Origin of the sequence: Eubacterium segne, assembly GCF_014287775.1 — a bacterium.
GTDB lineage: Bacteria > Bacillota > Clostridia > Lachnospirales > Lachnospiraceae > Eubacterium_G > Eubacterium_G segne.
Map to the genome: position 1 here is coordinate 57,672 of NZ_JACOOZ010000004.1, position 57,671 is coordinate 115,342.

The following is a 57,671-nucleotide window of genomic DNA, read 5'->3' on the forward strand; positions in this document are numbered from 1 at the left end:
ATGCAACAGGCAATTCGCTATATCCAACTACACCGGCAAAATAGGTTTTTACATCTTTCTTGATTTTAACCTCAACTTTTTCACCATTATCCAGTATGTTTACTGTTACATTTTTTGCATCATAACCGTTAAGCTCTGCGTACTCCTTTGCAACGCTTTCCGTTTTTGCCCTTTCAGGCAATGAATCTGCCGCTGCCAGTGCTGATAAATCGCAGGCATCCTGCATACTTACCTTGGTTGTGTAAGCATTTCCAAAATCCACTGCAAATGCCGTAAATCCGAAAATCACCACAAGACTCAACACTACCATAACCATGGAAGCACCGCTTTCTTCCTTACTAAATTTCCTAATTTTCTCTAAAATTTTCACCATATAGCCCTCCAATTTTTCTCTATATTTTACGTTAATATTATGGTTCCGCACCACGCATGTTCCTTAATTATCATATTTTATTTTATGGTTGTCAACTATTTTGCACTAGTGCAGATAGCCTTCTGGTGAATTTTCGGCACTTTTAACAAGAAAAACGTTTTTGAAATCATTGATTTTTGAACGAACTGATTAAACTATTTTTATGTAATAAAAAAACACAGAGCTTTGTCATCCGACTTTTCGCTCTGCGTCCTTTTTCTCATCATTTTTTTATCAAATAATCTGTTTCATTACCTTACAGACAAATATTTTCTACTTAATATATCTCTTAAACACCTTTTCCAGCATAAAGCTGTCTAACAGCATTCCTCCCACCGGCAAAACTACAATAAGTACAGGTATGTCCCAAACAAGCATTGCCGATAAAGCAAATATTACAGCCATACCCAGTGTTACCGGAAGATGTGCAAAAAACATTAAAAGTCCGTTTTTTAGTGTATTTTTCCAATTATTTTCAAATCTTGCCGTTAACGCAAATGTCCATATTGCCCATGTCATGGCAAGAATCCAAAGTATAAAAAATGTAATCTGATATCCGGAAATTACGGAGCCACCACCAAGTGCTAAGGATATATCCCACATACTAACCACTGTAAGTATGGCAAATATTATTGATGCCTGCACCGTGTTTTTGAAATTATCCTTAAAGCATTTTAAAAATCCCTTATAGCAGTATCCACGGTTTTGCCGTATATTCCTAAACACCGTATCATATAGTGCAGTAGTTGATGCCCCTGCTGTTATTACCGGAATACAACACACAAACCACAAAAGGCTTACCGCAATCACATCAAACACTTTATTGCCTATTCTGAATATAAAACTATCACTGTTAATCTTTGGCATAGTATTTTTTCCTTTATTACTTTTCTTTTTCAATAACCTCTATTGCTTTTTGCAATTGATTATCCTTTTTACCATCTTTAGATATCTCCACCTTAACATCAGGAGTAATACCCTTGCCATGAATGTTAACGCCCTTAGGTGTATAGTATTTTTCTACAGTAAGTTTAACTGCAGAACCGTCACTTAAAGGAATAATACTTTGTACAATTCCTTTTCCAAAGGACTGGGTTCCCACTATCTTTCCTGCTCCAAAATCCTGAATGGCTCCTGAAAAAATTTCTGAAGCACTGGCACTGTTCTCATTCTGTAAAACTACCATAGGCATATCTAAGAAATTAGCATCTGATTTCTTTTCCTGCTTGTTTCCATCCTTATCCTTGGTATAAACCAATGTTCCTTCCGGCAACAAATCATCTAACATTTCACATACCGTGTCATAAAGTCCACCGGGATTGTTTCTTAAGTCAAATATAACTGATTTCATTCCCCGCTTCTTCAAATCATCTAATGCTTCCTTAAACTGGTCATACGTCACTTCCTCAAACTGGGTAATTTGAATGTATCCTATGCCCTTTGACTTATCAAGCATCTTGTGTTCTACTGTCGGAACATCAACCTTGTCTCTGGTTACTTCTAAATCAATGTATTCTTTTTCAGAGGTTCTGTACACGTTAATTTTAACTTTCGTGTCTTTTTCTCCCTTCATTTTTGCCACAACATTGTTTAAATCTTCCCCGGTTACTTCCTTATCTTCTACCTTAAATATAATATCTCCATTTTTCATTCCTGCTTTTTCTGCAGGTGAACCTTTAAAAACATTAATGGCAGTAATTACACCTGTGTCCGCATTTTGCGAAACTAATGCGCCAATTCCGCAATAACTTCCTGAAGTTTCTTCCTTTAATGCATCATATTCATCCTTTGTATAATAAACTGAATACGGATCATTTAATCCCTGAAGTAATCCTTTATATATATTCTCTTCAAGAGTCTTTTCATCTGTTTTTTCAAGATACTTTAAATCTATTACATCTTTCAGAAAATCCAGTTTTCCGGAGACTTCACTGCTTATGGTTGTCTTGCTTCCTGTTTCTGTTTTTACTGCGTTTATTCCAAAACCAACGCATATTGCCACTATAAGCATTACAAAGGCTCCCGTTAAAAAACCGGGTAAAAATTTTGTCTTATTTTTCTTCATATCTCTGTGTCGTCACTTTCTGTAATATTTTAATTCAAATAGTCATATGGATTTTGATAAGCTCCGTTCACTCTTACTGTAAAATGCAAATGGTTACCTGTAGACGAACCTGTAGTTCCTACAAGCCCTATAGTCTGACCTGCACTTACCTGTGTTCCCGGACTTACAAGCAACGCTGACATATGCATGTATATAGTATATACACCATTTCCGTGATTAATTCCAATCCAGTTTCCTGCTGTCGGGTTTAAATTTGCCCACTCAACAGTTCCTGATGATGCAGCTACAACAGGCGTTCCTGCCGGTGCCGGTATATCAATTCCGTTGTGGAATGAACTTGAACCTGAGAAAGGATCACTTCTGTAACCATATCCTGATGACACACTGGTATATCCCGGGCAAGGCCATCCAAAACTGCCGTTTCCTGAATGGGAACCACCATTATTCTGATTATTATTATTGTTGTTATTGTTATTATTAGCTGCATTTTGTGCTTCCTGAGCAGCCTTTCTTGCTGCTTCCTGTTTTGCAGCATCAATGCTTTGCTGTTCAGCTGCTGCCACCTTCTGCTCCTGAGCACTGATTTCCGCGTCTAACGCAGCTGAGTTTGCCTCATTATCCTCTAACAGGGCAACATATGTAGACAATTCCTTCTTCTTTGAATCCGATAACTGCTCTAACTGTGCCTTGTCGTTTTTCTGCTTCTTCTGCATAGTTACAAGATTTTCTTTTTCTGTAACTAATGTTTCCTTAGCATCAGCAATAGCCTGCTTTGTTTCCTTTAACTTATGAAGCATCTTTCGGTCATACTGTGACAACTCAGTAATGTACTCTGCCTTATTTAAAAACTCAGTTATACTTTCTGAATTTAAAATCAAATCAAGCATTTGCGTGTCGCCATTTTCATACATATACTGAATTCTAAGCTTCATATCGCTATACTGAACCGTAATGCTTTCCTGAGCACTTTTTAATTTTTTATTAGTTTTGTCAATCTTGTCCTTAGTTTTGTCTAATTTCTGATTTGTCTCGTAAATATCTGTGGCAAGTTTAGTCAGCTGCTTGTCCACCTGACTAATATACGCCTCTGCATCAGACTTTGATGCTTCAAGCTCATTTTTCTGCCGAGCAGCTTTATTTTTCTGGGCATTTAAGTCTGACAGTTTATCTTTTTCATTGTTTACGTCGGCAAATGATGGTGCAGCCATGCTTATGCTTAACACTATTGCCAATCCGGCTCCTAATACTTTTGATAATTTTCTCATTGTGCTTCCTCTTATACTTTCAAATGTTTTCTAAGTGATAACACCGAACCAATAAGTCCGATACCTGCTCCTATTCCTAATCCCATTGGCACCAATACCGAAAAAATCTCATGTACTGATGCAAAAGAGATTGAACTTGCCATAACGCCAAACTTTGACATTACCAAAGCTACCAATCTGTTATATATAACTCTTATCAGGACAAGCGGTATAGCTGAACCAACTAATCCGATAATCATTCCTTCTATTATAAATGGCGCTCTTACAAAAGCGTTGGTTGAACCAATAAGTTTCATTATTTTTATTTCGTGCTGTCTTACGGAAATTCCAATCATAACCGTATTGCTTATTAAAAATATACCAACACCTAACAGAATAATAATCAGTGCCACCGAAATATATCCTAAAACCTTTCCTACGGTAGAAAGTGTTTCTTTCGCCTGTTCCGAATGTTTAACCTTTCTTACTCCATCAAGACCTTCCATTTTCTTAACGAAAGAATCCTGCTGATTAATGTCCTTTAAGAAGACTGTATATGACGCTGAGTTAGCTAAAGGATTGTCCTTGTCAAATCCTGAAGCTAAATCCGGGTCATCTTCAAAATAACTTTTCTTAAATCCTTCCCATGCTTCGTCAGCAGATGTGTATTCATACTTGTCTACACGGCTGTCATTTTTAATTTCATTACCTATAGCATCAATCTGTTCCTGTTTAATTCCCTTATCAAAGAAAACTGTTACTCCAAGATTTTGCTCAACCTGCTTTTCCATAAAGTTTACATTAATAATAATAGTAAAAATAACACCTATAAGGAAAATACACGCTGCAATAGTTCCTATTGACGCTAAAGAAAATAATTTGTTTCTTTTTATGTTAACCAATCCCTGGTTTACACAATATCCGGCTGTTCTTGCATTCATTTATTCCACCACCTTGCTGTCGCTTACTTTGACACCTTTTTTCATTGTAATTACACGTTTATTCATTTTCTCCACAATCTCCATATTGTGGGTAACTACAATAACGGTGGTTCCCTGTCTGTTTACTTTATCTAATAATTTCATGATTTCCCATGAATTCTCCGGGTCAAGATTTCCTGTAGGTTCATCTGCCAAAAGAATCTGCGGCTTATTTACAATAGCTCTGGCAAGAGCAACTCTCTGCTGTTCTCCACCTGATAACTCGTTAGGATTTGAACGATACTTTTCCGACAATCCTACCAAAGCAAGAACCTTGGATACATTTTTCTTGATTTCCCTAGGTGCCACGCCTATTACACGCTGTGCAAAGGCAATGTTTGAATATACATCTCTATCCTGCAATAATCTGAAATCCTGAAATACTACACCTATTTTTCTTCTGTATTTTGCAACGCTTCTTGAGCGAAGCTTTGATAATTTAACATCGTCAACTGTTATGGTTCCTTCTGTAGGATTTAACTCCTTAAGCAATAATTTTATAAATGTTGATTTTCCTGAGCCACTGGCTCCCACAACAAATACAAACTCTCCATCATCTATATCAAGATTCAAATTATTCAGTGCCGGTGCCCCGTTTCCATAAGTCTTACTTACACCTTCAATTTTAATCATTTACTTTCTCCTTATTTAATCTCATTAATCACGTAAATATGTTCATAACGTATTAAAAGTGAAAAGCAATATACTCTGCTTTTCACTTTTAAGCATCCTCTAAGTAGTTGTCCCACCAACACCGGTGTTCATCCATACCACTTATTTAAAAATCTGTGTTACCCATATACTTCATATACTTAACTACCATTAATGCAATCTTAAAGGTTATTGCATCCTCAAATACACGGAGGTCTAATCCCGTGCTCTTTTGTAGTTTATCAAGTCTGTATACCAATGTATTTCTGTGTATATAAAGCTGTCTTGATGTTTCAGAAACATTCAAGCTGTTTTCAAAGAACTTATTAATGGTAGAAAGTGTTTCCTCATCAAACTCATCCGGTGATTTACCCTCAAAGATTTCTTTAATAAACATTTTGCACAACGGAATCGGTAACTGGTATATAAGTCTTCCTATTCCTAAGTTGTTGTAAGCAACAACACTCTTTGTACTAAAGAATATTTTTCCTACATCCAACGCCATTCTTGCTTCCTTATATGAACGGGAAACCTCTTTAATTTCTTTTACAATGGTTCCATATGCCACATTCGCCTTTACCATAGCTTCCGTATTAAGCATATCTACAATAGTGTTAGCTATACGTTCTACTTCCTCATATCCCTGCTTGTCATCTAAATGTTTAACAAGAATAATGCTCTTTTCATCAACAGCTGTAATAAAATCCTTCTTCTGACCGGAGAACAAAGTTCTCACTGTCTCTAATGCCACGCTGTCCTTTTCATTCTTAGTTTCAATAATGCATACACATCTACGTGCATCCACATCAATGTGTAATTTCTTTGCTCTATTATAAATGTCAACAAGGAGAAGATTATCTAAAAGAAGATTCTTAACAAAGTTGTCTTTGTCAAATCTTTCTTTGTATGCTACTAACAGATTCTGAATCTGAAATGCTGCCATCTTTCCAACCATAAATACATCATCGCTGGTTCCCTGAGCTATAAGAATAAGTTCTAACTGGTTTTCGTCATAAACCTTAAAGAACTGATATTCCTGAACTGACTGGCTGTCTGCCGGAGATGCTACAAATGACATTATAGCATGTCCAAACTGTTCTCCTACCTGGGAAGTACTGGCAACTATCTTTCCGTCTGTATCTGCCACATACAAATCAACCCTTGATATGCTTTTTATTCCCTCAATTGTATTTTGTAAAATCTGATTTGAAATCATATATATTCTCCTTGTAGTTATACCTTGCCTAAACAATCATTCAACTTATATTCTAACCCAGTTTTTAGCAAAACACAAGAGAAAGCCTTCCATTATATTTTAAATTTTAATGAATTTTTTGTGTACGCTTCTCCCTCTGCCCTTCATATCTGTCATCAAACTTATATATATAAGTGATTACCCCATGCTTGACAAAGAGCCTGATTAATTAGTCGCATAATTAATTATAGCCAAAAACAGCTATGAGCGCGAACTCATAGCTGTTTTACTTTTAGGAGACTTTTTTTACAGCCCCTTTTACTATCCTTTTTGTATTTATTTTGCAAGAATATTCGACCATTCAAAATCTACTTTCTTATAAGATGGATTTACCACTTTCAATATATTGTTATACAAATACTCATGAGATAAAAGGTTACTCATTTTCTTATTTCTGTACAGATAATCACTGATATTATAAACCGAAAATGTACATACATTGCTATACACATATTCTCCATTCTGTAGCTGAGCATAAGCTCTAACCTTGTACTTCGTAGTAAATTCTTTTTCTGTAGTGGATGCGAACAACATTGTTCTCACAAAGTACATTGCTGTGGATGATTCTCCTAAAACAGCATTACTGTTTCCCTGATCGCTTGTTTCAAACACTCTGACATATTCGTTATCAGAATCTATGCGTATATCACGATCATCCACATTAAAATTCTGTCCTTCGGAACTATCTAATGCATATATAAAACCCCATTTTAGGACTCTGGCATTATTTATTTGTGGTTCTACCGAACCAATTACTCGGCTTCCACCTTTCACGGCACTTATCTGATATCCCTCGATTTTAACTTTGTCACTTGTAATTATCTCTGGTTTTGTATCAATACTTTTTCCATAAACAGCAATATCCCATATAGAATACCCACATTCTGTGTTTCTAGACGTGCCATTAATTCTTATATAGCGGGCATTCACCATTTTATCTAGAATCATCGTGTCATTTTTATAATTATACGAAATTCCATCTCGCTCTTCTGCAATTCGCGTGAATGTTTGGCCATCTGACGACACTTCTATATCATATTCTCTCGCACTCGCTGTTTCCCATATAATATTAATCTGCTTCAAATTAATAATCTGTCCCAAATCAATCGTTAATCCCGATGGGTCCACCTTTTGCGCAGATGCCCATCTGGTTCCAATATCGCTGTCAATTGCTTTATCTGCCCCAGTGTCACTCCCTTCATCAGATGTGGAAACAACGCTGACTCCTGACTTTCTTACAAAATTCTCATAAATTTCATCCTTGATTGTTACTGCATCATCTAACAAAGTGTTTCTTGTCCCGCTAAATAATGTGTATTCTTGTCCCTTAAGTGGTAACTGCACATATCCTTCCGGATTTCCATACTCGACATACAGCCTTCCTAATTCTGTTAAGTCTCCTGTCTCATAATTATATAATGATGCGATTCCATTCGTCTCATTCGTAGAATTAAACGAAAACCATGCATATCTTTCCACATAAGGTCTGGCATTCAATCCGTCAATTGCAGTTTTCATAAATTCTTTCACGGATTCGATATGTTCCACGTCATTATGCGGCCATCCATAAACAGCAAATTCAGTAATCCATATCGGTTTATGATACATCTCATATGTTTTATCAACCACTTCTCTCAAAAAAGTCTCAGCTGCTTCTTTTCCTGTATATTGCCAGTAATAGCAGTGAAGTGCAATAAAATCCACCGTATCATGATTGATTCCATTCATAAATGTACGAAACCACACGCCATTATCCCATGAGGGGCTTAATGATGGTGCCGGCGTTCCCAAAACATAATCATGTCCCAGAAAATTATTCCAATGACCAATCGCCGTATTTACATCTATGTTGCTCCCTCCAATATCTCCACCTGCATCCGGTTCATTATATGCCAACAGATGCTTATATCCATTTTCTGCTACATAAGATATACTTCCTTCATTTCCCGTTCCCCAAATCATTGGAACATACTCCATTGTTTTGTAGGATTCATATGTATGTGGATATGCGGCCCAATTATAATACCAGCCCATATTCATTTCCACTGGCTCTAAATATCTTGCCATCTCCTCATTTGCACACAACCCCTTTTTGGTGACTCCAAAAGTTATTGTTTCTGTGCTCTTGCTTGTTCCATTATTATATTCTGCCGTTACATATGCCGTATACATTTTTACATTAGTTGTATAATACTCATATGAGGTATCACTGGTTGTTGCAATCAACTGCCCATCGATATACAATTTATAGTTTTTTACAGATGATCCTACAGCTGGTGACCATTTTATATCAAAACAGCCTGCACCAATTAATCCATTATTCGCTGGAGCAGTAATTTCAAATGCTTGCGCGGCTTGCGTTTCTTTTTTCATACCAAAAAACGGAACAAGCATAATTACCATTACAATCATGAATACCAGTCTTAACAGATTTTCTTTTTTCCTTATCTGATTAATCACCGCAACTCCTTTCTTTCGTCAATGAACACTGTCTATGCTACTTCATGCTTAGTTTCTTTATCCTAGGCCATGAACCATAACACTTCTATTTTCTTCAAAGATATTTTTGCGCTCTTTGAATTTTTATCCTTCGCTGCCTTCTTCACTTTGGTTTTTGCGACTTTTATAGAGCTCTTTGCTGTAGTCTGTTCAGATGTAGAGACAGGCTACGTTGCTGCCTGATTAGTTATCATGTCAGACTTCGTTGCAACCGGAGTCGTTGTCTCCGCAGATTCTGCCGTAACCGGGTCCGTTGTCACTGCCGGGCTTGTTGATCTTTGATTTGTATTTCTTGCGGTCCCCACAATTCTAACATAACGCGCATTAGACATAATAAAGAGGATGATGGCATCATTACGATTCTGTTGTCTGCCCATTCCTTCTGCTTCCGCAATTTTCTCCGTCGGTAGACACTTCTATATAATACTCGCTTGCACCAGCATCCTCCAATATAATATTTACCTGCTTAATATTGTAAACAGTTCCTTTGTATATTAACACAATGTGTCTGTTTCTTAGTTTGCAATAACCTGCTCTGTTTCCTTATCAAAGATATGTAACTTTGTAAGATCCATAGCTAATTTAACTTCATCACCAGGTCTTGCTGTTGTACGTGCATTTACTCTTGCTGTACAATCAAATCCCTCAACATCGAAGTATAAGTAAACTTCTGCACCAAGTAATTCGTAAATTCTGATAGTTGTTGTGAAAGCACTTTCAGGTGACATTTCAATGAAGCTTTCTTCATCATGAATGTCTTCAGGTCTGATACCCATAACAACTGTCTTACCGATGTATCCGCCTTCTTCAAGTCTCTTGCCCTGTTCTGCAGGAACTGTGATATATGTTCTGGCCTGACCAATATGTAACTTAATGTCATTGCCTTCTTTTTCAACTTCTGCATCAATGAAGTTCATCTGTGGTGAACCCATGAATCCTGCAACGAATAAGTTAACCGGTCTGTCATATAAGTTCTTTGGTGAATCAACCTGCTGTACAACACCATCCTTCATAACTACGATTCTTGTACCAAGTGTCATAGCCTCTGTCTGGTCATGTGTAACGTAGATAATTGTTGCACCTAATCTCTTATGAATCTTAGCAATCTCAACACGCATCTGTACTCTTAACTTAGCATCCAAGTTAGAAAGTGGTTCGTCCATAAGGAATACCTTAGGATTACGAACGATGGCACGTCCCATCGCAACTCTCTGTCTCTGACCACCTGATAAAGCCTTTGGCTTTCTGTCAAGTAACTGCTCAAGGTCAAGAATCTTAGCTGCATCCTTAACTAATCTTTCCTGTTCAGCCTTTGGTACTTTTCTTAACTTAAGACCAAATGCCATGTTATCGTATACTGTCATATGTGGATATAAAGCGTAGTTCTGGAATACCATTGCTATATCTCTGTCTTTTGGTTCTACGTCATTTACTAATTTGTCTCCAATATATAATTCACCGGATGAAATTTCTTCAAGCCCTGCAATCATACGAAGTGTTGTTGACTTTCCACAACCTGATGGTCCTACAAAAATAATAAATTCCTTGTCCTTAATCTCAAGGTTAAAATCTTTTACTGCTTTGAATCCGTTTGGATAAACTTTGCAGATGTTTCTTAATGATAAACTTGCCATATACTTTCTTCCTCCTAATAAAAATAGTTTTCTCTAACCATTTGTATGCAACAATAATAAATCACAATGACATAAATTGCTATATTGTAATTAAACAAAATAATGAAATAATCTTTGTTACATTTGCATAGGGGTGGCACTATTTGTTTAAAAATATGTTATTTTCACCAATAGTTAAACGTTTTTCTTTGAGCAATCTGCCGATAGCACGTTTAAACTCACTTTTGCTCATATTGAAATCCGTTTTTATTCTCTCAGGTGATGCCTTGTCAGTGTAATCTATTTTTCCACCGTTATTTTCCATAAATTCCACAATTTTTTTAGCATCATCATCTACCTGAAGGTATGCTTTTTTTCTTAATGACAAATCCATTTTTCCATCAGGTCTTACACTTTTTATTCGTGCCTCGATAGGCATTCCTATATACACTTTTTGGGTAAGTTCCTTCTGCTGTATAAGTCCATGATACTTATTGTCCACTGCCACAAAGGCTCCATACTTTGGATTATAATTATATACTGTTCCGCTTACAATATCCTCCGGTTCATGAGTAGAATTGCAGGTAAGATAATCATATACTTTCATGGTTGCACTTAATCTTTTACTTTTGTCAATATAAATGCCTACTAAAACCTTTTCCCCTTCTTCTATCTCCTTTGTCTGCTCCTTATATGGCAAAAACAGTTCCTTTCCCAGTCCCCAGTCTAAAAATGCACCAACATTTGTTACCTGTGAAACCTTCAGATATGCTGTTTCCCCTACTTCCGCAGCAGGCTGTACCATTGTAGCTATCAGACGTTCCTGAGAATCTCTGTATACAAACACTCTCAACGTATCTCCCACAGCTGTATTTTCAGGAACTTCCTTTTTAGGCAACAGTACCTTATCCTCTTCCGTTCCCAAATAAACTCCGTGCTCAGTGTTTTTTACCACCTTAAGATTCTGGCTTTTTCCCAGCTTTATTACACCTGATTCCAAAGTTTTTGAATCTAATTCACTTTTTTCATTTCTAAAATTTCTTTTTTCCATTTTATACCGCTTATTACTTATTTTGTTAGCTTTATCATTGTGTGCAGCTCTCCATCCATACTTTCAAAGGAAATGGTAAGTCCATTCTCCTCCTGATGTAAATAAGGAATTATTTTCTCCCCTTCTAAGGCTTCTTTGTTGTAAACAATTTCAATTTCACTAAAATCCCTGTTTACCGGAAGGTATTCCTCTGCTACACGCAAATAATTTGCATTGTTCATGTGTCCGTTTTCATCAATATATGAACTAAGCACCTTGAAACTTTCAAGCTTCTTTCTATCTTCTGAAGGCCTTAATTTTCTTGAAACACGAAGTTCCTCAAATATCTCTTCTTCACAATAGGCTTTGGTTTCATCGTCGCTTATTCTTATGGGCATTCTGCTTTTTAGATCAATCATTGCCCATATGGTTTCCGCCTTAACTGCGTACTCACCATCATTATCTTTGATGAAATACTGTCTGTTAGCCATTACCCTTCCAAATTTTGAAGGTGCAGTGCCAACACATATTTCATCCCCTAATTTCAAAGGTTTATAAAGTTTTATTTTGTAGGCAAGTACCACCCATCCTTTATTAACCTCTTTCATATGGTCAGGTCCCACACCTAAGGCTACAGACTGAAAAGTGCTGCAATCCTGAAGGTAATTCATTATCTCATAGTATGGAACACTGCCATTTCTATCTAATCTGCTATAACTTACCGTAGTATTAAATGTATACATTATTAAGCCACCTATTCTGCTGCAGTAGTTGTTTCTTCCGGAGTTGTCTCTCCAGGTGTTTCCGGCTGAGTTGTTTCCTCTTCTGCCTTTTCTACTGTAACTTTAAGGGTTGCTGTCTTTGCTGTATATGACTTTTTGTTATAAGTAGCTGTATATGTGATAGTATATGTTCCCGGAACAGATGTATCCACATCTCCCTTAATTGTAATATTATTCTTTACATTAAGATCAGCATTCTTATAATTTTTAAGAGTCTTTACATAGCTATATGGGTCAAAGGCTTCGCCCTGCTTAATAGTAACAGCTGATGTATTAAGGGCAAACTTAACTCTCTTGTCAACTACCTTGTAGGTAACTGTTTTTGATGCTACTAACTTATTAGTTCCCCTTACTTTATATGTAACTTTATATGTTCCAGCCTTAGTAAATCTGTATGTTCCGTTTTTAGCCTTTACACTTCTATTATTATATTTTACATATGTCTGTATTTTTGATGTAAGTCTCTTTCCGGATTTCATTTTAGCAGTAACACCTTTTTTAAGATTTTCAGATGTTCCCATAGCAATATTCTTTTTAGATTTTGCTCCTGTTATAACAGGTTTCTTAGTATCTACAACTGAAAATGTAATAGTCTTTGATTTTGTGTTTCCAATGGAATCCTTAACAGTAAATTTAACCTTATATTTTCCTATTTTCTTAGTGTTAATTTTTCCTTTTACCTTGATAGTTGCATTTTTCTTTGTAAGCACATTTCCTGCACTATCTTTAATTGTTACTAAATCAAGAGGTCTAACTTTCTTTCCATATTCTACTTTTGTAGTATCGGCACTGATTTTAGGTGCTGCCTTTCTATATGGGTTAGCCGGGTCCGGATCAGTAGGATCCCAATCTGTGAATTTTCCATTGCTAATTGGTGTAAATGAAGGTCTTGGCAATGGATCATCTTTCTTGCTGCCCCAGAATGTAACTACCTTTGTTCCAACTGCACAATGGTCATATATCCATTTTGCATCCTTGCAAAGTAATCTTACACAACCGTGAGATGCCTTCTGTCCCATAACGTTGTAAGCTGAAACTGACATTGTAGATTTATCACCATTCTTGTAGTACCATACTGAATGGAATAATATTCCCTCTGTAATTCTTGTACAATACTGTGCATAGCAATTGCCAATCATTTCATGCCATCTGTATTTTACCGGTACATAAAATGTTCCCACCGGTGTTTCATTACTAGGTGAGCAAATCATGGCTTTAATTGCTTTTCCCCTGCTGTTATATATTGTTGTGCAATTAGTTCCTAAATTAACTTTAATTGTATATGCTGCACTTTCCTTTGCACTTACTTCCTTAGTTCCATTTACCAGATTAACCCCTGTTATAGTGGTTACAATCATGGCAATAACCATAAGTATTGATATACTTTTTTTCAATGCTTTCATTAGTTTATACTCCTTTCAAATTTAAAGTAAACCCTATTATACTATTATTCATTTTAATTTACAAACTAATTTATATTACTTTTTTGTTACGAAATGCCTAATATTGCATTATGTTTTTTTAGAATATTCTTAAATTATTTCTAAAAAAAGAACTGAAGGCGATCTGTATTTCGCTTCAGTTCTTTTTGTTAATTATCAGTTATCTACTTTTTCATTTATCAATAATTCTATTAAAAATACTACTGAAATCATAATTCCTAATACCATATTTTTGTTATAATAAAATTTCGATATTGTGTATATCATGCTTATTGCAAATATTAATTTACATTTATTCTTAAAATTATTTTCCAACAACGACTATTTACGTGTTATTATATATTGTGTGATTTTCTTTTTTGATATTATTGATAATCCATTACTTTAGTATCATATATCATAGCAAAAGATTGTTTTTAGTTGTAAAAACATCTTATATATTTGCTTATAACTTTTGCTAGTTCTGAGAAAGTCATAATCTTGTAAAACTAGGAGGAATCATGTCAAACACAAAGAAATCTCATTTTACTTTATATTTTATTTTACTGGCTGTTGGATTTGTTTTAATTGCCCTTGATATGGATGTTAAAACCAATATTAAATATCCCCACAAATACGAAAATTCATCTTCCGTTACCGGCGAGTTTCAATATTATAATATTGATTCCCTTTACGGTGCCACATGTACATATAAACTGATGGATACCTCAAGTAAAAGTACAAGGCATCCCCTTGTAGGCAGTGAAACTAATGTTTCAAGCGATGCAGTGGAAACTAAGGTTATTGATAAGGTATTTTTTGACAATATACATATAGATATTTTTAATGATATTGTGGGATTTATATGTATTTTTGTAGCATGCTTTAGTTTGAGAAAAGCTAATAAACGTTTTAGTCTGGCTTCATTGTCTGCCGTAAGTGGTATTATTTTAAACATTGTTTTGGCTGTGCTTCCTTTTATTATAAACGGTGAAAGCCTTTGTATAGCCGGCATGATTATCGGCATGGTATATTTAGCCTGCAATGTTTTAACTACTTTCCTGTTTTGTGGTGGATTATTTAAGATGTGTCCTCAGGTTTGCTGTCGTGATGAGCGTAAATGGGGGAAAATGACCTGGTTCGTTTCTTTTGCCCTGCAAATTCTTACAACCTTTGTTTTCTGGTTAGGTTCCGACTTTGGTGCCTTATATACCTTAGGACAGGTTTTAGAAGTTATTATGATAATAGATATTATAGGTTTCTTCATTATAATGAAAAGGACTCTTCCATATTTGGAAAAGTCCTACATTAAATCCTTTAATTTTTCCAGTACCAATTCGTAGTTATTTGCCCGGTGTGGGAAAGTACATCCCGAACAGTCTTTAATACCGTTAGGGGTGTATGAAAAATTCCCGCCACATTTATCCTTTAGGGGATATAGTGGGCAATAACAAAACATACAGTTAAAATCTTTCGTATCTTTCACCTTATGGCACGGAAAATATTCGCATTCCTTGTTTTGGAAAAATTTATAACTCATATTTATTCGTCCCTAAGTATTACACTTACACCGATTCCCACTGCATCAGGGCCTGTATGACAGCATATGCTAAAAGAAAGAGGATTATAATAAATATCCTTAACATTCGGGAATCTTTCCTTTACTTCATTGTACCATTCTTCTGCTGCCTGATCATTTGTAAAAGTTCCTGCCGCACCAATTCTTATTTCTGCATCCGGCTTTTCTGCTAGTGTTTTATTCACAAACTCTTCTGTGTAATCCAAAAGCTTTGCTAAACTTTTCTTCATGCCGCGAACTTTTTCAATGGCGTCGAATTTTTCTCCTACAGTAGTAAGTATCGGCTTTATGTTTAAAACAGCACCAAGAGTTGCTGCTGCCGGTGTTATTCTTCCACCTTTTTTCAGATATTTAAGGTCGTCTACAGTCAGGAAAATAACTGAATCATAAGCATTTTTTTCTAATGCATCTTTTATTTCCTTAGCTGATACACCGTTATCTGCCATCCACTTGGCATCCTTTACCGCTTCTCTCATGGTTACTGATATTCTGTGATTATCCACTACCTGCACCTTACCGTCGTATTCCTCAGATAACTGGATTGCTGCGTGACATGATGCACTAAGTCCACTGGACATAGGTATATATACCACCTCATCATAACCATTTTCTAATATGCTATCCCACATATCCATAACATCTCCCGGTGAAGGCTGTGATGATGTCACATCCTTTCCGGAAATCATACTATCATAAAATTCCTTTTCTTCTATGTCTTTTCCTTCAAAATAAACTTTTCCGTCTATAATAACCGGCATGGAAAGAGAAAAAACTCCAAGTTTTTCTCCTTCTTCCGGCTTTATTCCGCTATTGCTGTCGGTCATAACCGCTGTTTTCATATATTATTATCCTTTCTTTTTGCCTAAACACCTGATAATGGTCCTTATGCCTTATGGGGCAATCGGCTTAATCCACTCTTTCCTTTCCCCAGAAGAATAACGCTACTGTTCCGGGACCGGTATGGCTTCCAATAGTAGTTCCAATACTGTTAATTTCCACTTTTCCGTTAAGCTTAGGGAATTTTTCTTCAACAAGGGCTGCTACTGCCTGTGCGTCTTCTAAACATGCAGAATTGGAAATATAGCATTTCTGTGAATAGTCATACCCATCCTCTGCTAATTCTTCCATTCTGGCAACTATTTCTTTTATTACTTTTCTTTTTCCCTTTACTTTGGCTCTCGGAATAAGCTTACCGTTTAAATCAACGTTTAACAGCGGGCATATTCCAAGGATTCCTCCGAAAAATCCTGCCGTTTTTGAAACTCTTCCACCTTTTATGTAGAATGTAAGGTCAGTAGAGAAAAACCAGTGATTTACCCTTCTCTTATTTGCCTCTACCCAATCCTTTAATTCATCAATTGACATCCCCTCATCTCTTAGGTCTGCCACTTTATCCATAAGAAGTCCGAAGCCTGACGATGCTGCTAAGGAGTCTAATACATATATCTTTCTGTCAGGAAATTCCTCCTCTAATGCTGACTTTGCAATCATTGCTGAATTAATTGAGCCTGAAATTCCTGATGAAAGGCAAAGATGCAAAATATCTTTTCCATCTTCTAAAAACTTTCTGAAATATTTTTCATATTCGTCTGCATTAACCTGTGATGTCTTTGTTTCCGCTCCGTCTGCCATAGCCTGATAAAACTTGTCAAAAGGCATTGTTTTGCCTAAATCATCATAGTGGCTTACGCCATCTAATTCGTATTTAAAACAAACATAATTAATGTTTCTCTCTTCAAAATGCTCTGCTGATAAATCTGCAGTTGAGCAACAGCTGATTACATAATCACTCATCATCCTGCTCCTTTCTAATTGGCTTACATAGTTTAGTTTTTACATTTTTGAATTATAACATTATTGTATATTTTAGGCAAGAAGCGAAAAAGGTTAAGTTTTACTTGAAGTCTTATTCCTGCTGCTGAATTGCGGCATATCCTGTCTCACCTGTACGGATTTTGTCAACACTTCTTATCTCATAGCTAAAAATTTTACCATCTCCCACTTCACCGGTATACGCTGCCTTTTTAATTGCAGCTATGGTTTTATCTGCCCATTCCTCAGAAGATACTACAATCTCAAATTTAATTTTTGGCTGCATCTGAATGTCAACCTCCATACCACGGACTATTTCCTTATATCCTCTTTGGATTCCACATCCCATAACCTGAGAAACCGTAAGTCCGTTTACATTAATGTCTGCCAAAGCATTTTTTACGTCTTCAAACTTTTCTTCCCTGACAATTGCTTCTATTTTAATCATCATAATGATTACCTCCATATAGGTTATTTATTATTTTAAAATTCTACTGATCCATTCCGTTAAATGTAGGGTAAGCACTTTCTCCGTGCTGTGTAATATCAAGTCCGATTTGTTCCTCCCTAAGAGTTACTCTTAAAGGTGTGAAGATTCTGACAATGCCTACGCAAATCAGCGTTCCTACAACTGCAATTAAAATTGTTATAGCTATTCCTTCTATCTGGGCTGCAAATAAACGCCAGTCGCCAAAAACCAGGCCATCCCATTTTGCCACACTGTTAATTGAACTTTTTCCAAATATTCCGGTTGCTATTCCGCCCCAGATACCGCCAATTCCGTGACAGCCAAAAGCATCAAGAGCATCATCTATTTTAATTATTTTCTTAACCAGAATTACTCCGTAATAGCATATCGGGCTGACTAAGGCACCTATAATAAATGATGACCAGATTGGAACAAATCCGGCTCCCGGTGTAATTGCCACAAGCCCTAAAACCAAACCTGTAGAAGCGCCAACTAAGGTTGTCTTTTTATCATTTATAACATCAAGAAGCATCCACGCCAACAGTGCTGTTGCTGAAGAAATTGCTGAAGTCATAAAAGCGTGGGCAGCTAATCCGTTTGCCCCTAAGGCACTTCCTGCATTAAATCCGAACCAGCCAAACCATAAAATTGTAGCTCCTAAAACTACAAAAGGTATATTGTGAATACGATATGTTACTCTTTCATATCCTTTTCGTCTTCCTAAAATAATTGCCAAAACAAGAGCGCTGACACCTGAACTTATATGTACAACATCTCCTCCTGCGAAATCCACGGAACCTATTTCTGCCAAAAGTCCGCCTTCGCCCCATACCATATGTGCCAATGGATAGTAAACAACTATTGACCATAAGGCAATAAATATAAACAATGCCTTAAATTTCATTCTTCCTACTAAAGCTCCGGTTATAAGTGCCGGCGTAATCATTGCAAACATCATCTGGAATGCACAAAATACAAGATGAGGAATTGTATCGGCGTAAGGCCCCGCCTCCATGCCTACATTTTCTAGTCCAAACCATCTGAAATCTCCTATAATTCCGCCGTGGTTTCCACCAAATGCTAAAGAATATCCGAATAAAGTCCACATAAAAACTGATAATCCCATTATGGCTACGCATACCATCATAGTGTTTACAACATTTTTTCTTCTAACAAGTCCTCCATAGAAAAAAGCAAGTCCCGGCGTCATAAAAAATACAAATGCCGCACAGATAATCATAAATCCTGTATCCCCTGTGTTCATAAATAATACCTCCGTTAAATATATATTTTTCAGTCTTGGCACCAAAATTCCTATTTGTCAGCCTTTGTTAGGGGGTAGGCTGATAAGATTCTCAATGCAAAAAAGGACACCCGACACATATATCATATGTCGAACGTCCTTGTTCACTTAAAATATTAACATCGAAGCTTAATTATTTCAAGTGAAAGTTTAGAAAATCAATTAAATCTTAGTTGAATCTTAATTTTATAAATTCACAAGTTCTTTTACTACTTTTTTCATCTGCTCTACATTTTCATCATTCATTGCAGATTTAATTGAAACAACCGGTTCTAGAATTTCTATCTGTTTCATGGTTTCAAGAGATGCCTTCATTGCTCTTGCTGCCATTGGTGCCCAGGAGCCATTTTCCATAATAGCCACTGTTCTTTTCTGATAATTTTTCGATTTAAGTATATTTAAAAATGTCTCCATTGGCTGGAAAACTCCACCATCATAAGTTGAGGCAGCCAGTACCATTCTGTCATATCTGAATGCATCCTCTATTGCTTCGTGAATGTCCTCATTGCACAGGTCACATATTGCAACTTTTTCACAACCTTTTTCCTCTAACATTTCTTTTAATTTTTCTGCTGCCTTGGCTGTGTTTCCATGTATAGATGCATAGGCTATGAATACCCCTTTATCTTCCGGCTCATATTTGCTCCAAATATCATATTTTCCAATATAATATTCAAGTTTTTCAGTTAATACAGGTCCGTGAAGGGCGCATATTTTTTCCACTGAAACGCCTGCTAATTTTTTCAGAAGCATTTGAACCTGTGCACCATATTTACCAACAATATTAAAGAAATATCTTCTTGCCTCGCATGTCCAGTCCTCATCTGCATCCCTGGTGCCAAATTTTCCAAAGGCGTCTGCACTAAAAAGAACCTTTTCAGCACTATCATATGTAACCATAACCTCCGGCCAGTGAACCATAGGTGCCATTACAAAGCTAAGAGTATGTTTTCCCAGTTCCAATGTATCTCCCTCAGCTACAACCACTTTTTTGTCTCCTAAATCCACATGGAAGAACTGATTTATCATCTGAAAAGTTTTTGCATTTCCAACTATTTTCATATTAGGGAATTTATTAACCAATGCCATTATACTGCCTGAATGATCCGGTTCCATATGCTGCACTACAAGATAGTCAACACTTCTTCCCAGCAATGCCTCATCCACTTTGACAAGCCACTCTTCCGTTACATGCTCATCCACAGTATCCATCACTGCCACTTTTTCATCTAAAATAACATATGAATTATATGCCATTCCCTTTTCTAATATATACTGATTTTCAAAAATCTTTATATCATAATCATTAACTCCAACATTTAATATGGTGTCTGTAACTTTTTCTACCATTTGTCCTGCTCCTTCCAAATAACCTATTATATTTTTATCAATTATAGCATTGCACAAAAAGTTGCGTCAACTTTCATAATTAACGAATCTGCATTACCTCTAATGAATTACAGTCCAAAGAAATTCCCTGCTACAATCCCAATTACCGCTGAAAGGCATATGATTAATATAGGATGTTTTTTCTTAAAAGCCAAAAAGCACATAATTAAAAACACTGCTGCAGAAATATATATTTCCGGAGTTTGCAGCACCACTTTTTTAATACCGTCAGGGAAAAATACAGTGGTTGCCACAGATACTACCGCAGCTGCTATCAGTCCTATTACTCCCGGCTTTAACCCTGTCATACATCCTTTTACCACTGTGCTTGTTTTGAACTTTTCATAACATTTAGCCACAAATATGATTATTAAAAACGACGGTAATGCCACACCTACAGTGGCACACAAAGCTCCCGGTATTCCTGCTTTTTCCATACCTATATATGTTGAAATATTAATGGCAAAAGGTCCCGGTGTACTTTCGCTTACAGCAATAAAATCAACTAATTCCCGAGACGTAATCCATCCGTTGGTCTGAACCTGCTCCTGAATCATTGGAAGCATGGCATATCCACCCCCAAAGGTGAAAAGTCCGATTTTAAAAAAAGTAATAAAGAGTTTTATTAATAGCGTCATTTAGTCTTCCCCCTTATTACTGAATAATAGATAAGTCCTACCCCGGCACACATAATTAAAACCGTCAAAACATTAACATTAAGAAAAGCCACTAAAATAAAAGTTGCTGCCATTACAATATATGAAAATGGATTTTTGCCACATTCCCGGTACATACTTACTAATGCCTTACATATAAGTGCCAAAACTCCTGCCCGGATTCCCATAAACCCGTAACGTACCATCTTGAGGTTTTCAAACTTTTTAATTGCCAGGGAAATCACCACTATAATAAAGAAAGCCGGAAGAATTACTCCCACAGTAGCACAAAAGCTACCTAAGATTCCCCCTACTCTGTATCCCACAAAAGTTGCAATATTTACTGCAATAGGCCCCGGTGTGCTTTCTGAAATTGCCACCATTTCCAATAATTCGTCAGAAGTAATCCATTGGTGCTTTTCAACCATTTCCCGCTGTATTAACGGAATCATGGCATATCCGCCACCAAAAGTAAACAAACCTATTTTCAAAAACGATAACAATAATTTTAATATATTTCTATTACCCATGAATTTTTCCTTTAATTTTATTCCATGGCTAGTATACCTCAATTGCTGTCATTTTAAAATAAAATACCGGTTCCGTTTTTCATTGACTATTGCAAATCACCTTCCAAACCAAACCGGTATCATAAAATTATATTAAATTAAATATTTGCTTTAAATATTTCTCCAATGTTGCCCTTTAAATCCACACCAAGTTTAATTAGTGTTTCATTTAATGCATCCATTGTTTCCTTCATGTCATCTAAATTGGCATTTGAGCCCATGTGTCCGATACGGATTACCTGTCCTGCCAGTTCATCAAAGGAACCTGCCAGCATAATGTTGTAATCTTCTCTCATTACTTTTAAAATGTCACCGGCTGTAGTTTCCTTTGGCACATCAAATACTGTAACGGTATTTGAAAAACCTGACTCTAAGTGAAGCTTTAAACCTGCTTCTGTTATGGCTTTTCTGCAGGCATTAGCAATTACCTCATGTCTCTTAAGCATTTCGGTGTCTGCCTTTATGTTGTCAAAGGCTGCCCTAAGTCCATAAATATCACTTATTGGCATGGTATATGGGAACCATTTTGCTTCGTAATATCCCTCAAACACCTTTAAGTTAGCATAAAATGATGCTATAGGTGTTTTTCTGTTATCTATTGCTTTTTTGGCATCATCACTTACCACAACAAATGTAAGTCCCGGAGGTGCGGAAACTGCCTTCTGGGAACCTCCACATAAAATATCAATTTTAAATTCATCTACATTTACAGGCTCTCCAAACATTGCTGAAACTGAATCCACAACTGTCATTATTCCGTATTTCTTTAATAAAGGACAGATTTTTGAAATATCATTTAACATTCCGCTAGGGGTGTCACAATGAACCACCGTTGCGTACTTATAATCATGATGATTTTCAAGGTATTCCTCTAACTGTGCCACGTCAATAGTGTTTTTGTAATCTACTGTGTAAAGCTCCGGCTTTCCACCATACATGGACACAAAATCTGCAAATCCTTTTCCGTAAATGCCATTGTCTAGAACTAAAACCTTATCTCCCGGCTCAGTCATGGAGGCACAAGCTGCCTCTAATCCTAAAATACCTTCACCGTCTAATATAAGGGTCTCGTTTTTTGTTCCTAAAAGACTGCTTATAAGTTCACAGGTTTCTTTATAAAATTCAACAAAACCTTCATCTAAATCCGGATTTGTACACTCAAGGCTTCTTGCCATTCTGACATTTTCCTTTACCTGTGTAGGCCCCGGTGTCATTATTTTGTACATTTATTCTCCAATCCTACTGAGGCATTAATGAATTTTTAGCTTTCTTTAATGGCTCAATAACTATCATAACTATTACTGCTGCAACAAATACCTGAATAATGTTTCCGGGTATTGATGTAAACGGTGCAACCCAGTTCCCATAAATAATTACTTCTGCAAAATAATATCCTACTATTTTAATTATCAATGCCATAAGCATTGCAAATACGCTCCAGCCGAAGCCTTTTTTCTTTTCTGAAATAAGACCTACTACAAATCCCATTAATCCAACAATTACTAATGTAAAAGGTGCCCATATAGCCCAAGGGGATAATAAATCAAACAATCCCATTCCAATACCTCCGGCTAATGCTCCTACTTTTTTACCAAATAAAATTGCGAAAAGGAAAAGTGGCACGTTTCCAAGGTGAATAAGACCACCATTTATTGCAATAGGCAATGTAATGTTTACAAAAGCCGTAAACACATAAGTTAATGCTATGGCGATTGCTGCTATAACAATACGAATAATCTGCTCTCTTCCAAACGTTTTTTCTGTTACACTGTTTGTTTTCATTGTGAATACTCCTCTCATATGTACTTGTGGGGTTTATTATATTCACATTCTGGTATTTTCTGTATAGTCAATTTTTGTCATATTTATAATACCAGTTTTATTTTGTAACAGTTACGCTCCAATCGTAATCTATTATTTCATAATCTTTTTTTACTTTTTTTAGAATATTCTCATATAAGTAATTATGGGCATTATAGTTGTTCATTTGCTTACCCTGATACAGTTTATCTGCTATATCATATACATTGTACTGATAAACATTTGTGTATGCATATGTCCCATCCTTAAGTTTTGCATATGCCCGAACACAATAGTTTGTAGTAAATTCTTCTACCATATCTGTTGCAAATAGCACTGTCATTGCGTAGCTTCGTGATTTGCTAAATGTATTAGAAAATCTTCCTACTTCTTCTGTACCTTTTGAAACATAAACCTTGTTGCTGTCTGTTTTTGCAAACATATCAGAAGCAATATTTTCTTTTTCTCCTAATCCATATATTAAACCTACCTCTGATACCTCCTGTCCCTCTACGGTGTCATTTAATGAATAAACCGTTCTCATTCCTCCAAGAGTTGTACTTATCTGATAGCCGTTAATTTCCATATCATCTGATATAACAATTTTATCTGATAAATTCTTTTGAATTTCTTCCACAGTTGTAGTTGACATAACATTCCATGATGCATCTAGTGCCTTGAACCATACTTTTGCGCCTTCTGATATGCTTCCAAGACTATCCTTACTTATGTTAATTTCCATTTCATTTTCAGTTTTAGTAACTTTGATACCGGCACCTGAAACTTCACTCCATCCCCAATCACTGTCATTTGAAGCATGGTAATATAGTACTCCATTTTCCACCATGTATTCAAAACCTGCATTTTCCTTCTTATATCCTGTGTTAATATTATTATCGGCATCTATGTATAATTGTGAATATGTGCATCCACTACTGTTTTCTATGTGGCAGCTTATATTTCCATCATTTTCCGTCGCTGAAATGGACAGTACGGCTGTTGTAGTTTCCTCCGGTCTGTTTACAGTTGTGGTTTCCTGATTATTTGTAGTTGTTTCCTGTGGCTTTACAGTAGTTTCTTCCGGCAATTTAGATGTGGATGTTTCCCTTTCACTGCCTTTTTCGGTAACGCGTATATCTCCAAGATTAAGCCACCCGTCTGCTCCCTGATTTTTGTTGGCAAATCCTAAAATATTGCCATTTTCCACGGGATTTATAACCTTAATTCCTATAGAATAGTCACCTGCTTCTAAGTCCGGATTATTTATAACATCCTCAAAAGAATAATCCTTTCCATCTGCTGCAATATCGCACAAATCCCATGTAGTTCGCCATGTTTTTACAACACTATCTCCCTTTTTAATTCCAATTTCCACCGGCCACAATTCATGATTATAATAAAATGGTGCCACACCAATATTTTTTATATCAACCTTAAGATATAAAGGCGACGTTGTAGTTATATTGTCATAATAAGCCTTAGAAACCCTTAAGTCATATCCCATTTTCACAGATGCCTTTCTGGCATTTTCTAATGTAACTCCACTATACTTTCTTATTGCTGCACAAATCATCCATGATGCATGGGTTTCTTCAATACATTTGTCAAAGTCCTGAAATCCCCCTTCTTCCGGTGTGACTCCTGAAAATATTACATTTTGACTTGGAGGGTACACCTCTCCTCCAATGCAATTGGTCATCCACTTATTCTGATCTTTTCCATTTTTTACTTTCTGCCAAAAACTCCATGACTGACCGCCATTTGCCTTTGACAATGTAGCGTATCCAAAGGAATCATCATGATATCCTACATCATATTTGCTAAAATCAATTCCATCTTTTGGCTCCCTTACAACTAACTGCGTTTTATTAAAGCTGTTATCAAATGCATCTAAAACTTCCTTGTAGACAGTAGTTGATATACTCCAGTTGGCCTTAGTGGAATCTGAGCCATTAAACGGCCAATTATGCCATTCCCCCCAAAATCCTAAAAGTCCAAGAGTTATAAATCCCAGTCTTCCGTCACCATCGTACTTTTTACCAAAATCTTCAATAAAATTTTTCATAGACTGTCTAAATGTTTTATTTTCGTAATCAGGACAATATCCTGCTCCTCCTAAATCTCCCGGCTCATTGTAATATCTCATATTAAGACCACCATCTATTAAAAACTGTGGTACACCGGTTTCTTCCCCCGGATAATCGTAATAAAATCTTACAATTGCCTGATGTCCTCTTGATGCTGTTTCCTGTAATTTCTTTTCAAATTTGCTCCAGTCAAACTCATTCATTCCTGTCTGTACATCCTTTACAGGCATATAAAACCATTCCAAACTATGTGGAATTGCCACATTACTTTCACTAAAAGGGAACATCCCCTTTAATGGATTTCCTTCATAGGAATCCCCTGCCTCTATAATGTGTGCTGTGTGTTCCTCTGCCACAACCGGCAAATTAATCCTGCCAATACAGGAAAAACTCATAACTACGGCTAAAATGCCGCTGGTAACTTTTAATAATCTTCCTTTCATAATTTTTACCCTTTCTTTCTTTTTTATTTATTTTAAATTAGGAATTATCCCAATTATAAAACCTGTAATATAAAAAATTACAGGTTACATCTATAACCTGCAATTTTCTACGTAGTTAGTTTAGTATTATTTATTCAAACTATGCTAACTCTTCCTTAGCACATTCTAATGCAGCTTCAATTACCTTATCCATGTCATAATACTTGTAATTTCCGAGTCTTCCGCCGAAAATAACATTTTCTTCCTTATCAGCTAATTCCTTGTACTGAGCAAAAAGGTTTCCGTTCTTTTCATCGTTAATAGGATAGTAAGGCTCAATGCCCGGCTTCCATTCTGAAGAATACTCTCTTGAAATAACAGTCTTTGGCTGTTTTCCGTATTCAAAATGCTTATGTTCAATAATTCTTGTGTAAGGAACTTCTCTTTCAGTGTAGTTTACAACTGCATTTCCCTGATAGTTTTCCTCATCAAGAACTTCAGTCTCAAATCTTACTGTTCTGTACTCAAGATGGCCTAACTTAAATCCAAAGTATTCATCAATCATACCTGTATATACAACTTTGTCTGTAATATCAGCATTATCCTTAATAAACTCGAAGTAATCTGTGTTAAGCATTACTTCGCTACCCTCTAACATCTTTTCAACGATAGGTGTGTATCCACCCATAGGGATTCCCTGGAATCTGTCATTGAAATAGTTGTTATCAAAGGTAAATCTAAGTGGAAGACGCTTAATAATAAATGAAGGAAGTTCTGTACAGTCTCTTCCCCACTGCTTCTCTGTGTAACCTTTAATAAGCTTCTGGTAAATGTCCTTACCAACTAATGAAAGTGCCTGTTCCTCTAAGTTTTTAGGCTCTGTAATATTTAAGTCAGCCTTCTGCTCCTCAATAATAGCCTGAGCTTCCTTAGGTGTCTTAATATTCCACATTTTGCTAAACGTGTTCATGTTGAAAGGAAGGTTATATAACTCATCCTTGTATACGGCAACAGGTGAATTAATGTAATTATTAAATTCAGCGAACTGGTTTACATAATTCCATGTATTCTTGTTGCTGGTGTGGAAGATATGTGCTCCGTATTTGTGAACATTTATACCTTCAATTTTTTCGCAGTAAATATTTCCTGCAATATGGTCTCTCTTGTCAATTACGAGACACTTTTTTCCTGCCTTTGTTGCTTCATTGGCAAAAACTGCTCCAAACAGTCCTGCTCCTACTATAAGATAATCGTATTTACTCATGTAGTCCTCCTAATTTTTTAAATAATTTATATTGTCATTAATTATTTTTTACAATATCCAAAAGTTGTTTTGCCCGGGCTTCAAAAGAATATTCCTTCTTTATCATATCCCACATTGATAATGTATTTTTCTTTATTTCAGGATAATTATCCTCAAGTTTTAAAATACATTGTCTGAATTCCTCTTCATTTCTGTAATAAAGAATGTTGTCGCCAAAGATTTTATACAAATCTTCGCAATAATCCGTTATAACAGGAAGTCCACAGGCTACTGAATCAAAAATCCTGTTATTAATAAACTGATATTTTAACATATCATCCCAGTGGTCATTAATGGTGGCGTAAGACGTTCTGTATAAGTCAGGAAGTCTGTCGTTTGGAACATTTATCCCAACCACATTTGGGCAATCCTTTCCTAAAAAAGGCTCCCATCCGCCTCCCCATATTTCTATAGGAAGTCTCATATCCACTGACCACATTACACATTCCCTTGGAACTCCTCTGGAGTTTCCCACAAAAATGTAATTATGCTTTTTGTCTGATGCCTCAGGATAAAATAAATCCGTGTCTGTACACTGTTCCAAAGAATAAACAGGCACACTTAATTCTTCCTTAAGCTTGTCTGCATAATATCTTGAACCAATGCACACTGCATCATATAATTCATATTCATCCTTACTTATATTATCCGGATGACTAATGTTCCACATAATGTACCTGCATTTTGCATTTCTTCTGTCAGGATGATATTTCTTCAAGCCTCTGAGAACTATAACACAATCTGCCATTAATTCGCAAGACCAATCTTCGTACAAATCCACCACCGGATATATTCCTAATTTTTCAAGATTTTTAGCTAATGAATTGGCGAAATAAAAATCCCCCCAGCCTGCCTTTGCATTGCTATCCGGTGCAGGACATTTTATAATCCAGATTTTTCTGTCTCCTGCCATGCGTTTTATTTCTTCAGGTTTAACCTTCCAGTAATCACGGCGTACAAGTTCAGCATAATAATTCTTCCAAATCTTGTCAACAGATTTTGTCAAATTTTGCTCCGCATTTTTTAACAATTCAGCGATTTTTGTTTCCGCTTCCCTATTTAAATCTGTCACTTCATTTATAACATCTTCACGGATTGTTTCACTTTGTGCCAATTTTTCCTTAATTAGCTTCTGCTGTGAAATTACCCTTTCAACAAGTTTCCGGTTTTCTTCCTGAGCAGCGAGATTTTTCTTAAGCAATGCCATTATTTCTCGCTTATCTGCACCACTTATATTACGATATACTTTTGTAACAAAAGATATTTTTTTTATTTTATCCCGAAAAACTCCCATATATAAGCCTCGCTAATTTCTTTTAAACAATTTCTTTATATTCCGCGGAAGGAAGGTAATTGCCTTTCCCATTTTGAAAGTTGCAGAATTTTTAATGTGAGATATCTGCATTTCACTGTTTTTCCGGAAGCTTTCTTTTACGGCATTTATTTCCTTCTCTTTTTTCTTGCCTTGCATGTAATTTCTAAACCTTGAAACTCTGTAGTCTTCTTCCATGTTTCTGGCACGTTTTGACAGCTCACGGTTTGAATTTCTAAGTTCTGACAAAATTCCAACACAGCTGTAGAAATTAATGCCTTCCTCTTCATTAAGGGAATAAATATACTGACTTAATTCCTCTTCATCAGAGTCCTTTATATAGTCCGCAGCCACCTTTAATATTCTTTCCATCTGAACTAAAAGAGAGTCATAATAGTTTTTGTTTTGCTTAACATTTTCCTTAAAAGCAAACTTCTCAAGTTCCATAATAATATAGTACAAATGCAGGGAATGTTTGAAGTTCTGGGTTCCTGTCATTATGGAATCTTCCCTTACCCTTCTAATGTAAAATCTTGCATTTGCATATCTTACCCTTTTAGAAAAATACAGACACTGTATGGTAAAAAGATTATCCTCGTGAATAATTCCCTCTTTAAATACCAGATTGTTTTGCCTTAAAAACTCAGTTCTATTTATCTGAAGACATGCAGAAGGCTTAAACTCTGCATTATCCACCCATTTTCCAAATATTTCAGGTCCTGTGAAAATTCCTGAATAATCATATTTTCTTATATACTGATCATCCCTGATTGTTGTACCATCACAATTTTCCAGTTCCTTAGTAGTAAAGAACATCTGATCTAAATTGTCTTTTCTACATTCATAATAAAGATACTCTAACGTCTGTTTATCCAAGGTGTCGTCACTATCTAAAAACAGGATATATTCTCCTGTTGCAGCCTTAATCCCTGCATTTCTGGCAGAAGATAACCCGCCGTTTTCTTTATTTATAAGCTTAATTCGTGAATCTCTTTCCTGATATTTCTTTACTATTTCCACTGAATTATCAGGTGTACCGTCGTTGACACATATAATTTCTATTTCTTTTAGCGTCTGATTAATAACGGAATCTAAACATTCACCAATATATTGTTCCACATTGTATACCGGTATAATTACAGATACCTTGTATTTAAAGTTACTTTCAGTAATTTCAGGTCTTGTCCACTCCTCCAAATTCACATAAGGCGCCAGCTTAACTTGGGCTAAAGCCTCCTGTTGCAGGATTTCCCACAAATCCTCTGCTTTTCTTTCAACAATTCTTGCCATCATGGAGAATTGATTTTTAACATAAAAATACGACTTTGAGTGTTCAAGGATTCCTAAAGTATAAAAAATATTGTATTTTAACTTGTTATATACTCTTACATATGCCTGTTTTGTACCACATTTGTTTAAATTAAAAAGACATGTATTAAGAGCCCTGTTTATATATGTTTTTTCAAATATTTCCCATAAATCTCTTTTTTCCAGTTCATTTTTCAGATGGTTTAAAGCGGTAAAAAACTCCAAAGTTCCACCCTTATTGGTTCCCTGAAGACTGCTTTCCAAATCTACCCTGTAGTTTACAAGCTTGTCACTTACAACGGTAATTCTTTCAGCAACTGCCATTGCCAGATATGAAAAATATAAATCATTAGCCCTTTTTAGGGTGTCAAAGGTGATTCCTTCCTGATTAATAAAGGATTTTTTAAATAATTTATTCCATGGTGCAGGAATAGTCATCTGAAAAAGACTGTCCCTTATTTCTTCATCTCTAGGTGAAAAAGGAACATTTTCCGGCAGAAGGTCTTCTCTTAAATAATGATTGGACTCTCTATATTCTTTATCCCTTTCGCTATATGCAATAACGCTACAAATACAGATATCTGCCTTATGGGAAACCGCCTTGTTGTACATTTTTTCAAGCATTTCAGGTTTGAAAAAGTCATCTGCATCTAAAAAGATAAGATACTCACCTGATGCGTGATTCATTCCATTGTTTCTTGCAACTCCTGCATATAAATTTCCCTGATTTAAAATAACTATTCTTTCATCTTTTTTGGCATACTCTTCTAAAATACTTTGAGTATCATCTGTGGAACCATCATTAACACATATAATTTCTATCTCTTTTAATGTTTGATTTGTTAAACTGTCAAGACATTCCCTTACATGTTCTCTGGCATTATACATAGGTATAATAACAGAAACCTTTATATTTTCCTTCATTTGTTACTTAAAATCCTCCTGCATTCAGGTATAATTCATTTATTCTGAAATTAATTTCATATATTGATTATATTCTTTTTTGTTATAGAAATATGATTCCTGCTTGCCTGTAATTCCAAACTCCGTAAACCATTCATTTTTTAATTTATTAAGCATATCATCATATACTGTTTTGGAAACTGTATTAAGATTCCACAAACTAAAGTGAAGTGCGTAATTTGTATAATCCTGCTCCACTTCTTTGTATATGCCATGTTCCACAAGTCCCTGTTTCAGTTTTTTAAGAGCCTCATGGAAACACTGCCATGATTTTTCTCTTGTATTAGACAGGGAAACTGCATTGTTTCTCCGCTGATGAACCAAAACTTTGTCCTTTGGTACAACAGTAATTCTGTTGGAAAGCACCGTTGCCATAAACACAAAAAACATATCATTACTGGTTCTCTGCTCCTGAAATTTTAAGGCATATCTGTCCACAAATTCCTTTAGGAACAGCTTGTCCCATGCCCAGCCTACAAAAACCTTAAAAACATTGTCTGTCATTTGTCTGTGCTTAAAAGGTGTGTATGGAGGTATCTTTGCATATCTTAAAGTCCAGTCAGCCTTTTTGTACTCTTGCGTTTCCTCGTAATACTGGTCAGAATTAAATACCACCATATCTGCCTTATCTTCTACAGCCTTATTATATGCCACTTCCAGCATATCTTTTTCAAAAATATCATCTGCATCTAAAAATGAAAGATACTCACCTTTAGCATATGACATTCCTTTATTTCTGGCAGCTCCGGCACCTGCATTTTCCTGTGTAATAACCGTAACATTGTCTAAATTCTCATATTCCTTTAAAGCTTCCAACGTTCCATCAACGGAGCCGTCGTCAACACATATAATCTCTATTTCTTTTAAAGTCTGACTAATAAGAGACTCCATGCATTTTTTTATATATTTTTCTCCATTATATACCGGCAGAATAACCGAAACCTTAATATTATCCATTTATTTACCTCTTTTAATGAGTTCCTTAACGTGGCAAGGCAAATACATTAATGCCTTTCCTACCTTATAAGTAGTAGAATTTTTTATGTCATCTAATTTTCTTCTCATATCCTCATCAGGATTTGCATTTGCCCTGATTTGTGGTTCAATAACAAACTCATGATAGAACTTCTTTGGTGATGCCATAAGAAGCTGTAACTGTTTCCAAAGTTTTTCGTCAAAAACTTCTTCTTTCAGTTCGCCTTTAACCTGCGCCCGCTTAAATTCCTCACTTATTCTTCCAATGTACTCTTCTTTAAACTCATCACTAATTCTTCTAATTGTGGCAAAATAGTTGTGAAGTTTCTTTACGCTGTACATATATTTGAATCTTTCCCATATTTCCTCATCCTTCATAAGAATGTCTCTGATATGGTCATACTCAACATTCATGCAATAAACCTTTTCAGGATTTTTAACTGATGAATTAGGGTTATCTCTCCTGTTTCTATAGTAAGGCGTATCTATAATCATAGCACGCTTTCCGTATACAAAAGTCTGGAACCAGAATCCATTGTCCTGGAAGGACGCTCCCGGAGTTTCATTATGTCTGATACCGTATTTTTCAATAAAGTCTCTTTTATAAATTCCACTCCACGTATTCATAATGTAAAGAAGTGCCTCCGGAGTTTCACTTGGATTAAATAACTTATTATAATCCTCCGGATTCTTTGAAAGGTGATTATACACCAGATACATATTTCCTGTTTCACCCCTCTGGAAACGGTAGAAATCCGCCTTTACAAAGTCAAGGTCACTGTCTTTTGCCACCTTGTATAAATCTTCATACATGGTGATTGCCACGTAATCATCCGGCTCTAATATTCCTATATACTCTCCTGTAGCCATATCAAGACCGATATTCATTCCTATTCCATATCCGCCGTTTTCTTTATCTACTATTTTAATTCTGTCATCTTTTGCTGCATATTCCTGAAGAATTTTTAATGAACCATCTGTAGAACCATCGTTAATACAAATGATTTCTATATCCTTTAATGTCTGTCTTGTAATGCTCTCCATACATTCTACTAAATATGGTTCAACATTATATGTTGGTATTATCACTGATACTTTAGGCATTTAACTATCCTCTTTCTGTTTTTTTCTTTTTGTTGCTCATTCTTACGATTATATCATAGCCCACCATTCCTTACAATAGGCATAAAATCGGGGAATTTCTCTTATGAAATTCCCCTGAGGTTATCATTTATTAGTTATAAATGTCAATCTTGCTATTCTCATCTAACTGTTTTAATACTATTTTGTATCTTTTTCGTATCTTCAGTTTTTTATTCACAAGCTTTCCGGATTTGACTTTCAAAATTATTTTTCCGTTTTTCATAATAAGCATCTTCCCGTATAAGGCACATATTTTTCTTTCACTCCTCATTTCAAATTTTACCTTATAACTTTGATGAACTTTTGTATTGTGATTTGCGACTTTTTTTATGTATTCCAGCCAATACCAATTACCAATACCAATGTCATCATAATCCCTCACCCTAATGAAACACACCCCTTTATCTTCATATAGATAAAAGTTTTTTATTCCTTTTCGCCCCATATATTGATTATTGTTTTTCAGGTATTTATGCATAACCTTATATGCATCAGACCAGTTATCAGCATTAGTCAACCCATAATCTAATGTTTTCTTGGCAAAGTCACTGAATACGGTTTTTCCATCTACTTTTTTTACTGTCCTTACTTTTACCCTGCATAATTTTCTTTTATCAAATTTAAAGGAATATTTATTTTTTTTAATTGTCTTAATCTGTTTGTATTTACCCCTTTTCTTCACGTAAACCTGATATCTGGTATTTTCCTGCCAGTTTTTTATGGTAACTGTAACCTTCTTATTGTTTCTCTTTAAGGTAATAACCGGTTTGACGGGTTCTACATTTTCTACATAAATGTCAGTATTTTCCGGCTGACTTGTGTTCTGGTTGTTTTCTACCGCATTAATTGGCTGCACATTGTCCAACAATGTTGAGATTGCGAGCAATAATACTAGTATTGTCTTTAATATTCTTTTTTTCATAAAACTAATCCTCCTATTCAACTCTCTTGTACCGTAATGCCCTCCCTACATCACCATATGAATTTGCTCTCTCTTGCCAACTAATTAATAGAATAGCTTGCCGTCTTCATCTAACTCCTTCAATACTATTCTATATCTTTTTCGTATCTTCAGCTTTTTATTTACAAGCTTTCCGGATTTGATTTTTAAAATTATTTTTCCGTTTTTCATAATAAGCATCTTCCCGTATAATGCAGGTACTTCATAATCACATCTCATCTCGAATTTTACATTATAACTTTTACGAACCTTCGTGTTATGATTTACTGTTTTTCTTATGCACATTAGCCGATACAAATTACCATTACCCACACCAGGTTCATCGTAATCCCTTACCCTAATAAAGCATACCCCTTTATCTTCAAGTAAATAAAAACATCTTATTCCTTTTCGCCCCATATATTGATTATTGTTTTTCAGGTATTTATGCATAACCTTATATGCATCAGACCAATTATCAGCATTAGTCAACCCATAATCTAATGTTTTCTTGGCAAAGTCACTAAATATGGTTTTGCCATTTACTTTTTTCGCTGCCCTTACTTTTACCCTGCATAATTTTCTTTTATCAAATTTAAAGGAATATTTATTTTTTTTAATTGTCTTAATCTGTTTGTATTTACCCCTTTTTTTCACGTAAACCTGATATCCGGTATTTTCCTGCCAGTTTTTTATAGTAACCGTAACCTTCTTATTTTTTCTCTTTAAGGTAATAACCGGCTTGACGGGTTCTACATTTTCTGCATAAGTGTCAGTGTTTTCCAGCTGACTCGTAGCTAAATTACTTTCCTCTGCATACACCACTTTTGTACTTCCTATTGATTCTGCAACACTTAATGATAAAGCTACAATCAACACTAATGATACTGCCCTTTTCATACAATTCCCCTTAATAAATTTTTTCATAAAAATACCTCCGTTCTTAATTATCATCCTCTTATAATTAACAACGTATGAAACCCCATTTCGGAACAATATTTTTTGTTGTTTTTTTGTAAATAATCTATTAAATCTGTTTTTATGCTTTATTTTTGATAGTAATTATGCTTTTCCTCTTATTTTTCATAAAAGTCTCTTTCATCAACTACAGGCAATCTTTTCACTTTCATATCCTCTATGAGAATAAATCGCTGATTTTGCAAAAAAATTATTAACTGGTCTATCTCGCTCTCTTTCCCCTGTACTTCCATTTCAACTGTTCCATCATAAAGATTTCTAACCCATCCCGTAAGACCTAAAGCTCTTGCCTTATATACTGAATAATATCTAAAACCTACTCCCTGAACTCTTCCATAAAAAATTATATGTTTTCTAACCATCTTATCCATCCTTTACCTATCGCTTTTATAAAACCACTACTTTTTCAAGACAATTATGCTCTGCTCCGTTCTTCAAATCGGCAACAAAATCGTTTATGTCTCCCTTTAAGTATTCCTCTAATTTTTTGTTGCCATCCCACTTTTTAATTATAATCTCCTGAATATATTTATTAAAGTATTTAGTTAAATCTTCTCTTGAAAACTTAATTATGCCACTATTCAGTTTAGCATAATCTTCCTTTTTCGCCTTATTCATAAGATTTTTACCAATAAATATACATGCTAATGTATGTCGTAGCATAATATTACATATATTATAAAATTATTTTGGTCAATGTAATTAGAATCACAAAAGCAAAGGATGATTTTTGGAAGTATACTTTCTCCCAATTCCACCCTTTGCTCTTCCTTCAAAGTTTCATTTTTCGATTTTGCCAGTACCCGGGCATCCTCCATTGAAAGGGTAAGTCCAAATTTTTCCGTATATTCGTTTACCCTAAGAATATTTTCCACCTGATACTTTTCCATTAACATTACAAGCTATTTTTTGCTCTCCATAAACACCTCACAATATATATTAGTTTGGTGATTATACCGCCATTTTCAGGCAAGTAACAGTCTTGAAAATTATAGATTTTTGTGATAATGAAAAGACATATTACTGTTCATGATAGCCTTTTTCATCATAAACAATGTTTTTCCCCTCCATGTCCGTGTATGAATATGTACGATTATTCCAATCCATGGTAAAAAATTTATCAAGAATTTTCTTATCCTTATTATGAAAACCTGAAACCGTTATCTTCTTATTGGTTTTGTCAATAGTTACATATTCTTCTGACATTCTGCTGTAGAACTTAACAGCATCGTCAAAGGATACATTGTCAAACATAAATCCCACCAGTGAATCTTTATCGTTATCATATAATTCTGATATCTCTTTACTTAAATTCACACTTGCAGGCGTAGGTATGTAAATATCATTTCTCACTGCACCGTTTGTGACACTACAACAACAATCTGCGCAATAAACATTGTCTTTTTCTGATTTATAAATTACATAATAATTGTTATCATTGTAAAACAACTTTGCTTCATTCTTATAATTATCTGTGTAATAATCGTAATTTCCTACAAAATCTTTGGAATTTTCTTTTTCAAAATCATCCAGACTTTTGGTTGAATAAAATCTTGTCCAACATTCACCATAGTTTGTTTTGATTCGTTTTTCATCATTTGTCTGACAAATTGCATATCTGTTATCTTTTCCATTCCAGTTGCTAACATACACATTTGCTTTTCCTTCACTATTAAGCCTGATTATTACCCCGGCTATTACAGCTACCAATACTACCAATATGCATATTATCGTTATTTTCTTATTTACTTTCATCTTTCCTCCCTCGAATTTTTCATTTTTGCCTTTCTGTTATTTGTTTTTGTATAAAAACACTTTTATTTATTATTTGTATGATACCTTAATATGCACATATTGTCAATTTTAATATGAGAATCGAATTTACCCGGTTCATTTTCCATATACCTATCAATTAACTACAAATTCGGCAGCAATCTTGCTTTCATGGGAAGTAGAAGAATCATTACTTATAACATTTCTGTCCCACAAATAAACTTCCTTTGGTTCACTAACATCAGTTCCTTCTATGTTATAGGAATAATAGATAAACATCTTGTTCTTATGTTTTATAAATCCGCCATCTTCACCTATGGTACCGGTTCCCATATCCGGACTGACAAAAAACTCAAACCGTCCATATCCATCCTGTTCTTCGCAAAAGGTTTGCTGATTTTTCGGAGATTCGTTTGTAAAAACCTTTCTCATATCTGTGTCTTTTGAAGTCAATTCAAATTTGAAATAACCCTTATGATTTTTTGTATCTAAGGCAGATTCTAATAATTTTATTTTGTATCCGTCTATTGAGCTAACATTATCTAAATATGTATGAGTTGCAAGATTTTGGGATTTTATATTAAAAAATTCGTCTAAGGTCTTTTCCCTATTAACAATATTATCTTCTACCACGCCGACTACCGTGTCATCAGTAATTATATAAAAAATAATATTTGCTGCAAAAATAACGATTAGCAATGTAAATATAATAATCAATGCTTTCTTCATGGATTTTATTCCTTTCAAACTGATAAGTATTTTCTAACTTATATGATTATAGCATTTATTCGGCTTTACATTAGTTAATCGTTACTTAATTATTTTAATTTGTTGATTAATTTAATTAACTTAGCTCTCCCTGTTTTAAAAACTTAATGGTAAATCCCCCATACACCACAATTCCAATTACAACTTCTGCTACCAGTAAAAACAGACTTCTTATATTCGTATTTCTTACCAATACTTTAAATATTATAATAGCAATTCCCATTATGAAAGTTCCTACCAAAGGCTTTAAAATGGCATTTTCCCAGTGGATTTGTGGCGATATTTTTTTCTTAATAAATACTGCATTTAAAATCAATATAAGCAGTGGAAAAATAATATCTCCAATAAGTAATCCGTAGGCTCTCAAATCCGTATATTTAATCATAAATACAACCAACACGATATGTACACCCAAGGATATTCCACTGTTCATTACAGGTACCTTAAAATAATTACATCCCTGAAGTATTGACGTTGAAATAGTTGAGAATGAATATAAAACTGCCGATATACTACCATACAATAACAGATTTGCAGCCAAATTATGTAAACTTCTCAGATTTGGAAAAAGCACTCTCATTATTTCATCAGAACATAATGTAAGACCTGCTGCTGCCGGCAATACTACCATGCCTGTCATTTTAATAAGTTGAGCTATATTATGATTAATTTTCAACTTATTTTTCGTGGAAAATGCCGTAGTCAGTTTAGGAATAACGGAAACACCAAATGCTGTAGCCATTCCAATTGGCAAATTTATCATTTGGGTATATTGCGTATTAAAAACACCCTGCAAATCAGTGATATACGTTTCCTTAAAACCCTTTAAGCTCATAATATCAGCGAAAAGATAATCATCCACCGTATATCCTATCTGGTAAATTGTCTGACTTAATATTATTGGAATCATAAGGGATAATAATGACGCAAATATTTCTTTTACCTCAGTATAGGATATGGACATTCTGATTTTGTTTCCGGAATTATTTTTATAATAAATTATCATTACGCAAACAAGTGCCGCCATTGCCCCTGCACATGTTCCCATGGTTCCACCCATTGCTCTCAATGCAGCTTCATTATTGCTCCCAATAATCAAAACTGTAATTTGTCCGGCAGCAATGATGCTTACTACTGCATTAATTATCTGCTCAATAATCTGTGACAGTGCAGTTGGTACCATATTCCCATATCCTTGGAAGTAACCTCTAAAGCATCCCAAAACTGAAACGATAAACGTAGTAGGTGCCAAAACCTTCAATGGCATTTCCAATCCTGTTTTGTTATACACTCCTGCCAGCCCATCCGCTCCAAAATATAATCCCATTGCAGCCAATGCTCCAACGATAACTGAAACCAGCATTGCCACCCTGAAAACTTTAATTGAATCTTCTTTACTTCCTACTGCTGCCTTTTCAGATACCAGTTTTGAAACGGAAATCGGCATACTGTAGGAAGACAGTGTTAGAACAATTCCATAGATTCCAAATGCCACAGAATATATACCATTTCCCGTATTCCCCAATATATTTGCCATAGGTATTCTGTAAACAAATCCTATTATTTTTGTAGTAAGCCCGGCAGATGCCAATATACCTGCCTGAATTGCTAATGATTTTTCTTTCATATTAAGTATTTCCTTAAAATTCGTATTTCCTGTAAAATTGCCTGTGCTAATAAATCATTTTAACACATATCGTATAATTTTAATATATTCCATTCTATATACAACAAGGAAGCATCCGTCACCAATGCTTCCCTGTTACCTCTGTCAATTTTCACTACTTCAAATAAGCTGATTTCATATAACCGACAGTTCCCCTGTATCTGACTTTTGCATATTTCCCTTTTACAAACATTACTTCCACCTTTTTGCCATTTGGCACTTTCCTAATGGCTCTTGTCTTGGTTCGATTCCATATTCGTAATTCCTTTCCATTGCTAACTTTAACTGTCCATGATTTTCTAAAAGTATCATAATCCCTATATTTCTTTTTTAAATACAGCGGAGTGTCTCCCCATTCTCCCAAATAAAAATGTGGAATATCCACCGGGCTGGTCCAATCACCTCCCCAGGATAATCCCACACTTTTAGTTTTCGCAATTTTTGGGATTTTTTTAATTTTATTTTTCTAAAATGCCAAATCCTTTGCCTGAATTTTATCTTCTTCACATACTCTGCGAATTACCCTGCAAGGATTTCCGGCAGCCACTACCATTGATGGAACATCCTTCGTCACAACACTTCCTTTGATTACTTCCTTACCTCATAAAAAAGCCCAAACATAATAGCATTACCCATGAAATAATTGCCATAAAAATACCTATTAAGCACAAGGTAATCAAAAGCCACGGTGCTATTTTTTGTCTATTATATATACTTGATACAATAATGATTATTCCTATAATAATCATTATTACAAATAAAATCATATAACCTTCCATTGTTTTCTCATCCCTTTATCCCAATCCATAATTTATCTCCTAAATTATATTGTATTTTAGGAGATAAATCAATATTTAGGATATAAAATCCCTATTTATATAGTATTTCTTCTTTAAACCAGTGTATTCTTACAAATCTTAACTTAAACTTTCCACTTCCCTCTTTTCTATCCTTTTCAAAAATGCATATCCCACCAGACAGGCTATAATCTCTGTTATTGGAAACGCCCACCAAATCAGCGAAACTCCCATATGACCATTTCTTACGGCAACAGAAAAAATTCCTGCCAAAGGTAATATAATAACCATTTGTCTAAGCAGAGAAATTACAAGGGATGCTATACCGCCCTCTAATGCCTGATAAATTCCCTGATATGCTATGTTGATTCCGGCAAAAATAAAGCTAATTGAAATAATCCTCATTGCACTGATAAAATACTCCCTTGACTGTCCTGCATTAAACAATGTTGCAAACGCCCCCGGAAATATTTCCGTAATAAGTATTCCTAAAATCATCAAGATTCCCGTATATATAAGACCGTATTTTATCCCTGCCTTGATTCGCTTTTTATTTCCCATTCCATAGGCAAAAGCTATAATCGGCGTAATTGCATCTCGTAGTCCGAATGCAAGGAACAACACGAACTGCTGCACTTTATAGAACAGACCATACGCAGTCTGTGCCGAAGGACTGAACTTCAAAATCAGATTCATCACATAAACCATAATAGACATAAGTGCCTGCGCAATAATTGCCGGAAGTCCGATTGCGTATATTTCCTTTATAATTCTTCTCTCCGGTTTCATATACTTTACACCATGTTCAAACTCTTTATTTAGTTTTATATGGAAAGTAAATAACAAAGCTGTTGACGCTATCTGTCCGATTATAGTTGCATATGCAGCTCCCTCTACCCCCATTTTAGGAACAGGTCCTATACCATATATCATAATGGGATCTAAGATAATATTTACCACGGCACCTACAATCTGACCAATGGTAGAATAGAGAGAACGTCCTGTTGCCTGTAGCAGTTTTTCAAACAATGAAAAGAATATAATGCCAAAAGAAAACACGCAACATATTCTCAAATAACCTGTTCCCATGGATATAACTTCCTTATCAACTGTCTGGGATAAAATGTATGTCCTTACCCCAACTACTCCAAATAATAAACACACCACATAGATGATTACCCCTAAAAACAAACTGTTGCCTGCAACCTTTGCGGCTTTTTTGTTGTTACCCTGTCCCAAGGTTCTAGCGAGCAGTGCATTGGTTCCCACACCTGTTCCAATTCCAATTGCCACCATTAACATCTGAACCGGAAATACCAGTGTAAGTGCATTTAATGCTGCTTCACTTCCCTCTTTCATATTTCCAACAAAGGCACTATCCACAATATTATAGACTGCCTGCAATGCCATAGACAAAATCATTGGTATTCCCATTTCAACCATAAGCTTATTTACCGGCATTTCTTTCATTTTATTACCTGTAGCCATCTTAATTTAACCCTCCTTTTTCCATAAAAAAAGTGTGTGCCTTTTTCATAAGCTGGACTTACGCTGATAGGCTACACACTTTTTAATTACACTATATATATTTTAAAACAAAAAAAGAGTAGCAAAAACTGGATTTACGCTAGTCTGCTACTCGTTCAATACGATATTATATTTCTGATTTTAAAAAAAGTCAAACAAATTTCTAAGAGGCACTTGCTTTCTATTACCATTTTTTGTGTATTTGCTATTTGTCTTTTATATTCTAAATTTCTTGTTTCTCTCATAACAACCCTTCTTTGTCTTGTCATATTATATTCTTTTAAAAGCAAAAATCAAACGTATTTTTTTACGTTTGATTTTCGTTTGCTTTTTAGACATATTTTTTGTTTTTCGTTTGTTTTACGTTTGGATTCCAGGTGCATTTTTTTCATAAATACAATAATTCCCACAGCTAATCCTACACCATTCCCGTAAACATGGACTTTCTTGCTCTGTGGTGCTTTCCGGCACCTACATTTTGAGATACAAATGATGCCATGGGCTGCATAAGGGCACTTGGAACCAACATTGCAAAATTGACTATCTTGCAAGCCACCCCATATCCTGACGAAGCCTCCAATCCCAGTTTATTCACAAAGGCGCACAGTGCCAAAAATGACATCTGGGTTAAAAATTCCTGAAGTGCCAATGGCAATCTTACTTTAATAAATCTTCTGCATTGCCTATTTAATCTGAAATCATGCCTGCTATGGCAGCTATGCTAATGGTACTTGTATATAATCTCGTCGATACCTTTTTTATTGGTCAGACACATAACGCTTTACTGGTTGCCACAGTATCTCTTGCGACACCGGTATATCTGATTTTTATGTCCATCGGAACTTTGTTTGGAATAGGCGGGACTTCTGTAATTTCCAGGGCATTAGGAGAAGGCAAGAAAGAAAAAGCAAGAAAATACTGTGCGTTTTGTTTTTGTGGATGTGTATTTGTAGGTATTCTGTTGGCAGCATCAATTCCACCACCAACCATGCCTTTTAAGGAAGTCTTTTCAAGACAGTCTCCCCAGCCTTGCAGACCATTGTAGGCTTTTTCAAATGCACTTTTATCATTCTCACTATAATCTTTTAAGAAGAAATCTGGTCTTGAGATCAAAGATATAAAGCAATTTTTTTATATGGGTATCTGAAGGCAGCTCCAGCTATGAAAAAAGGAAAGAAATATTTGAAGCCAGAAAATCAGCTGTTGAAACTGAAATCCAGGAACTTCAAAAGACTCTCTCCCTCTTAAACTTCAAGTGCCGGTATTACGAAACTGCACAGAAAGATGGTAACGAAGATACTATAAATGCCCTGTTGCCTGATAAACTTCCTGAAAACATTCAAAAACTATTTAACAAAGGACATGAATGATTTTTGTTATCTTCATCAAACTGAATTTTACTTTGTAACTATAACCTTCCCTTCATCCTTAAGTCCACTTCCGTTTCTAAATATAACTTCAAATCTTTCTTTGCTATGTTTACTCTTCTTTTCTCAAGTGTTAAATTCCGATTTGTATATCACGTATATTTCCTTACCTGTTTTTCTTCTCTCTTCTTGCGAAAAGACAGGCACATAAAGCAACGAAAGCAATTGTTATAGCTATAAGTATTGGTAGCACAGGTATAGGGAAGACGCTTGCTCCTATCAGCTTAAGTCCCTGATAAAGTGTGTATACACCAAATACAGAAAATATTACAAATGCCAATGTATTAAGCAATCCATCCGGAGTTTTACTCTTTAATAAATAGCCTACTAACATTCCAAGAATATCCGCCGCAAAAAGCCCCAGAGAGCATCCAATCCATACAATAAATGCTACACTCATACCTTCATTAGCGCCAAATGTTATGGCTGTAAGCTGTGTCTTATCTCCAAGCTCAGCTACAAAGAATGTGAAAAAAACTGCCAGTGGTGCAAACTTAATCTTTGATTTGCCCCCCTCTTCCTCTTCATCGTCATCATCCCCTGTGACAGTTGATGTGGCAAAATAAAGAAATGCCAGTGCCGCAATGGTTTTAATCAACCAGTCAGGAATAAATTCACTGACAAGTCCACCTGCAAGAACAGCAAGTCCGTTAAGTACAAGAATTGCTGTGGCAGTTCCTAATATAATATCTCTTAATTTATATTTAGAAGTAAGTGCAATAAGCATAAGCTGTGTCTTATCTCCCATTTCCGCTATGAATTCAGTAAAAAATACCTTTACAAACAACAACATTTGTCTGATATCTCCTTTATCTTATTATGATGTAAACCATATACGCTGCATAAAATGCAACCATACTTAATCCTTCGATTCTTCCGATTTTATTTCCGGTTCCCGCAAATATCCATACTAATACCGTAAATATCATAAGTACGCACAAATCAATAACATTTTCAGTAATTATACTGATTGGGCTGATTGCTGATGCTATACCAAGTACCATAAGTATATTGAATATATTTGAACCAATTGCATTACCCAGTGCCATATCCACTTCATTCTTTCCGGCTGCAACTATTGAAGTTACAAGTTCAGGAGGTGATGTTCCTATTGAGACAATTGTGAGTCCAATAAGTGTCTGGCTCATACCAAGCTCCCCTGCTATTCTTGAGGCGGCATCTACAGTCATATCTCCACCGATTGCAATTGCCATTACTCCACCAACTATGAATAATATACTCATAGGAACTGAAACCAGCTTAATTTCTTCATCACAATCGCCTTCAATCTCGACTTTTCTGCCTTCTTTACTTGCCTTTAATGCAATTTTAATCATGTAGAAAAAATAAACTCCAAAGAATCCAAGTAATATCACACCATCAAAGTGTCCCAGTGTCATACCGGATTTGTCACCAAATGCAACAATGCCTAAAATCATTAAAAGTCCGGCACACACAAGGGAAAATGGGATATCTCTCTTTATTGTTTCTTTTGCAACATTTACTGCAGCAATCATTGCACACACACCAATAACAACCATCAGGTTGAATATATTAGATCCGACTACATTACTTACTGCAAGTTCATTGTTGCCTATAAGTGAAGCCGATACACTGACTGCTGTTTCCGGAAGGGATGTTCCCATAGCAACAATTGTAAGTCCGATAATTATAGACGGAACATGCAATCTCTTTGCTACACTTGAACTTCCTTCCACAAAAAAATCTGCTCCTTTAATAAGTAAGACAAAACCTATTACAAGAAACACAAGTACAAGGGCGAATGGGGCGTTGTTAATAATTTTCTCCATATTTTTTCTCCTTTTCTCCACAACAGTGTCGTCTGTAAAAACATCTGATATTACAGGTATACCCGGCAGATATTAAGTAAAAAAGACTCATGTACATCAACTACCAGCTGGTGTGTAATACATAAGCTGTTAATTGATATACATGAGTCTCATTATTTAAGATTTGCCAGATTATACTCTTTACTATAATCAGAATGTTGACAAACCACACTTTCGCGCTAACTACTCCCTCATGGAATATTAATTTACTGATAAATAATATCAAATGTATTAAGGGGTGTCAACAACTTCACTCCGTCACGCTGACAGGGAAGCAGTCCCTTATCCGTATAGAAACGTAACGTATGTTCCGTAACATCGAACATTTCCGCCATCTTCCTTATAAAAAACATCTGACCACTGACAGATGCTTTGCAATATAGGGACAACAGATTTTCCTTTTTGCGTCAGGGAATATTCCACTTTTGGTGGAATTTCATCATAGGACTTACGGTTAATGATTCCATCCTCTATCAAATCCTTTAATGTTGTTGTCAGAACCGCATCTGTTATGTTATACATCTCCTTGCGAATCTGACTATAGCGCAGTTTTTCATTTGCCGATAATACGCATATAATACGGGATTTCCATTTACCACCAAATATTGCAAGACCATATTCGAGGGGACACCGTATATCATCATCTAATTTTTTCTTATATTTTGCCATAAAAAATCACCTTCAAGCTTTATTTTGTATTATTATAGCTTGATATTGGCTGAGCCCCCTGCACCAGTCCCGGCAGCAAAAGCATAACGAACTGCATAACTGAATTTAATATACTTATTGACGCAACAACCGCCATTTTAATAAACAACGGTCCCACAGGCATTGTTTCAAGAATATTTGAGTCCTTATTTTTATTTTCCATAATAATCATAAACTTTGACAATTCCTTGATTGGCTGGAACACTTCCGCACTAACTCCCATATGTATGCAAAGTGTGGTAACGATTGCTGCAATCACGAAATAAAGTATAAACATTGGGAATGCCCTCTTTAAACTAAACTTCGCGGTCTTAACGTCTTCTTTTGCACTCTTTTTAGCCATTATCAATGATAATCCCAGTGTAATGGGGACAATGGCAAGGGGTCTTGTAAGCTTTACCGTTACAGCCTTGTTCAAAGTTTCACTTCCCCTACTCATTTAATCGCTTGTGTAATCTATATCGTGTTACTATTCTGGCAAATTCTCTCATAAGCACCTCCTATACAATTTCAAAATCATTAAAATCATCAAAACTCTTCACTCTGCTTTTTTGTGCATCCAAAGAATATCCATCAATCTGCATGGCTGTAGAAACACGAGTATATGTATATACTTTAGTTTTCTCACTCATCATTGTTTCTCCTCAATTTGATTGTTTATGCTTTGTGCTTCATTTAATATTTTCAACTGATAATCTGCAATCTCTTTCAATATCAAAAATCGTTCTTTTTTGTCACGACCTTCACGTATCATTTGAGCATTGTGTGTTTCCAAATTTGAAAGAACTGTCAGTTCATTGATTGTCGCATAATCTCTTACATTACTGTTTCCTGCAAGTTCAGGATTAATCTCACGCCACGCTTTTGCAGTAAAACCGAATAAAGCAACATTTAATACATCAGCCTCTTTTGCATATGCAAGCCACTCGAGATTCTCACTATAATTCTGCTTAGGTATCAAATAATTTTTCACGGCATCTGTTTGAATCAAATAATTATTTTTTGATAAGAATCTCTTAGCATTCCATTCAATTTTTTGGAAATCATTTTCCTGTTCCTTTAACCTTTGGAATTCTTTTATTAAATACAATTTGAAAACAGGACTAATTGCTGATGCGAACTCAAAAGCTATGTCTTTATGCGCAAAAGTTCCACCATATCTTCCTTTCTTAACATAAAGACCAATTGCATTTGTCTGATCAATCCATTCCGAAACGCTTGGTGTAAAAGTCAGCAATCCTGCCTGTTTTTTAAAGTGTTCAGATTCGAACACTTTAAAATCCGGATTATATATTTCTTCCCATGTTGCTAAGAACTCCAGAGTCGCACGATTTCTCAACCAATTTCTTACTACATCCGCTGCTCTTGAATTAGAATTTTTTGCATTGGCAATATCAGTTATGCAAATATAATCATTTGCATCATCTGTTGTTACTGTTATAGGTATATTTTGAACGGTAATTATATTATTTTTCTTCTGCATATTCTTCCCCCAATCGCTTCATGTACTCCAATAAATGTCTCTTCTGCCCAGTCGTAAAACTGTGATACTGCGCAAGTATTTCTTCATCTTTCGTTTTTTCCACGTCAATCTCTTCAACTGTTTTCTTTTGAAATGTGTCGGTATCTTCAAGCAATTCCTCAACAGATACTCCCAGCGCCTTACTAATAACTAATAATTTATCTGCTCCCGGATTCATCTTCTTGGTATTCCAATCACTTATAGTACTGGCAGTTATTCCTGTTCTTCTTCCAAGTTCTCTCATACTCATCTTTTGTTCTCTCATAATCATAAAAATTTTCTCACTTATAATCATAGTATCTCCTTTTATTTTTTCGTACGTTATATCTATCGTTCGGTATATCGTTCATTATATTCACTAATTACATTTAAGTCAATGCCAATATGACATTGACTTTCTTTGATTAATGCTGACCATTATGAGCATCTTATAGATTTTTCTAAATCTTTCTATGCCTTTCCATTTCTTCAAGTTCCTTTTCACGAACTTGTTCTTCTTGCCTACATTTACAACCTACAGAAATAAGTCTATGTCCTAGGCAATCTACATCATAAACTTTTTCAACAGGTTCGTGACAAATCGGACAATGTTTAATTCCATCAATCACTTCATAATCTTCTTCACACTGCGGTGACACCGCTGTGTTAGTATTGTTGTTAATAGGATTATTTAATCCTGTGTTTAATTCTTTTTCTATTATATTATTCATGTTTTTTCTCTCCTTTTTACTTAATAAAGATATTACTAATATAAGTTACTATATTAGTTACTAGTGTGAATAAATCTTTACTAATCATCTGCAATTATTTTCACGCTTACGCCTTTATGACTGTCATTTTTTTCATATGTGGTCTGCAAGTTTTTGCATGTATCATTACTGACTACTGAAGATTTTGGCAGTAATAAATAATACACATTGGCTCTGCCTTTGGAATCTTCTTTGACTTCAAGTAAATGCTCTTTCTTCAACTCGTTTATGGCATTGATAACAGTTCTTTCTTTGCAGTTTAATTCTTCTGCGATAGATTTTTCTGTATATACCAGCGTTACTCTGTCATCACCTCCAATCTTTTAAAGTTTTATATAAACATCTAACCGGTTAATGTGTTTATTATTTTTCTTGTTTTGTTTTCGAACAACCGTTCTATGACATTATCTCATGTTTTTAATTGGTTGTCGCTCGCTAGTAAGGTAAAAAAGTTACCTTCTTAGGGATGTTTTGCTGTTTTTTGTTTTAATGTTCAATAATATTATCTAATAATAATGTTCAATTGTCGCTCACTCACATGGTAAAGATAAGCGAATTTTTACCTTCATAGTGAGGTTTAAACAAAATAAAACGCCACTGATTACTCAGCAGCGTTTAGCTCTCTAGGTATGTATAAGGTTTTAGGATAATCCTAAAACCTGTTTATATCATTGCAAAATATCTGAAAGCATCCAAAATAGCCTTTTCTTTTTCAGGAGTGCATTTTCTTTCTGCACTACTTTCACTCTTTGCTGTATTATATTTTTTTCTTTCCTTGATACCACACTTATCTTTTATCTGTGCAATGTTCAAACTACTTACTTTCAAACCAAACTTATCTAATACATAATCTTTAATCTGCTGGTATGTAGCTTTTTCTCGGCACCGGTAACATCCATCTCATCCATATCAACTTTTATGTCAATGTGATGCTTCGCCTCATAGATTTTGAACCAAAAGTGCCACTGTTTCCACATGCACGCTTTGACCAAACATGTCACATGGGGTTGCCTCCACCAGCTTATATCCCTTATCACTTAACCACTTAATATCCCTTGCCAAAGTAGCACTGTCACAGCTAACATACACAATCCTCTTTGGAGCCATTAAAACCATGGTATTAAGCAGCTTCTCATCACAGCCTTTTCGCGGTGGGTCCACAACTATTACATCCGGATTGCATTCCGGTGCATCTTTATGCTTCTGAAAATACTCAGGAACCACATCCTCTGCCGCACCTGAAATAAAATCAACATTTTCTATATTGTTAATTCGGGCATTGACTTTAGCATCTTCCACTGCCGGCTCCACAATTTCCACCCCAATAACTTTTCTTGCATTTTTTGCCAAAAATAAGGAAATACTTCCTATTCCACAGTACAAATCCCAAACTGTCTCACTTCCTGTAAGCTTAGCATATTCCATGGCTTTGGAATAAAGCTTTTCCGTCTGAACAGGATTTACCTGGAAAAATGACAAAGGTGAAATTCTGAATTTAACGTCGCCAATATAATCTTCAATATATCCCGGGCCGTACAGATTTATAATTTTATCCCCTAATATTACGTTGCTTTTTTCCTTATTAATATTTAGGGAAATATCCGTCATTCCAGAAACTTTTAATAACTGCTCCACAAGACGGTCAACCTGTGGTAATTTGTCACCATTTATAATAATGCAAACCATTACCTGACCGGTATGTTTTCCCTCCCTGATTAAAACGTGACGCACAACACCTTTGTGGGTTACCTCGTCATAAGGCTTCACCCCTTCTAATGTCATATACATTTTTACAATATCCATTACTGTCTTATTTACACCGGTACCTAACAGGCAGTCATTTACGCTAATAATGGAATGGGTTCTTCCGGCATAAAAACCGCTGATAATTTTTCCTTCTTTATCCCTTCCTACCGGGAACTGAGCCTTATTTCTATAGTGAAAAGGTCCATTTTCCTCATGTCCCTTTACACATAATTCCTCCATTCCCATAATAGGTTTCATAACAAAATCTTCCACTCCCCCAATACGCCTTATATTATTAAATACCTTCTCCTGCTTAAATTTAAGCTGCTGCTGATAATTCATTGCCTGAAGCTGGCACCCGCCGCAGCTTTTTGCCACAGGGCATAATGGCTCCACACGGTATTTTGAAGGCTTAACTATCTCAACAAGTCTTGCAAAGGCATAATTTTTCTTCGCCTTCATAACCTTGACCTTTGCCACATCCCCTATCACCGTATCTTTAACAAAGAGGGTATAGCCTGAAACCTTGCCTATACCCTCGCCTGTTGTTCCCTGATCTGTAATTTCAATTTCTAAAACATCATTTTTTTTAAACATCCGCAATAAAATCTCCCAATTATTCTCCGGTTCTTCTTACATTAGTCTCTAATAACCGGTTATAACCAAGCCATGTATCAGACCCTGTAGTTTTGTTGCTATTTAGCAGCTCCTTCATTGTTTCAAGCTTTGCATCTGTATTGTCTGCGAAATTAAGAGCCAACGCCTCTATTAATGCCGGCTTTTTAGGAGAACCATATTCCAATTCCCCGTGATGTGCCAAAATACAATGCTTTAATTCATTTGCCTGCTTTTGTGGAAATCCCGGAATAGTAGCAATAATTTTTGACACCATTTCCGAACCCATTACTATATGTCCTAACAGCTGTCCTGCGTCAGTGTAATCGTTGGTAGGGAAATCTGATAACTCATAAACCTTTCCTATATCATGACAGATTGCCGCTGTAATAAGCAAATCCCTGTTAAGGAGTTCGTACTGCTTTGTGTAAAAATCACATAATTTTGTCACTGACAAAGTATGCTCTAACAAGCCTCCAATAAATCCGTGGTGTACACTTTTTGCCGCTGAATGTTTCTTAAATTCATTTACAAAATCCTTATTATCCACGAATAATGTTGTAAGTAACTGCTTATAATATTTGTTATTAACACTGGCAACAAATTTAAGTAACTCTGTTAACATTTCATCAATGTTTTTATCAGTACATGGAAGATAATTAGAAGCATCCACAGTATCACTGTCTACTTTTCTTGCTCTTTTAATGCTAAGCTGCATCTGATTATTAAAAACCGTAATGTCACCATTTACCTCTACATAATCTAATGCATCAAAATCGTCAATTCCCATTGAACCCGGGTCCCATATTTTAGCATCTAACTGACCTGTTTTATCCTGCAAAATAACATTTTCATATTCTTTTCCTGTCTTTGTCATGGCAACGTTTTTCTGCTTGCAAAGATAAACCTCCTGAATTCTCTCCCCTTCTCTTAATGTCTCAATAAATTTCATATTATCCTCTTTCTATAATATAGTTGTTATGCCCTCTAAAAAATATATAAAGGGTTTAAAACCTCTTTACTTTTAATACCGGTATTTATTATAATTGATAATATGCTTAAATACAAGAATTGGAGAATTTAGTTATGAATGAAAAAGTGTTAAAAACACTTGAATATAATAAAATAATAAACATGCTTAAAGATGAAGCCGGCAGTGATTTAGGCCGTATGCTGTGCAGCGAACTTAAGCCTTCTAATGACTTAAATGAAATCAAAAAAAACCAGTTAGAAACTGACGATGCCTTAAAGCGTATCTGGCAAAAGGGCAGTGTGTCATTTTCAGGCATTAAAGACATTGGAGAATCCCTTAAACGTCTGGAAATCGGCAGTACCTTAGGTGTGGGAGAGCTTCTTAGCATTAGTTCTCTTTTAAAGGTTGCCCTTCGTGTTAAGACTTTTTCCAGAAACGAAGACGCAGAAAGGGATAGCTTAGACGATTTATTTGAATCCATTGAGCCTCTTACTAATTTAAATAAAGAAATTGAAAAATGCATTATATCTGAAGATGAAATTGCAGACGATGCATCTTTTAACTTAAAAAATATAAGACGTCAGGTGAAAATCACCAATGACCGGATTCATTCCCAACTTAGTTCCCTGGTTAATTCCCAAAACGGAAAGACCTACCTTCAGGAATCACTTATTACAATGCGTGACGGCAGATATTGTGTACCTGTAAAACAGGAATATCGTGGAAATGTAACGGGAATTATTCACGACCAGTCTTCTTCCGGTTCCACGCTTTTTGTAGAGCCTACGGCGGTTGTGGAGTTAAACAATAAGCTTAGGGAGCTCTCTGTTAAGGAAGCCGAGGAAATCCAGATTATCCTTGCCAACTTAAGCATATCCTGTGCTGAATACATTGACCAGTTAAGAAGTGACTTAAAGCTTCTTCCATATTTGGATTTTGTTTTTGCCAAGGCTAATCTTGCCAAAAAAATGAAAGCTTCCATGCCGGAATTTAACAGCAACAGATTTATAAATATTAAGCAGGGACGACACCCTCTCCTTGACGGAAAGAAGGTGGTTCCTATTGATGTTAATTTAGGGAAAGATTTCACACTGCTTATTATTACGGGACCTAATACCGGTGGTAAAACAGTTTCATTAAAAACCGTAGGGCTTTTGTCTTTAATGGGGCAGGCAGGGCTTCATATTCCCGCTTTACCGGGAAGTCAGCTGGGAGTATTTAATGAGATTTTTGCTGACATTGGAGATGAACAAAGTATTGAGCAAAGCCTTAGTACCTTTTCAGCCCATATGGTTAATACAGTTAATATTTTAGAAAAAGCTGACTCGGATTCCTTAGTTTTATTTGACGAATTGGGGGCAGGTACTGACCCGGTAGAAGGTGCGGCACTGGGCATTTCCATTTTGTCATTTCTTAAAAATATGGGAGTTCGTACCATGGCAACTACCCATTACAGCGAATTAAAACTTTTTGCCCTTTCCACGGAGGGGGTACAAAATGCAAGCTGCGAATTTGATGTGGAAACCCTTAGACCGACATACCGCCTTTTAATTGGTATTCCGGGTAAAAGTAACGCCTTTGCCATTTCCCAAAAATTAGGACTTCCTCAATATATTATTGATGATGCCAAATCAAGAATTGATGCGGATAATGAACAGTTTGAGGATGTTTTGGCAGAACTTGAACAAAAGAAACGCCAAATTGAAAAGGACAAGGAAACCATTTCCGTATATAAATCACAGATTGCTTCCCTCAAACGGGACTACGAAATCAAGAACAAAACTCTTGATGAAAAGAAGGATAAAATTCTTTCCAAGGCCCGTGATGAAGCTCTTGATATTCTTAAAGAGGCTAAGGAAACTGCTGATGAAGCTATTAAAACCATTAACAAATACGGTAAATCCGGCAATATGAAGGAATTGGAGAAATCGCGAAGCAGCGTCGGTTCAAAAATTAAGAAAAACCAAAGCTCAGCTTCCATGAAATCTTCTAAGCAGAAAAAGACCTATAAGCCTTCTGACTTTAAGATTGGAACAGGAGTCAAGGTTCTTAGCATGAACCTAAATGGTTCTGTGGTAACATTGCCTAATGCCGACGGTAATTTAACGGTAAAAATGGGTATACTTAATTCTAAAGTTAATATTAAGGACTTAGAAATTATTGATGAACCTGATATTAAGGCACCGGGACTTAACCGCACCGGCAGTGGAAAGATTAAGATGAACAAATCCTTAAATGTTAAAATGGAGCTTAATCTTATTGGTAAAACCGTGGATGAGGCATTATTTGAACTTGATAAATATTTAGACGATGCTTATTTAGCACATCTTCCTCAGGTATATATTATACACGGCAAAGGTACCGGTACTCTCAGAAATGCCATACAGACTCACCTGAAAAAATGTCCTTATGTAAAGTCTTACAGAAACGGCGAGCACGGTGAAGGTGGCGCAGGAGCTACTGTTGTGGAATTTAAATAAATTGACTTATTATCACAGTTTACAATTTATTTTAACTTTATTAACATTATTTGATTATAATTAGCATGATATTTTAGAATACCATAAACATATATAAAAAGCAGTTTACTGCGATTTCAAAGGGAGGATAACAAATGGCTGGCAAACAGAAAATTTTAATTGTTGATGATGATGAAAACATCGCAAACTTAGTATCTCTTTATTTAACAAAGGAGTGCTTTGACACACGAATTGAGCATGACGGTAATTCTGCACTGGTGGCTTTCAGGGACTACAAACCTGATCTGGTGCTTCTTGACTTAATGCTTCCGGGAATAGACGGATATGAGGTTTGTCGTGAAATACGAAAAACTTCAAAAACTCCTATTATTATGCTTTCTGCTAAAACAGAAGTTTTTGATAAGGTTTTAGGTCTTGAGCTTGGAGCAGATGATTACATGATAAAGCCTTTTGATTCAAAGGAATTAGTGGCAAGGGTTAAGGCTGTTTTAAGAAGATATACTGCGGCTCCACAGCCTGCTGTTTCTCCTTCTGAAAAGCGTGTTGAATACAAGGATTTGATTATTAATCTTTCAAACTATGAGGTTATTTATAAAGGAAAACCTGTGGAAATGACTCCTAGGGAAATCGAACTTTTGTATTTCCTTGCTTCTTCACCAAATCAGGTATTTACAAGAGAACAGCTTCTTGACCATATCTGGGGCTATGAATACGCCGGTGACACAAGAACCGTAGATGTTCACATTAAGCGTATCCGTGAAAAAATTGCCGACACAGATGAGTGGTCAATTGGAACTGTATGGAGCGTTGGTTACAGATTTGAGGTACATAAATAATCGGAGCGTACAATGAGGAATTCAATTTTAACTAAGTTTTTTGTTGGGTATTTTTCTTTTGCGGTACTTGGTTTTTTATTAATTACCTATTGGTCAACAAACCTTATTTACAATCATTTGCTTACTAACGATGCGTCGGAGTTACAGTCCTACGCTTCCATTGTGGTGGATAATGTCCAAAACGCCATTGGGGATTCTATGTATGATATCGACAATCCGGACAATTTCTTTAGTGATTTTAATAAGGTTTTAGACTGTAATCTTTTGCTGTTAGATAAGGACAATAAACTTGTTTACACCACTGATGACACAAAAGCTCTTACTAACGATGATGCCAATATTGTAATTAAAAATTTTGACCCAAATGAATATACCGGAAAAAGCTATAAAATAAACAAATTTTACAACATGTATAAAACAGATACTTTAAGTGTTGTTCAGGCCATAAGAAAAAATAATACCGTATTCGGATATGTAGTGGTTCATATGCCTACATCCATTATTAAACAAAGCAGTTATGACGTAACTCATGTTTTTTACCTGACTTATGCCATTATTCTGGCTTTGTCCCTGATTATCTTTTTTAACTTTATGTGGTTTATTTATTTACCGCTTAAGCAAATAAGATTGGCGGCAATGGAATATGCCCAGGGTAATTTCAGCTATGACGGCCTTATGGTTAGCAATGATGACGAAATTGGCGACGTGGCAAGTTCACTTAAGTATATGTCAAAGCAATTAAATAATTCAAGGGAATATCAGAAAACCTTTATTTCCAATATTTCTCATGACTTCCGCTCACCTCTTACTTCCATAAAAGGGTATATTGAGGCTATGATGGATGGAACCATTCCTCCTGAAGACCATAAGAAATATTTGTCAATTGTTCTTTCTGAAGCAAACCGCCTGGAGAAATTAACTACCGGGCTTCGTGAACTTAACAGCTGGAATACTACCGGCCCTGAACTTTTCTTAGAAGAGTTTAATATGGAAAGTGTGATTGCTTCTACTGTAGAAACTTTCCAGGGCAGTTGCGAAAAGAAAAATATTGAACTGATTATCCAGTTTCCTCCAAAGCACTACAACGTGTATGCAGATAAAGGAAAAATAGAACAGGTTTTATATAATCTTTTAGATAATGCCATTAAATTTAGTAACCCTTCCTCTAAAATTGTTATTCGTCTGTATAATAAAGGGGATAAGCAATACTGCTCCGTAAAGGATTTTGGTATGGGTATTCCCAGCGGCAGCATTGATAAAATATGGCAGCGTTTTTACAAAACCGACTTATCCCGTGGCCGTGACAAAACCGGTTCCGGTATTGGTCTTTCCATTGTAAAGGAAATTATCCGTGCCCATAATGAAAACATAGACGTTATCAGTACCGAGGGAGTTGGTACGGAATTTGTTTTTTCCATAAAACATGCCAAATCTAAAACCCTATAGAATTTTATTTTGCCGGGGAACTGTCAGTTTTATGCAGACTGACGTATTTCCCGGCTTATTTGTGCAATAAATTCAGAATTTGTAGGTCTGCCTTTCTTATAGCGTACACTATATTTGTCTTTGCTTCCATTATTATATGCATCCTCTACTGACCATGCCACCTCTATGGCATGACGTATGGCCTTCTCAACCCTTTGTGGCGTTGAATTATGTTTTTTGGCAACATCAGGATATAAAACCTTTGTAACACCTTCTAATGCATCTTCATTACTTATTACCTCCTTAACAGCGGTAATCATATATCTGTATCCCTTAAGTCTTGCAGGGACGCCTATTTCATTTAATTTATTTGATATAATTGTATCCATTCGTGGAATCGTACCTGATTTGGCACATATTGATAAGTCGTCCGTATTATAATCCGGCATGCTTTTATTTTCTTTTAAGATTTCATTCATCCTCAAATAAACCTTTTTAATCTTTTCAGCCATAATATTGCAATCAAAAGGTTTCATTATTACATAATTAACACCCCTGTTTAAAGCCTCACTAATTAATATATCCTTATTTATGGATGTAATAATAATATACATTGTTTTAGAATTTTTAGCTGACTGCTGCATTTTTTCCAATAATGTGTACCCATCGTACACCGGCAACAATAATTCAAACAGAACTATGTCCGGATTATGGTCAGTGTACAACTCATACGCTTCCTTTCCATTGTCGGTTTCACCTACAATTTCAATACTTTGATCATCCTTCAAAGCTTTAACTAACTGCCTTCTTACTTCATTTTGTGCATCTGCAATAAGCACTTTAAATTTTTTCATTTTTCAAACCTTTCTCTTTCATAGACATTATTTTTCAGTCATATTCACTTACATTCCGTGAATACTCTATTATCATAACCCCCGCACTAAAACAAGAGAAGTTCCTTTATGGCACCTGATTCTTGTAAGTTGAACCACTAGTCGGTGCCATATATTACCCACCTTGACGTTTTTCGATTTTTTGCCTTATTTTATTTAGTGTTTTTAACACTATTATTTTTCTTCATCATTTTATTACATAGTGAAAAATTTATATTAAAATGCTAAATTTGTTAAATATTATGATGTTGCAATAAGTCATAAATTGTATTATTATATTGCTATAATCTTATTCAAAGGAGGCTTACAAAATGGCTTACAAAATTAACGACGGTTGTGTCGGTTGTGGTGCATGTGCAGGCGCTTGCCCAGTTGGCGCTATATCAGAAGCTGACGGAGTATTCGTTATAGATGCTGATTCATGTATCGAATGTGGAGCATGCACAGGTGCTTGCCCAACAGGATCAATCGAATTAGACGCTTAATTTAAAAACAAGCAGTTGCAAAACGATTATCGTATTGCAACTGCTTATTTTTTTCCCTGCCCCCGCATCACAGATGCGTTTACAAGTTTTTTTACTATCCTTACTGGGTTGTAACAGGATTTGTCTTTTCTCCAATATGTACCCTGTTTTTCTTTTCCTTTGACCCGAAAAAAAATCCCGGCTTTTTTTCTTTTTCTGAACCTGTTTTTTTCTGACTTTCCATTACTGTTTTTAATTGCTTTTTCTTACTCTTATCACTTTTCTTAAGCAAAAGCTTTTCTGCCTTTAATTTCTTCTTTCTTTCCCGTCTGCTCATTTGCTGTCTTGAGCGCATAACTTCGTCTAATTTTTTATAACGCTCTTCTTCTTTTTCGTCCTGAATCCGCATAAGATAATTCATTTCCTTTAAAACAGTTTCGCTTACGTGACCGCTTACTTCCTTTCCCAGTTGTGCCGTCTGCTGTTTCATTG

The 57,671-nt window shown here is 35.5% G+C and carries 63 protein-coding genes and 1 pseudogene (2 of these 64 cut by a window edge); 6 read left to right on the top strand and 58 right to left on the bottom strand.

Annotated features, from left to right (window positions below; all coding sequences use genetic code 11):
- The 14 genes from H8S00_RS06595 to H8S00_RS06660 form a co-directional block, all read right to left on the bottom strand.
- Nucleotides 1-373: the 5' end (the start) of a pilus assembly protein TadG-related protein gene (locus tag H8S00_RS06595; RefSeq protein ID WP_021952298.1), read on the bottom strand. Its footprint begins 959 nt before the window's first position; the window shows 373 of its 1,332 coding nt (coding positions 1-373); it begins with the start codon at nt 371-373; its stop codon lies off the left edge, out of view.
- A 312-nt stretch (nt 374-685) separates the two neighbouring features.
- Nucleotides 686-1,279 carry a YesL family protein gene (locus tag H8S00_RS06600; RefSeq protein ID WP_021952297.1) on the bottom strand — a complete coding sequence of 198 codons (594 nt, stop codon included), beginning with the start codon at nt 1,277-1,279 and terminating at the stop codon, nt 686-688.
- A 16-nt stretch (nt 1,280-1,295) separates the two neighbouring features.
- Nucleotides 1,296-2,477 (bottom strand): S41 family peptidase, encoded by a 1,182-nt coding sequence (locus H8S00_RS06605; RefSeq protein WP_118589447.1) that lies wholly within the window; start codon nt 2,475-2,477, stop codon nt 1,296-1,298.
- Between the two features lie 29 nt (nt 2,478-2,506).
- Nucleotides 2,507-3,742: a murein hydrolase activator EnvC family protein gene (locus H8S00_RS06610; RefSeq protein ID WP_021952295.1), complete on the bottom strand. Its 1,236-nt coding sequence runs from the start codon at nt 3,740-3,742 to the stop codon at nt 2,507-2,509.
- An 11-nt stretch (nt 3,743-3,753) separates the two neighbouring features.
- On the bottom strand, nt 3,754-4,662 hold the full coding sequence (gene ftsX / locus H8S00_RS06615) for a permease-like cell division protein FtsX (RefSeq protein WP_021952294.1): 909 nt from the start codon (nt 4,660-4,662) through the stop codon (nt 3,754-3,756).
- Nucleotides 4,663-5,334, bottom strand: coding sequence for a cell division ATP-binding protein FtsE (gene ftsE / locus H8S00_RS06620; RefSeq protein WP_021952293.1), 672 nt, complete (start codon nt 5,332-5,334; stop codon nt 4,663-4,665).
- Between the two features lie 145 nt (nt 5,335-5,479).
- Nucleotides 5,480-6,568 carry a PucR family transcriptional regulator gene (locus H8S00_RS06625; protein ID WP_021952292.1) on the bottom strand — a complete coding sequence of 363 codons (1,089 nt, stop codon included), beginning with the start codon at nt 6,566-6,568 and terminating at the stop codon, nt 5,480-5,482.
- A 315-nt stretch (nt 6,569-6,883) separates the two neighbouring features.
- Nucleotides 6,884-9,067, bottom strand: coding sequence for a glycosyl hydrolase (locus H8S00_RS06630; RefSeq protein ID WP_186840297.1), 2,184 nt, complete (start codon nt 9,065-9,067; stop codon nt 6,884-6,886).
- 206 nt (nt 9,068-9,273) lie between these two features.
- Nucleotides 9,274-9,438, bottom strand: coding sequence for a hypothetical protein (locus tag H8S00_RS06635; RefSeq protein WP_158576859.1), 165 nt, complete (start codon nt 9,436-9,438; stop codon nt 9,274-9,276).
- Between the two features lie 22 nt (nt 9,439-9,460).
- Nucleotides 9,461-9,607, bottom strand: coding sequence for a hypothetical protein (locus H8S00_RS06640; RefSeq protein ID WP_158576861.1), 147 nt, complete (start codon nt 9,605-9,607; stop codon nt 9,461-9,463).
- Nucleotides 9,608-9,621: 14 nt separating this feature from the next.
- On the bottom strand, nt 9,622-10,740 hold the full coding sequence (locus H8S00_RS06645; protein ID WP_021952290.1) for an ABC transporter ATP-binding protein: 1,119 nt from the start codon (nt 10,738-10,740) through the stop codon (nt 9,622-9,624).
- Nucleotides 10,741-10,879: 139 nt separating this feature from the next.
- Nucleotides 10,880-11,770 (bottom strand): CvfB family protein, encoded by an 891-nt coding sequence (locus H8S00_RS06650; protein WP_021952289.1) that lies wholly within the window; start codon nt 11,768-11,770, stop codon nt 10,880-10,882.
- A 17-nt stretch (nt 11,771-11,787) separates the two neighbouring features.
- Entirely contained in the window at nt 11,788-12,492 is a 705-nt protein-coding gene (locus H8S00_RS06655) for an acyl-[acyl-carrier-protein] thioesterase (RefSeq protein ID WP_021952288.1), read from the bottom strand.
- Between the two features lie 11 nt (nt 12,493-12,503).
- Nucleotides 12,504-13,934 carry a L,D-transpeptidase family protein gene (locus H8S00_RS06660; RefSeq protein WP_118589449.1) on the bottom strand — a complete coding sequence of 477 codons (1,431 nt, stop codon included), beginning with the start codon at nt 13,932-13,934 and terminating at the stop codon, nt 12,504-12,506.
- Between the two features lie 539 nt (nt 13,935-14,473).
- Between H8S00_RS06660 and H8S00_RS06665 the strand changes: the two genes are divergently transcribed.
- On the top strand, nt 14,474-15,295 hold the full coding sequence (locus H8S00_RS06665) for a hypothetical protein (protein ID WP_118589450.1): 822 nt from the start codon (nt 14,474-14,476) through the stop codon (nt 15,293-15,295).
- On the opposite strand, the gene H8S00_RS06670 is transcribed toward H8S00_RS06665, so the two are convergent.
- The 28 genes and pseudogenes from H8S00_RS06670 to H8S00_RS06805 all read right to left on the bottom strand — a co-directional run bounded on the left by H8S00_RS06670 (nt 15,256) and on the right by H8S00_RS06805 (nt 42,146).
- Nucleotides 15,256-15,492: a cysteine-rich small domain-containing protein gene (locus H8S00_RS06670; RefSeq protein ID WP_118589451.1), complete on the bottom strand. Its 237-nt coding sequence runs from the start codon at nt 15,490-15,492 to the stop codon at nt 15,256-15,258. The two genes, H8S00_RS06665 and H8S00_RS06670, sit on opposite strands and share 40 nt — an antisense overlap.
- 2 nt (nt 15,493-15,494) lie before the next feature.
- The gene (locus H8S00_RS06675) at nt 15,495-16,370 is read right to left on the bottom strand and encodes a DegV family protein (RefSeq protein WP_118589452.1); all 876 of its coding nucleotides are present in this window, start codon (nt 16,368-16,370) and stop codon (nt 15,495-15,497) included.
- A 67-nt stretch (nt 16,371-16,437) separates the two neighbouring features.
- A complete protein-coding gene (locus tag H8S00_RS06680; protein WP_118589453.1) occupies nt 16,438-17,325 on the bottom strand; it encodes a DegV family protein in 888 nt (295 codons plus the stop codon).
- A 112-nt stretch (nt 17,326-17,437) separates the two neighbouring features.
- Nucleotides 17,438-17,794, bottom strand: a complete 357-nt coding sequence (locus tag H8S00_RS06685) for a P-II family nitrogen regulator (protein WP_021952284.1) — start codon at nt 17,792-17,794, stop codon at nt 17,438-17,440.
- A 40-nt stretch (nt 17,795-17,834) separates the two neighbouring features.
- Nucleotides 17,835-19,076, bottom strand: coding sequence for an ammonium transporter (locus H8S00_RS06690; protein WP_021952283.1), 1,242 nt, complete (start codon nt 19,074-19,076; stop codon nt 17,835-17,837).
- A 225-nt stretch (nt 19,077-19,301) separates the two neighbouring features.
- The gene (locus H8S00_RS06695; RefSeq protein ID WP_118589454.1) at nt 19,302-20,465 is read right to left on the bottom strand and encodes an FprA family A-type flavoprotein; all 1,164 of its coding nucleotides are present in this window, start codon (nt 20,463-20,465) and stop codon (nt 19,302-19,304) included.
- Between the two features lie 107 nt (nt 20,466-20,572).
- The gene (locus tag H8S00_RS06700) at nt 20,573-21,142 is read right to left on the bottom strand and encodes a chromate transporter (protein ID WP_118589455.1); all 570 of its coding nucleotides are present in this window, start codon (nt 21,140-21,142) and stop codon (nt 20,573-20,575) included.
- Entirely contained in the window at nt 21,139-21,690 is a 552-nt protein-coding gene (locus tag H8S00_RS06705; protein WP_118589456.1) for a chromate transporter, read from the bottom strand. The genes H8S00_RS06700 and H8S00_RS06705 overlap by 4 nt, the downstream gene beginning before the upstream one ends.
- A 137-nt stretch (nt 21,691-21,827) precedes the next feature.
- Complete coding sequence (locus tag H8S00_RS06710; protein WP_118589457.1) at nt 21,828-22,955, bottom strand: pyridoxal-phosphate-dependent aminotransferase family protein; 1,128 nt, start codon at nt 22,953-22,955, stop codon at nt 21,828-21,830.
- Between the two features lie 13 nt (nt 22,956-22,968).
- Nucleotides 22,969-23,511 (bottom strand): ECF transporter S component, encoded by a 543-nt coding sequence (locus tag H8S00_RS06715; protein ID WP_021952278.1) that lies wholly within the window; start codon nt 23,509-23,511, stop codon nt 22,969-22,971.
- A gap of 97 nt (nt 23,512-23,608) precedes the next feature.
- On the bottom strand, nt 23,609-26,059 hold the full coding sequence (locus tag H8S00_RS06720) for a hypothetical protein (RefSeq protein ID WP_118589458.1): 2,451 nt from the start codon (nt 26,057-26,059) through the stop codon (nt 23,609-23,611).
- A gap of 139 nt (nt 26,060-26,198) precedes the next feature.
- The gene (glf, locus tag H8S00_RS06725) at nt 26,199-27,302 is read right to left on the bottom strand and encodes a UDP-galactopyranose mutase (protein ID WP_118589459.1); all 1,104 of its coding nucleotides are present in this window, start codon (nt 27,300-27,302) and stop codon (nt 26,199-26,201) included.
- A gap of 37 nt (nt 27,303-27,339) precedes the next feature.
- Nucleotides 27,340-28,635: a glycosyltransferase gene (locus tag H8S00_RS06730; RefSeq protein WP_118589460.1), complete on the bottom strand. Its 1,296-nt coding sequence runs from the start codon at nt 28,633-28,635 to the stop codon at nt 27,340-27,342.
- A gap of 12 nt (nt 28,636-28,647) precedes the next feature.
- Nucleotides 28,648-30,885 carry a glycosyltransferase gene (locus H8S00_RS06735; RefSeq protein WP_118589461.1) on the bottom strand — a complete coding sequence of 746 codons (2,238 nt, stop codon included), beginning with the start codon at nt 30,883-30,885 and terminating at the stop codon, nt 28,648-28,650.
- 39 nt (nt 30,886-30,924) lie between these two features.
- The gene (locus H8S00_RS06740; protein ID WP_118589462.1) at nt 30,925-31,881 is read right to left on the bottom strand and encodes a glycosyltransferase family 2 protein; all 957 of its coding nucleotides are present in this window, start codon (nt 31,879-31,881) and stop codon (nt 30,925-30,927) included.
- Nucleotides 31,882-33,003 carry a glycosyltransferase family 2 protein gene (locus H8S00_RS06745; protein WP_118589463.1) on the bottom strand — a complete coding sequence of 374 codons (1,122 nt, stop codon included), beginning with the start codon at nt 33,001-33,003 and terminating at the stop codon, nt 31,882-31,884. It abuts the gene before it with no gap.
- A 130-nt stretch (nt 33,004-33,133) separates the two neighbouring features.
- Nucleotides 33,134-33,964, bottom strand: coding sequence for a hypothetical protein (locus H8S00_RS06750; protein ID WP_186840298.1), 831 nt, complete (start codon nt 33,962-33,964; stop codon nt 33,134-33,136).
- Between the two features lie 84 nt (nt 33,965-34,048).
- Nucleotides 34,049-34,909 (bottom strand): hypothetical protein, encoded by an 861-nt coding sequence (locus tag H8S00_RS06755; RefSeq protein ID WP_186840299.1) that lies wholly within the window; start codon nt 34,907-34,909, stop codon nt 34,049-34,051.
- Between the two features lie 149 nt (nt 34,910-35,058).
- A complete protein-coding gene (locus H8S00_RS06760) occupies nt 35,059-35,331 on the bottom strand; it encodes an acylphosphatase (protein ID WP_118589466.1) in 273 nt (90 codons plus the stop codon).
- Between the two features lie 16 nt (nt 35,332-35,347).
- On the bottom strand, nt 35,348-35,623 hold the full coding sequence (locus H8S00_RS06765; protein WP_301331905.1) for a DUF6179 domain-containing protein: 276 nt from the start codon (nt 35,621-35,623) through the stop codon (nt 35,348-35,350).
- A complete protein-coding gene (locus H8S00_RS06770) occupies nt 35,605-35,850 on the bottom strand; it encodes a DUF6323 family protein (protein WP_186840300.1) in 246 nt (81 codons plus the stop codon). Before H8S00_RS06770 ends, H8S00_RS06765 begins: the two co-directional genes overlap by 19 nt.
- 130 nt (nt 35,851-35,980) lie before the next feature.
- Nucleotides 35,981-36,715 (bottom strand): hypothetical protein, encoded by a 735-nt coding sequence (locus H8S00_RS06775; protein ID WP_186840301.1) that lies wholly within the window; start codon nt 36,713-36,715, stop codon nt 35,981-35,983.
- Between the two features lie 153 nt (nt 36,716-36,868).
- Entirely contained in the window at nt 36,869-37,462 is a 594-nt protein-coding gene (locus tag H8S00_RS06780; protein WP_186840302.1) for a hypothetical protein, read from the bottom strand.
- A gap of 115 nt (nt 37,463-37,577) precedes the next feature.
- Entirely contained in the window at nt 37,578-39,128 is a 1,551-nt protein-coding gene (locus H8S00_RS06785; RefSeq protein ID WP_118589471.1) for a putative polysaccharide biosynthesis protein, read from the bottom strand.
- 154 nt (nt 39,129-39,282) lie between these two features.
- Complete coding sequence (locus H8S00_RS06790) at nt 39,283-39,624, bottom strand: M15 family metallopeptidase (RefSeq protein ID WP_118589472.1); 342 nt, start codon at nt 39,622-39,624, stop codon at nt 39,283-39,285.
- A gap of 9 nt (nt 39,625-39,633) precedes the next feature.
- Nucleotides 39,634-39,750 (bottom strand): annotated as a pseudogene (locus H8S00_RS06795) (sugar O-acetyltransferase); the annotation flags it as partial.
- Between the two features lie 334 nt (nt 39,751-40,084).
- Nucleotides 40,085-41,452, bottom strand: coding sequence for an MATE family efflux transporter (locus tag H8S00_RS06800; protein ID WP_118589473.1), 1,368 nt, complete (start codon nt 41,450-41,452; stop codon nt 40,085-40,087).
- A gap of 457 nt (nt 41,453-41,909) precedes the next feature.
- Nucleotides 41,910-42,146, bottom strand: coding sequence for an MATE family efflux transporter (locus tag H8S00_RS06805; protein WP_366459563.1), 237 nt, complete (start codon nt 42,144-42,146; stop codon nt 41,910-41,912).
- 69 nt (nt 42,147-42,215) lie between these two features.
- On the opposite strand from H8S00_RS06805, the gene H8S00_RS06810 reads away from it, so the two are divergent.
- A complete protein-coding gene (locus H8S00_RS06810) occupies nt 42,216-42,536 on the top strand; it encodes an MATE family efflux transporter (RefSeq protein WP_243053077.1) in 321 nt (106 codons plus the stop codon).
- A 488-nt stretch (nt 42,537-43,024) separates the two neighbouring features.
- Here the strand turns inward: H8S00_RS06810 and H8S00_RS06815 are convergent, their stop codons facing one another.
- From H8S00_RS06815 to H8S00_RS06870, 14 genes are all read right to left on the bottom strand, one after another.
- The gene (locus H8S00_RS06815; RefSeq protein ID WP_118589475.1) at nt 43,025-43,711 is read right to left on the bottom strand and encodes a TMEM165/GDT1 family protein; all 687 of its coding nucleotides are present in this window, start codon (nt 43,709-43,711) and stop codon (nt 43,025-43,027) included.
- Between the two features lie 16 nt (nt 43,712-43,727).
- Nucleotides 43,728-44,729, bottom strand: a complete 1,002-nt coding sequence (locus H8S00_RS06820; protein ID WP_186840303.1) for a calcium/sodium antiporter — start codon at nt 44,727-44,729, stop codon at nt 43,728-43,730.
- Between the two features lie 245 nt (nt 44,730-44,974).
- Nucleotides 44,975-45,121, bottom strand: a complete 147-nt coding sequence (locus tag H8S00_RS14090; protein ID WP_118589476.1) for a MerR family DNA-binding transcriptional regulator — start codon at nt 45,119-45,121, stop codon at nt 44,975-44,977.
- Entirely contained in the window at nt 45,051-45,437 is a 387-nt protein-coding gene (locus H8S00_RS06830) for a winged helix-turn-helix transcriptional regulator (RefSeq protein WP_118589477.1), read from the bottom strand. The genes H8S00_RS14090 and H8S00_RS06830 overlap by 71 nt, the downstream gene beginning before the upstream one ends.
- A 19-nt stretch (nt 45,438-45,456) precedes the next feature.
- A complete protein-coding gene (locus H8S00_RS06835) occupies nt 45,457-45,915 on the bottom strand; it encodes a putative sulfate exporter family transporter (protein WP_118589478.1) in 459 nt (152 codons plus the stop codon).
- Nucleotides 45,916-45,976: 61 nt separating this feature from the next.
- Nucleotides 45,977-46,111, bottom strand: coding sequence for a hypothetical protein (locus H8S00_RS13955; RefSeq protein ID WP_279220117.1), 135 nt, complete (start codon nt 46,109-46,111; stop codon nt 45,977-45,979).
- Entirely contained in the window at nt 46,108-46,959 is an 852-nt protein-coding gene (locus H8S00_RS06840; RefSeq protein WP_118589479.1) for a KilA-N domain-containing protein, read from the bottom strand. Before H8S00_RS06840 ends, H8S00_RS13955 begins: the two co-directional genes overlap by 4 nt.
- The gene (locus tag H8S00_RS06845; RefSeq protein WP_118589480.1) at nt 46,943-47,293 is read right to left on the bottom strand and encodes a helix-turn-helix domain-containing protein; all 351 of its coding nucleotides are present in this window, start codon (nt 47,291-47,293) and stop codon (nt 46,943-46,945) included. The genes H8S00_RS06840 and H8S00_RS06845 overlap by 17 nt, the downstream gene beginning before the upstream one ends.
- A 145-nt stretch (nt 47,294-47,438) precedes the next feature.
- Nucleotides 47,439-47,708 (bottom strand): P-loop NTPase family protein, encoded by a 270-nt coding sequence (locus tag H8S00_RS06850; RefSeq protein ID WP_118589481.1) that lies wholly within the window; start codon nt 47,706-47,708, stop codon nt 47,439-47,441.
- A gap of 80 nt (nt 47,709-47,788) precedes the next feature.
- On the bottom strand, nt 47,789-48,067 hold the full coding sequence (locus H8S00_RS14175) for a replication initiator protein A (protein WP_494545895.1): 279 nt from the start codon (nt 48,065-48,067) through the stop codon (nt 47,789-47,791).
- Between the two features lie 343 nt (nt 48,068-48,410).
- Entirely contained in the window at nt 48,411-48,575 is a 165-nt protein-coding gene (locus H8S00_RS06860; RefSeq protein ID WP_243053081.1) for a hypothetical protein, read from the bottom strand.
- A gap of 11 nt (nt 48,576-48,586) precedes the next feature.
- Nucleotides 48,587-48,724 carry a hypothetical protein gene (locus tag H8S00_RS13835; RefSeq protein WP_243169564.1) on the bottom strand — a complete coding sequence of 46 codons (138 nt, stop codon included), beginning with the start codon at nt 48,722-48,724 and terminating at the stop codon, nt 48,587-48,589.
- Complete coding sequence (rlmD, locus tag H8S00_RS06865; RefSeq protein ID WP_118589483.1) at nt 48,687-50,090, bottom strand: 23S rRNA (uracil(1939)-C(5))-methyltransferase RlmD; 1,404 nt, start codon at nt 50,088-50,090, stop codon at nt 48,687-48,689. The genes H8S00_RS13835 and rlmD overlap by 38 nt, the downstream gene beginning before the upstream one ends.
- A 19-nt stretch (nt 50,091-50,109) precedes the next feature.
- Nucleotides 50,110-51,060: a 3'-5' exoribonuclease YhaM family protein gene (locus H8S00_RS06870; protein ID WP_118589484.1), complete on the bottom strand. Its 951-nt coding sequence runs from the start codon at nt 51,058-51,060 to the stop codon at nt 50,110-50,112.
- 134 nt (nt 51,061-51,194) lie between these two features.
- On the opposite strand from H8S00_RS06870, the gene H8S00_RS06875 reads away from it, so the two are divergent.
- The 3 genes from H8S00_RS06875 to H8S00_RS06885 all read left to right on the top strand — a co-directional run bounded on the left by H8S00_RS06875 (nt 51,195) and on the right by H8S00_RS06885 (nt 55,843).
- Nucleotides 51,195-53,561 (top strand): endonuclease MutS2, encoded by a 2,367-nt coding sequence (locus H8S00_RS06875; protein ID WP_186840304.1) that lies wholly within the window; start codon nt 51,195-51,197, stop codon nt 53,559-53,561.
- Nucleotides 53,562-53,695: 134 nt separating this feature from the next.
- Nucleotides 53,696-54,397 carry a response regulator gene (locus H8S00_RS06880; RefSeq protein WP_021953447.1) on the top strand — a complete coding sequence of 234 codons (702 nt, stop codon included), beginning with the start codon at nt 53,696-53,698 and terminating at the stop codon, nt 54,395-54,397.
- A 12-nt stretch (nt 54,398-54,409) separates the two neighbouring features.
- A complete protein-coding gene (locus H8S00_RS06885) occupies nt 54,410-55,843 on the top strand; it encodes a sensor histidine kinase (RefSeq protein ID WP_118589487.1) in 1,434 nt (477 codons plus the stop codon).
- 29 nt (nt 55,844-55,872) lie between these two features.
- On the opposite strand, the gene spo0A is transcribed toward H8S00_RS06885, so the two are convergent.
- On the bottom strand, nt 55,873-56,676 hold the full coding sequence (gene spo0A / locus H8S00_RS06890) for a sporulation transcription factor Spo0A (protein ID WP_118589488.1): 804 nt from the start codon (nt 56,674-56,676) through the stop codon (nt 55,873-55,875).
- Nucleotides 56,677-57,026: 350 nt separating this feature from the next.
- Here spo0A and fdxA point away from each other — a divergent pair, with 350 nt between their 5' ends.
- Complete coding sequence (gene fdxA / locus H8S00_RS06895; RefSeq protein WP_021953450.1) at nt 57,027-57,200, top strand: 4Fe-4S ferredoxin; 174 nt, start codon at nt 57,027-57,029, stop codon at nt 57,198-57,200.
- A 100-nt stretch (nt 57,201-57,300) separates the two neighbouring features.
- Here the strand turns inward: fdxA and H8S00_RS06900 are convergent, their stop codons facing one another.
- Nucleotides 57,301-57,671: the 3' portion of a MerR family transcriptional regulator gene (locus H8S00_RS06900; protein ID WP_118589489.1), read on the bottom strand. Its footprint extends 355 nt past the window's final position; the window shows 371 of its 726 coding nt (coding positions 356-726); its start codon lies beyond the right edge, outside the window; its stop codon occupies nt 57,301-57,303.

What these genes read in the sequence shown, in the direction of transcription:
- H8S00_RS06600 (WP_021952297.1), bottom strand. Translation starts at nt 1,279, where the DNA reads ATGCCAAAGATTAACAGTGATAGTTTTATATTCAGAATAGGCAATAAA.
- H8S00_RS06605 (WP_118589447.1), bottom strand. Translation starts at nt 2,477, where the DNA reads ATGAAGAAAAATAAGACAAAATTTTTACCCGGTTTTTTAACGGGAGCC.
- H8S00_RS06610 (WP_021952295.1), bottom strand. Translation starts at nt 3,742, where the DNA reads ATGAGAAAATTATCAAAAGTATTAGGAGCCGGATTGGCAATAGTGTTA.
- ftsX (WP_021952294.1), bottom strand. Translation starts at nt 4,662, where the DNA reads ATGAATGCAAGAACAGCCGGATATTGTGTAAACCAGGGATTGGTTAAC.
- ftsE (WP_021952293.1), bottom strand. Translation starts at nt 5,334, where the DNA reads ATGATTAAAATTGAAGGTGTAAGTAAGACTTATGGAAACGGGGCACCG.
- H8S00_RS06625 (WP_021952292.1), bottom strand. Translation starts at nt 6,568, where the DNA reads ATGATTTCAAATCAGATTTTACAAAATACAATTGAGGGAATAAAAAGC.
- H8S00_RS06635 (WP_158576859.1), bottom strand. Translation starts at nt 9,438, where the DNA reads ATGTCTAATGCGCGTTATGTTAGAATTGTGGGGACCGCAAGAAATACA.
- H8S00_RS06645 (WP_021952290.1), bottom strand. Translation starts at nt 10,740, where the DNA reads ATGGCAAGTTTATCATTAAGAAACATCTGCAAAGTTTATCCAAACGGA.
- H8S00_RS06650 (WP_021952289.1), bottom strand. Translation starts at nt 11,770, where the DNA reads ATGGAAAAAAGAAATTTTAGAAATGAAAAAAGTGAATTAGATTCAAAA.
- H8S00_RS06655 (WP_021952288.1), bottom strand. Translation starts at nt 12,492, where the DNA reads ATGTATACATTTAATACTACGGTAAGTTATAGCAGATTAGATAGAAAT.
- H8S00_RS06660 (WP_118589449.1), bottom strand. Translation starts at nt 13,934, where the DNA reads ATGAAAGCATTGAAAAAAAGTATATCAATACTTATGGTTATTGCCATG.
- H8S00_RS06665 (WP_118589450.1), top strand. Translation starts at nt 14,474, where the DNA reads ATGTCAAACACAAAGAAATCTCATTTTACTTTATATTTTATTTTACTG.
- H8S00_RS06670 (WP_118589451.1), bottom strand. Translation starts at nt 15,492, where the DNA reads ATGAGTTATAAATTTTTCCAAAACAAGGAATGCGAATATTTTCCGTGC.
- H8S00_RS06675 (WP_118589452.1), bottom strand. Translation starts at nt 16,370, where the DNA reads ATGAAAACAGCGGTTATGACCGACAGCAATAGCGGAATAAAGCCGGAA.
- H8S00_RS06680 (WP_118589453.1), bottom strand. Translation starts at nt 17,325, where the DNA reads ATGAGTGATTATGTAATCAGCTGTTGCTCAACTGCAGATTTATCAGCA.
- H8S00_RS06685 (WP_021952284.1), bottom strand. Translation starts at nt 17,794, where the DNA reads ATGATGATTAAAATAGAAGCAATTGTCAGGGAAGAAAAGTTTGAAGAC.
- H8S00_RS06690 (WP_021952283.1), bottom strand. Translation starts at nt 19,076, where the DNA reads ATGAACACAGGGGATACAGGATTTATGATTATCTGTGCGGCATTTGTA.
- H8S00_RS06695 (WP_118589454.1), bottom strand. Translation starts at nt 20,465, where the DNA reads ATGGTAGAAAAAGTTACAGACACCATATTAAATGTTGGAGTTAATGAT.
- H8S00_RS06700 (WP_118589455.1), bottom strand. Translation starts at nt 21,142, where the DNA reads ATGACGCTATTAATAAAACTCTTTATTACTTTTTTTAAAATCGGACTT.
- H8S00_RS06705 (WP_118589456.1), bottom strand. Translation starts at nt 21,690, where the DNA reads ATGGGTAATAGAAATATATTAAAATTATTGTTATCGTTTTTGAAAATA.
- H8S00_RS06710 (WP_118589457.1), bottom strand. Translation starts at nt 22,955, where the DNA reads ATGTACAAAATAATGACACCGGGGCCTACACAGGTAAAGGAAAATGTC.
- H8S00_RS06715 (WP_021952278.1), bottom strand. Translation starts at nt 23,511, where the DNA reads ATGAAAACAAACAGTGTAACAGAAAAAACGTTTGGAAGAGAGCAGATT.
- H8S00_RS06720 (WP_118589458.1), bottom strand. Translation starts at nt 26,059, where the DNA reads ATGAAAGGAAGATTATTAAAAGTTACCAGCGGCATTTTAGCCGTAGTT.
- glf (WP_118589459.1), bottom strand. Translation starts at nt 27,302, where the DNA reads ATGAGTAAATACGATTATCTTATAGTAGGAGCAGGACTGTTTGGAGCA.
- H8S00_RS06730 (WP_118589460.1), bottom strand. Translation starts at nt 28,635, where the DNA reads ATGGGAGTTTTTCGGGATAAAATAAAAAAAATATCTTTTGTTACAAAA.
- H8S00_RS06735 (WP_118589461.1), bottom strand. Translation starts at nt 30,885, where the DNA reads ATGAAGGAAAATATAAAGGTTTCTGTTATTATACCTATGTATAATGCC.
- H8S00_RS06740 (WP_118589462.1), bottom strand. Translation starts at nt 31,881, where the DNA reads ATGGATAATATTAAGGTTTCGGTTATTCTGCCGGTATATAATGGAGAA.
- H8S00_RS06745 (WP_118589463.1), bottom strand. Translation starts at nt 33,003, where the DNA reads ATGCCTAAAGTATCAGTGATAATACCAACATATAATGTTGAACCATAT.
- H8S00_RS06750 (WP_186840298.1), bottom strand. Translation starts at nt 33,964, where the DNA reads ATGAAAAAAAGAATATTAAAGACAATACTAGTATTATTGCTCGCAATC.
- H8S00_RS06755 (WP_186840299.1), bottom strand. Translation starts at nt 34,909, where the DNA reads ATGAAAAAATTTATTAAGGGGAATTGTATGAAAAGGGCAGTATCATTA.
- H8S00_RS06760 (WP_118589466.1), bottom strand. Translation starts at nt 35,331, where the DNA reads ATGGATAAGATGGTTAGAAAACATATAATTTTTTATGGAAGAGTTCAG.
- H8S00_RS06765 (WP_301331905.1), bottom strand. Translation starts at nt 35,623, where the DNA reads ATGCTACGACATACATTAGCATGTATATTTATTGGTAAAAATCTTATG.
- H8S00_RS06770 (WP_186840300.1), bottom strand. Translation starts at nt 35,850, where the DNA reads ATGGAAAAGTATCAGGTGGAAAATATTCTTAGGGTAAACGAATATACG.
- H8S00_RS06775 (WP_186840301.1), bottom strand. Translation starts at nt 36,715, where the DNA reads ATGAAAGTAAATAAGAAAATAACGATAATATGCATATTGGTAGTATTG.
- H8S00_RS06780 (WP_186840302.1), bottom strand. Translation starts at nt 37,462, where the DNA reads ATGAAGAAAGCATTGATTATTATATTTACATTGCTAATCGTTATTTTT.
- H8S00_RS06785 (WP_118589471.1), bottom strand. Translation starts at nt 39,128, where the DNA reads ATGAAAGAAAAATCATTAGCAATTCAGGCAGGTATATTGGCATCTGCC.
- H8S00_RS06800 (WP_118589473.1), bottom strand. Translation starts at nt 41,452, where the DNA reads ATGGCTACAGGTAATAAAATGAAAGAAATGCCGGTAAATAAGCTTATG.
- H8S00_RS06810 (WP_243053077.1), top strand. Translation starts at nt 42,216, where the DNA reads ATGGTACTTGTATATAATCTCGTCGATACCTTTTTTATTGGTCAGACA.
- H8S00_RS06815 (WP_118589475.1), bottom strand. Translation starts at nt 43,711, where the DNA reads ATGTTGTTGTTTGTAAAGGTATTTTTTACTGAATTCATAGCGGAAATG.
- H8S00_RS06820 (WP_186840303.1), bottom strand. Translation starts at nt 44,729, where the DNA reads ATGGAGAAAATTATTAACAACGCCCCATTCGCCCTTGTACTTGTGTTT.
- H8S00_RS14090 (WP_118589476.1), bottom strand. Translation starts at nt 45,121, where the DNA reads ATGTTTTTTATAAGGAAGATGGCGGAAATGTTCGATGTTACGGAACAT.
- H8S00_RS06830 (WP_118589477.1), bottom strand. Translation starts at nt 45,437, where the DNA reads ATGGCAAAATATAAGAAAAAATTAGATGATGATATACGGTGTCCCCTC.
- H8S00_RS06835 (WP_118589478.1), bottom strand. Translation starts at nt 45,915, where the DNA reads ATGAGTAGGGGAAGTGAAACTTTGAACAAGGCTGTAACGGTAAAGCTT.
- H8S00_RS13955 (WP_279220117.1), bottom strand. Translation starts at nt 46,111, where the DNA reads ATGATGAGTGAGAAAACTAAAGTATATACATATACTCGTGTTTCTACA.
- H8S00_RS06840 (WP_118589479.1), bottom strand. Translation starts at nt 46,959, where the DNA reads ATGCAGAAGAAAAATAATATAATTACCGTTCAAAATATACCTATAACA.
- H8S00_RS06845 (WP_118589480.1), bottom strand. Translation starts at nt 47,293, where the DNA reads ATGATTATAAGTGAGAAAATTTTTATGATTATGAGAGAACAAAAGATG.
- H8S00_RS06850 (WP_118589481.1), bottom strand. Translation starts at nt 47,708, where the DNA reads ATGAATAATATAATAGAAAAAGAATTAAACACAGGATTAAATAATCCT.
- H8S00_RS13835 (WP_243169564.1), bottom strand. Translation starts at nt 48,724, where the DNA reads ATGTGGAAACAGTGGCACTTTTGGTTCAAAATCTATGAGGCGAAGCAT.
- rlmD (WP_118589483.1), bottom strand. Translation starts at nt 50,090, where the DNA reads ATGTTTAAAAAAAATGATGTTTTAGAAATTGAAATTACAGATCAGGGA.
- H8S00_RS06870 (WP_118589484.1), bottom strand. Translation starts at nt 51,060, where the DNA reads ATGAAATTTATTGAGACATTAAGAGAAGGGGAGAGAATTCAGGAGGTT.
- H8S00_RS06875 (WP_186840304.1), top strand. Translation starts at nt 51,195, where the DNA reads ATGAATGAAAAAGTGTTAAAAACACTTGAATATAATAAAATAATAAAC.
- H8S00_RS06880 (WP_021953447.1), top strand. Translation starts at nt 53,696, where the DNA reads ATGGCTGGCAAACAGAAAATTTTAATTGTTGATGATGATGAAAACATC.
- H8S00_RS06885 (WP_118589487.1), top strand. Translation starts at nt 54,410, where the DNA reads ATGAGGAATTCAATTTTAACTAAGTTTTTTGTTGGGTATTTTTCTTTT.
- spo0A (WP_118589488.1), bottom strand. Translation starts at nt 56,676, where the DNA reads ATGAAAAAATTTAAAGTGCTTATTGCAGATGCACAAAATGAAGTAAGA.
- fdxA (WP_021953450.1), top strand. Translation starts at nt 57,027, where the DNA reads ATGGCTTACAAAATTAACGACGGTTGTGTCGGTTGTGGTGCATGTGCA.